This window comes from Kitasatospora indigofera, assembly GCF_014655955.1.
Lineage (GTDB): Bacteria > Actinomycetota > Actinomycetes > Streptomycetales > Streptomycetaceae > Kitasatospora > Kitasatospora indigofera.
Window position 1 is genome coordinate 1 of the sequence record NZ_BNBO01000066.1, and the last position, 48,812, is coordinate 48,812.

At 73.6% G+C, this 48,812-nt stretch carries 38 protein-coding genes; 19 read left to right on the forward strand and 19 right to left on the reverse strand.

What is annotated here, in order from left to right; translation table 11 throughout:
* Positions 1 to 661 precede the first annotated feature (661 nt).
* Positions 662 to 1,162, forward strand: coding sequence for a DUF3761 domain-containing protein (locus tag IE329_RS34680; protein WP_229928001.1), 501 nt, complete (start codon positions 662 to 664; stop codon positions 1,160 to 1,162).
* Between the two features lie 139 nt (positions 1,163 to 1,301).
* Here the strand turns inward: IE329_RS34680 and IE329_RS34685 are convergent, their stop codons facing one another.
* From IE329_RS34685 to IE329_RS34695, 3 genes are all read right to left on the reverse strand, one after another.
* The gene (locus tag IE329_RS34685) at positions 1,302 to 1,559 is read right to left on the reverse strand and encodes a Prokaryotic metallothionein (RefSeq protein WP_073923170.1); all 258 of its coding nucleotides are present in this window, start codon (positions 1,557 to 1,559) and stop codon (positions 1,302 to 1,304) included.
* A gap of 171 nt (positions 1,560 to 1,730) precedes the next feature.
* The gene (locus IE329_RS34690) at positions 1,731 to 2,129 is read right to left on the reverse strand and encodes an ACT domain-containing protein (RefSeq protein WP_190215010.1); all 399 of its coding nucleotides are present in this window, start codon (positions 2,127 to 2,129) and stop codon (positions 1,731 to 1,733) included.
* A 147-nt stretch (positions 2,130 to 2,276) separates the two neighbouring features.
* Positions 2,277 to 3,578, reverse strand: coding sequence for a hypothetical protein (locus IE329_RS34695; protein ID WP_190215011.1), 1,302 nt, complete (start codon positions 3,576 to 3,578; stop codon positions 2,277 to 2,279).
* A gap of 412 nt (positions 3,579 to 3,990) precedes the next feature.
* Between IE329_RS34695 and IE329_RS34700 the strand changes: the two genes are divergently transcribed.
* Complete coding sequence (locus tag IE329_RS34700) at positions 3,991 to 5,301, forward strand: MFS transporter (protein ID WP_229928002.1); 1,311 nt, start codon at positions 3,991 to 3,993, stop codon at positions 5,299 to 5,301.
* Positions 5,302 to 5,449: 148 nt separating this feature from the next.
* On the opposite strand, the gene IE329_RS34705 is transcribed toward IE329_RS34700, so the two are convergent.
* Together IE329_RS34705 and IE329_RS34710 are read right to left on the reverse strand one after the other, a co-directional pair.
* Positions 5,450 to 6,031 (reverse strand): dihydrofolate reductase family protein, encoded by a 582-nt coding sequence (locus IE329_RS34705; RefSeq protein ID WP_190215013.1) that lies wholly within the window; start codon positions 6,029 to 6,031, stop codon positions 5,450 to 5,452.
* Positions 6,032 to 6,266: 235 nt separating this feature from the next.
* Complete coding sequence (locus IE329_RS34710) at positions 6,267 to 6,998, reverse strand: hypothetical protein (protein WP_190215014.1); 732 nt, start codon at positions 6,996 to 6,998, stop codon at positions 6,267 to 6,269.
* A 169-nt stretch (positions 6,999 to 7,167) separates the two neighbouring features.
* Here IE329_RS34710 and IE329_RS34715 point away from each other — a divergent pair, with 169 nt between their 5' ends.
* Positions 7,168 to 7,863: a PadR family transcriptional regulator gene (locus IE329_RS34715; protein ID WP_190215015.1), complete on the forward strand. Its 696-nt coding sequence runs from the start codon at positions 7,168 to 7,170 to the stop codon at positions 7,861 to 7,863.
* A 51-nt stretch (positions 7,864 to 7,914) separates the two neighbouring features.
* Here IE329_RS34715 and IE329_RS34720 read toward each other — a convergent pair whose 3' ends face one another.
* The gene (locus IE329_RS34720) at positions 7,915 to 8,118 is read right to left on the reverse strand and encodes a hypothetical protein (protein WP_190215043.1); all 204 of its coding nucleotides are present in this window, start codon (positions 8,116 to 8,118) and stop codon (positions 7,915 to 7,917) included.
* A 64-nt stretch (positions 8,119 to 8,182) separates the two neighbouring features.
* Positions 8,183 to 8,455, reverse strand: coding sequence for a hypothetical protein (locus IE329_RS34725; RefSeq protein ID WP_190215044.1), 273 nt, complete (start codon positions 8,453 to 8,455; stop codon positions 8,183 to 8,185).
* A gap of 554 nt (positions 8,456 to 9,009) precedes the next feature.
* Between IE329_RS34725 and IE329_RS34730 the strand changes: the two genes are divergently transcribed.
* Positions 9,010 to 9,711, forward strand: coding sequence for a bifunctional DNA primase/polymerase (locus tag IE329_RS34730; RefSeq protein WP_190215016.1), 702 nt, complete (start codon positions 9,010 to 9,012; stop codon positions 9,709 to 9,711).
* Between the two features lie 66 nt (positions 9,712 to 9,777).
* Here the strand turns inward: IE329_RS34730 and map are convergent, their stop codons facing one another.
* Complete coding sequence (map, locus tag IE329_RS34735; protein WP_190215017.1) at positions 9,778 to 10,623, reverse strand: type I methionyl aminopeptidase; 846 nt, start codon at positions 10,621 to 10,623, stop codon at positions 9,778 to 9,780.
* A 116-nt stretch (positions 10,624 to 10,739) separates the two neighbouring features.
* On the opposite strand from map, the gene IE329_RS34740 reads away from it, so the two are divergent.
* Positions 10,740 to 10,973 carry a hypothetical protein gene (locus IE329_RS34740; RefSeq protein ID WP_073923178.1) on the forward strand — a complete coding sequence of 78 codons (234 nt, stop codon included), beginning with the start codon at positions 10,740 to 10,742 and terminating at the stop codon, positions 10,971 to 10,973.
* A gap of 122 nt (positions 10,974 to 11,095) precedes the next feature.
* Here IE329_RS34740 and IE329_RS34745 read toward each other — a convergent pair whose 3' ends face one another.
* Complete coding sequence (locus IE329_RS34745; protein ID WP_190215018.1) at positions 11,096 to 11,593, reverse strand: anthrone oxygenase family protein; 498 nt, start codon at positions 11,591 to 11,593, stop codon at positions 11,096 to 11,098.
* A gap of 151 nt (positions 11,594 to 11,744) precedes the next feature.
* On the opposite strand from IE329_RS34745, the gene IE329_RS34750 reads away from it, so the two are divergent.
* Positions 11,745 to 12,710, forward strand: coding sequence for an AraC family transcriptional regulator (locus IE329_RS34750; protein WP_190215019.1), 966 nt, complete (start codon positions 11,745 to 11,747; stop codon positions 12,708 to 12,710).
* Positions 12,711 to 12,742: 32 nt separating this feature from the next.
* On the opposite strand, the gene IE329_RS34755 is transcribed toward IE329_RS34750, so the two are convergent.
* Positions 12,743 to 14,059: an MFS transporter gene (locus tag IE329_RS34755; RefSeq protein ID WP_190215020.1), complete on the reverse strand. Its 1,317-nt coding sequence runs from the start codon at positions 14,057 to 14,059 to the stop codon at positions 12,743 to 12,745.
* A gap of 124 nt (positions 14,060 to 14,183) precedes the next feature.
* Positions 14,184 to 14,768, reverse strand: coding sequence for a hypothetical protein (locus IE329_RS34760; RefSeq protein ID WP_190215021.1), 585 nt, complete (start codon positions 14,766 to 14,768; stop codon positions 14,184 to 14,186).
* A 47-nt stretch (positions 14,769 to 14,815) separates the two neighbouring features.
* Between IE329_RS34760 and npdG the strand changes: the two genes are divergently transcribed.
* Both npdG and IE329_RS34770 read left to right on the forward strand, forming a co-directional pair.
* Positions 14,816 to 15,508, forward strand: coding sequence for an NADPH-dependent F420 reductase (gene npdG / locus IE329_RS34765; RefSeq protein WP_190215022.1), 693 nt, complete (start codon positions 14,816 to 14,818; stop codon positions 15,506 to 15,508).
* Between the two features lie 290 nt (positions 15,509 to 15,798).
* Positions 15,799 to 15,993 (forward strand): hypothetical protein, encoded by a 195-nt coding sequence (locus tag IE329_RS34770; protein ID WP_190215023.1) that lies wholly within the window; start codon positions 15,799 to 15,801, stop codon positions 15,991 to 15,993.
* A 99-nt stretch (positions 15,994 to 16,092) separates the two neighbouring features.
* Here IE329_RS34770 and IE329_RS34775 read toward each other — a convergent pair whose 3' ends face one another.
* Positions 16,093 to 16,908, reverse strand: coding sequence for a site-2 protease family protein (locus tag IE329_RS34775; RefSeq protein ID WP_190215024.1), 816 nt, complete (start codon positions 16,906 to 16,908; stop codon positions 16,093 to 16,095).
* 237 nt (positions 16,909 to 17,145) lie between these two features.
* On the opposite strand from IE329_RS34775, the gene IE329_RS34780 reads away from it, so the two are divergent.
* Positions 17,146 to 20,676 carry an AfsR/SARP family transcriptional regulator gene (locus IE329_RS34780; RefSeq protein WP_229928004.1) on the forward strand — a complete coding sequence of 1,177 codons (3,531 nt, stop codon included), beginning with the start codon at positions 17,146 to 17,148 and terminating at the stop codon, positions 20,674 to 20,676.
* A gap of 46 nt (positions 20,677 to 20,722) precedes the next feature.
* Here the strand turns inward: IE329_RS34780 and IE329_RS34785 are convergent, their stop codons facing one another.
* From IE329_RS34785 to panB, 3 genes are all read right to left on the reverse strand, one after another.
* A complete protein-coding gene (locus IE329_RS34785) occupies positions 20,723 to 21,553 on the reverse strand; it encodes an ABC transporter permease (protein WP_190215026.1) in 831 nt (276 codons plus the stop codon).
* Positions 21,550 to 22,572 carry an ATP-binding cassette domain-containing protein gene (locus tag IE329_RS34790; protein WP_190215027.1) on the reverse strand — a complete coding sequence of 341 codons (1,023 nt, stop codon included), beginning with the start codon at positions 22,570 to 22,572 and terminating at the stop codon, positions 21,550 to 21,552. Before IE329_RS34790 ends, IE329_RS34785 begins: the two co-directional genes overlap by 4 nt.
* Before the next feature lie 248 nt (positions 22,573 to 22,820).
* Entirely contained in the window at positions 22,821 to 23,690 is an 870-nt protein-coding gene (gene panB / locus IE329_RS34795) for a 3-methyl-2-oxobutanoate hydroxymethyltransferase (RefSeq protein ID WP_190215028.1), read from the reverse strand.
* 354 nt (positions 23,691 to 24,044) lie between these two features.
* Here panB and IE329_RS34800 point away from each other — a divergent pair, with 354 nt between their 5' ends.
* From IE329_RS34800 to IE329_RS34810, 3 genes are all read left to right on the forward strand, one after another.
* Positions 24,045 to 25,643, forward strand: coding sequence for an MFS transporter (locus IE329_RS34800; RefSeq protein WP_190215029.1), 1,599 nt, complete (start codon positions 24,045 to 24,047; stop codon positions 25,641 to 25,643).
* 271 nt (positions 25,644 to 25,914) lie between these two features.
* Positions 25,915 to 26,583 (forward strand): TetR/AcrR family transcriptional regulator, encoded by a 669-nt coding sequence (locus IE329_RS34805; RefSeq protein WP_190215030.1) that lies wholly within the window; start codon positions 25,915 to 25,917, stop codon positions 26,581 to 26,583.
* A gap of 169 nt (positions 26,584 to 26,752) precedes the next feature.
* A complete protein-coding gene (locus IE329_RS34810; protein ID WP_190215031.1) occupies positions 26,753 to 27,808 on the forward strand; it encodes an endonuclease/exonuclease/phosphatase family protein in 1,056 nt (351 codons plus the stop codon).
* Positions 27,809 to 27,832: 24 nt separating this feature from the next.
* On the opposite strand, the gene IE329_RS34815 is transcribed toward IE329_RS34810, so the two are convergent.
* Entirely contained in the window at positions 27,833 to 29,584 is a 1,752-nt protein-coding gene (locus tag IE329_RS34815) for an NAD+ synthase (RefSeq protein ID WP_190215032.1), read from the reverse strand.
* A 197-nt stretch (positions 29,585 to 29,781) separates the two neighbouring features.
* Here IE329_RS34815 and glnA point away from each other — a divergent pair, with 197 nt between their 5' ends.
* On the forward strand, positions 29,782 to 31,143 hold the full coding sequence (gene glnA, locus IE329_RS34820; protein ID WP_073923191.1) for a type I glutamate--ammonia ligase: 1,362 nt from the start codon (positions 29,782 to 29,784) through the stop codon (positions 31,141 to 31,143).
* Positions 31,144 to 31,322: 179 nt separating this feature from the next.
* On the opposite strand, the gene IE329_RS34825 is transcribed toward glnA, so the two are convergent.
* Together IE329_RS34825 and IE329_RS34830 are read right to left on the reverse strand one after the other, a co-directional pair.
* Entirely contained in the window at positions 31,323 to 31,637 is a 315-nt protein-coding gene (locus tag IE329_RS34825; protein WP_190215033.1) for a hypothetical protein, read from the reverse strand.
* A gap of 313 nt (positions 31,638 to 31,950) precedes the next feature.
* On the reverse strand, positions 31,951 to 32,739 hold the full coding sequence (locus IE329_RS34830) for a LamG domain-containing protein (protein ID WP_190215034.1): 789 nt from the start codon (positions 32,737 to 32,739) through the stop codon (positions 31,951 to 31,953).
* A 400-nt stretch (positions 32,740 to 33,139) separates the two neighbouring features.
* Between IE329_RS34830 and wecB the strand changes: the two genes are divergently transcribed.
* The 4 genes from wecB (at position 33,140) to IE329_RS34850 (ending at position 39,192) form a co-directional block, all read left to right on the forward strand.
* Entirely contained in the window at positions 33,140 to 34,354 is a 1,215-nt protein-coding gene (gene wecB, locus IE329_RS34835; RefSeq protein WP_190215035.1) for a non-hydrolyzing UDP-N-acetylglucosamine 2-epimerase, read from the forward strand.
* 13 nt (positions 34,355 to 34,367) lie between these two features.
* Entirely contained in the window at positions 34,368 to 34,523 is a 156-nt protein-coding gene (locus IE329_RS34840; RefSeq protein ID WP_190215036.1) for a hypothetical protein, read from the forward strand.
* 92 nt (positions 34,524 to 34,615) lie between these two features.
* Entirely contained in the window at positions 34,616 to 35,980 is a 1,365-nt protein-coding gene (locus IE329_RS34845; RefSeq protein WP_268257371.1) for a glycosyltransferase family 2 protein, read from the forward strand.
* A gap of 170 nt (positions 35,981 to 36,150) precedes the next feature.
* Positions 36,151 to 39,192, forward strand: a complete 3,042-nt coding sequence (locus tag IE329_RS34850) for a bifunctional [glutamine synthetase] adenylyltransferase/[glutamine synthetase]-adenylyl-L-tyrosine phosphorylase (protein WP_190215037.1) — start codon at positions 36,151 to 36,153, stop codon at positions 39,190 to 39,192.
* A gap of 69 nt (positions 39,193 to 39,261) precedes the next feature.
* Here the strand turns inward: IE329_RS34850 and IE329_RS34855 are convergent, their stop codons facing one another.
* A complete protein-coding gene (locus tag IE329_RS34855; RefSeq protein ID WP_190215038.1) occupies positions 39,262 to 40,227 on the reverse strand; it encodes a phosphatase PAP2 family protein in 966 nt (321 codons plus the stop codon).
* Positions 40,228 to 40,809: 582 nt separating this feature from the next.
* Here IE329_RS34855 and pulA point away from each other — a divergent pair.
* Both pulA and IE329_RS34865 read left to right on the forward strand, forming a co-directional pair.
* Entirely contained in the window at positions 40,810 to 46,389 is a 5,580-nt protein-coding gene (gene pulA / locus IE329_RS34860) for a pullulanase-type alpha-1,6-glucosidase (protein ID WP_190215039.1), read from the forward strand.
* 709 nt (positions 46,390 to 47,098) lie between these two features.
* On the forward strand, positions 47,099 to 48,812 hold a 1,714-nt coding region (locus IE329_RS34865; RefSeq protein WP_190215040.1), incomplete at its 3' end, for a M4 family metallopeptidase.

Sequence of the window (48,812 nt, forward strand, 5' to 3'; positions counted from 1 at the left end):
AAGCATCCGAACCACCACCACTGCTGCCACAACCCGTCAGCACCAGCGCACCGGTGAGACAGCCGGCCGAGAGGAGAAGGACAGATCGGTTCAAGGGAGTTACCACCTTATGAGTTGACCTGAAGCCACCCGTGGCGGGGCGCCGGTGCGGCGGCCCGGCTCCTGGGGGAGCCGGGCGGTGCGGCCGGTGCGGCCCGCGCCGAAGTACGGGTGTCGGATCGGGGGTTGTGGAAGGCCTGCGACTTCCTGGGTGTGGCAAGTCTTACTCCGCAGTCCCGGGCCGGAGCTAGGGCACAAGGGTGCAGGTTATCGAATCGTTGCTGCGTGCTCATGCTCGGAAGGTGTCAAAACTGTGCAAGAAGCTACAGAACGGCCACGAAGTACGGAGGCGTTCTGCTCTCTTCTGCGTGATACTGATGGCAACCACGCACAATCAAGCAGTTGCTGATCCGAGCCGGGCCGGACGGAGGGGGCCGGTCCGCCATGGTCCGCGACTTCCCGGCGGCCCGTCCGGCGAGCTGTCCGGTGCTCGCCCCGGTGCTTGTCCGAGCCCCCGTCACGATGCCGGGAGTACCGGCCCGGTCGCCCGCGGTAACGATTGGGTGGTCAGCTGACGCATCGCCGGCGCCGCCGGCCCGTGCCGGGAGTAGCTTCACCGTTCGTGATCAGAACTCTCTCCCGCCTGCTGCCCGTGGCCGTCGCCGTACTGGCCCTCGCCGCCTGCGACCCGAACACCCCGGCGCCCGCCGTGACCAGGGCCGCCGCGGTCGCGAGCCCCCCGGCGGCCCCCGCGCCGCCCACCACGCCGCCCGCGGCCCCGCCCGTCGCGCCCGCGCCCGAGCCGGTGGTGACCACGGAGGCCGCACCGCCGCCCGCGCCCGCCACCCCGGCGCCGGCCCCCGCGCCCGCCCGTACCGTCGCGCCCACGACCAAGGCGCCGGCCCCCACCAAGGCACCCGCTCCCGCCCCGGCCCCGACCAAGGAGCCGGAGCCGGAAGGCAGTTGTGCCCACCACACCGTCGGCGTCTGCGGCTGGGACGTCGGTGTCTCCCCCGCGCACGCGGGGGAGACGGCCCAGTGCAAGGACGGCACGGCCTCGGACTCCGCGAACTTCAGCGGCACCTGCTCCGGCCACCAGGGGGTGCGGTACTGGTTCAAGTGAGCCTGGCCGGGGTCACCCCGCGCTGCACGCTGCGCGCTGCACGCTGCGCGCTGCACTCGGCAGGTCGCAGGTCGCAGGTCGCAGGCCGAAGGCGGCCCCCGTCCTGGACGGGAGCCGCCTTCCGGTCACGCGGAGCGGGTCAGGAGGGGTGGGCGCCGACGGCGTCGCGGATCTGCTCACCCAGGCCGCCGTTGACCCGGGCGCAGTTGGCGCAGCAGAAGAAGCGTCCGGAGACCTCCACGCCATGGCCGACGATCCGCACCTGGCACTGCTCGCAGCGCGGCGCGAGCTTCTCCATCGCGCACTCGAAGCTGTCGAAGGTGTAGGTGTCGCCGGTGATCGTCTTCACCTCGAAGGCCAGCCAGTAGTCGTTCCTGCAGACGTCGCAGACCGCCATGGGGTCCGTCTCCCTTCCTGTCGGCGCTGACCGGCCGGGACGGCGCTCAGCGAGTCCCAGTGTCGGGGCGCCTCCCGGGCGCGGCCATCGGCGTTCGGCCGTCCGGGTGAGGGAGGACCCGGGGCGGGGGCCGCCCGGGCCCTGTTCGGCCCGGGCCCTGCCCGGCGCGGTTCAGGCCTGGCTCGCGGCCAGCTCCTCCAGTGCCCGGACGGCTGCCTCGGCGTCGTCGGCGGCGACGAACAGGTGGTCGTGATGGAAGCCCGCGACCACGTTGCAGCTGATCCCGACGTCGGCCAGGCGGCCGGCCACGGCGGCGGTCAGCCCCACGGCGGCCAGCGCCGAGTGGATCTGCAGCGTGATCCAGGCGGCCACGTAGTCGTAGCGCAGCCCCAGCTCGTCGGCCTCCTCCTGACGGACCACCACGGTGACGCCCTCGGGTTCGGCCACCGTGACCACCGGCCGCATCCCGGCCGGCACCTTGGCGGGCAGGGTGCAGTACACGTAGCGCCCCGGGTTGAGCTGGGGACGCATTCCGCCGAGCAGCTTCGCGAGATCCATTTCACCGGCCATGGCGGCCACCGTAGCGGCTGGGCGCCCGGCTGTCCCGCCCCTCGCCTGGTGTGGCGCAAGGCGGCGGGGCGGGGTGAGGCGGGCCGGGCGGGGCAGCGGTCCACCCCGGGGGCCGGGCCCGGCGCGCGACCGGGCCCGGCCGGCCGGTCACTGCTTGAGCAGGGCCACGTAGCTGCCGCTGGCGGGGTGCGGGAAGAACCTGGTGCTCTGGGGTTCCTGGGCGGGCCTGTTGGCGCTGACCGCGGCCCGGTACACCTTGCCGTCGAGGTAGAGCAGGCTCCCGTGCTCGATGCCCCCGGCCCGCTGCACGGCTTCGGGCAGCCCTGTGAGCTGGGTCCACGAGCCGCGTTCGCCGTCGCTGAGCCAGAACACCGGCATGCCCGCCGGCGGCCAGGAGCTCGTGACCGCCACCGTCGGCGGGGCGGTGGTGCCCACGGCGTCCAGGGCGTCCAGGGCGACCAGGTCCGGCACCCCGTGGTGGTTCAGGAACACCAACTGCTGCACCAGGTCGGTGAGTCCGTGGCCCGGTGCGTGCGCGAGCAGCGCGGGGACCAGCTGCCGGCAGTACAGGTCCAGCAGCCGCCCGACCGGCAGGCCGAACGCCGCGCGCGCCTCGTCGACGACGTCGAGCATGCCGACGCGCTCGGTCAGCCGGCTGGCGATCAGCCCCGCCGCGTCGAGGCCCTGCACCGCGGCGCGGGCGCGGGCCTGCCGGGGGCCGGGCTTCGGGCGGTCGGCCACCGCGTCCGGCCCGGCCTGGCTGATCCGGGCGATCAGCGCGATGAGCCACTCGACCCGGGCCGGCGAGGACGCGTCCATGTCCTTGCTCTTGGCCTCGTAGGCCGCGAACTGTTCGGTGGCGTCCTGGCCGGCCCTGCGCAGCAGCGCCGCGGCCCACTCCGCCGTGCCGCTGCCCGCGGCGGCCGCGTGCATCCGCGCCGCGGACCGGACGTACTGCTCCTGGCGGTCCAGGTCGGTGTGCTCGTCGGCCCGGCGCATCCGGTCGAGCACCAGCCCGAGGCGGGCGTCGTCGCCCTCGGGCGTCCGGGCCAGGCGCTGGAGCAGCAGGGCGGCCGGGGCCGCGTGCAGCTCCAGCTCGTGCAGCAGCGTCGTCGACGCCTCCACCGGGGACGCGCCCGGTCCGGCCGCCACGGTGACCTTGACGGCCGCATCGTGCCGCCCGAGCAGCAGGGCCGGCCCGCTCAGGAAGGCCTCCTCGGCCAGGGTGCCGGCAGGGGCTCCGGGGAGGCCGACGAAGGTCCCGGTGTTGCCGTGGGCGCCCGTCCCGGTGTCGAGCACCTCGATGAGGAGGTGCACCGACTCGTGGGTCCGGACGAACGTGAGGGCGTCCCTGAGCTGGGGGCTCAGGAGGTGGGCGTTGTCGACCAGGGACTGCAGGGAGGTCTGGACGTTCTTCGGCACCGCGGGCTGACCGCTGAACTTCAACATCCCCGTCACGCTAGCCGCGCCCCGGCGCCGGGGGCAGCCCTTCGTCCGATCCGGTGACGATCCGTCAGTGGCCGTGGTGGTGAGGGCCGGTGTCCGTCGCGCGCCCGCGCGCGACCGGAGTGCGGGGCGGCCGCCGGTCGGCGCCGCCGGCCCGGCCGGGGCCACGGCCGCCCGCCGTGGCACAAACCGCTTCTCACGTCCGGCCGCCGGGGCTAGTGTTCTCGGCGGACACCCCACGAGGAGCTGAGAGATGGCCGGCAGTCCCGGCGTGCGCTGACCTGGTAGGCCGTGACCGGCCCGTCATCGCATGCCGCCCCTGATGTCGCGGCACAGCGAGCCTTTCCCTGCCCGGACCGTGCGCCCCTCGCGCGCCGGTCGACGGGCCTCGTCGCCGTACGTCCAAGGGGGCCCCGTGCCGTCCGCATCCTCCGTCGCGCCCGATTCCGGCCGGCCCGTTCCCGCCGGCCTGTGGCGGGACGGCGACTTCCGCAGCCTCTGGCTGGGCCAGACCGTCTCCCAACTCGGCGAACACATCAGCCTGCTGGTGTTCCCGCTGTTCGCCGTCCTGGCCCTCGGCGCCGGCGCCGGCCAGCTGGGCGCCCTCCGGGCGGTGGGGCAGGCGCCGGTCTTGCTGTTCGCCCTCCCCGCCGGCGCGTGGGTGGACGGGCGGCGGACCCGTACGGTGATGGTGCTCGCCGACGCCGGCCGGGCCCTGGTCCTGGGCGCCGCCGCCGTGGCCGGTCTCCTCGGCCGGCTCGGCCTGCCCGCGCTGCTCGTGGTCGCCTTCGCCGTCGGGGCCCTGTCCGTCCTCTTCGACGTGGCCTACCAGGCCTCCCTGGTGCGGATGGTGGACCGCGGTCAACTGGTCCGGGGCAACAGCGCCCTGGAGGGCAGTCGGTCCGCGGCGCAGACCGGCGGTCCCGCCCTCGGCGGTGTCCTGGTGTCGCTGCTGTCGGCGCCGGCCGCGGTCGCCTCCGGTGCCCTGTTCTTCGTGCTGTCGTTCCTGTCGGTGCGCCGGATCCGCCGGCCCGAACCGGTTCCGGAGCGCTCGGCAGGGTCCCCCGGCACGGGGCGGCGGATCCTGGCGGGCCTCCGGCTGGTGACCGGCGACAGCTCGCTGCGGACGGTGTGCCTCGCCTCCGCCGCCTTCCAGTTCTCCTTCGCGGCCGTGACGACCGTCTATCTGCTCTTCCTGCCCAGGGAGTTGCACCTGTCGGGCACCGCCGTCGGGCTGTCGCTCGCGGCCACCGGCCCGGGTGCGCTGCTGGGTTCGCTGCTGGCCGCCCGGCTGCCCGGCCGGTTCGGCCACGGCGTGGTGCTGGTGCTCGCGGCGGCCGTGGGGGACGGCGCCTTCCTGTGCGTGCCCGCGTTGCACGGCTCCGCCGCGGTGACCCTCCCGGTGCTCCTGGCGGTCGGCTTCGTGTTCGGCGCCGGCGGCCAGCTGGTGAACGTCACCGTCATGGCCGTCCGGCAGGCGGTCACCCCGGACGGGATGCAGGGCCGCGCCGCCGCGACGATCACCTTCGTCGGCATGGGGTCGGCCCCGCTCGGTTCACTGGCCGGCGGGGTCCTGGCGCAGGAGTGCGGGTTGCGCACCGGCCTCCTGGTGGCGGCCGCCGCGATGTTGCTCTCCCCGGCGCTGATGGCCGCCTCCCCGCTCGCCCGCCTGGGGCGGGAGCTGCCCGTCGGCACGGGGCGCGCGGCCGGGCCGTCGTCCGCCTGACGCCCTCGGGGCAGGCTCCGGCGCGGCTGCCGTGCGCCTGCCGCCCACCCGGCGCCCCCGGGCCCGCACCCCGCCCGCACGCCGCCCGGCCGCCGTGCACGGCCGTGGGCGTTCGCGGCGGGGTCGCTGCGCGTCCCCGTCGGACCGGTCAGCGGCGCACCCGGTAGCGCAGGTGAAGCACCCGGTTGCCCTGGATCACCTCGTCAGGGCCCTCCAGCAGGTGCTGCGCGTGGACCGCCCCGAAGTAGCGCTTGCCGGACCCGAGCACGACGGGCACGACGTCCATGCGCACCTCGTCGATCAGGCCCGCGGCGAGCACCTGGCCACCCACGTCGCCGGCGGCGACCTCGACCGTCCGGTCGCCGGCGAGCTCCTGCGCCCTGGCCACGGCTGCCTCGACGCCGTCGGCGAAGTGGAACGGCGCCCCGGGGTCCCAGCCCTCGGGCCGCGGCCGGTGCGTCACGACGACCACGTGGTCGATCCCGCCCGGCGGCTTCCCGTCCCAGCCGTCCGTCAGGTCGAAGACGTGGCGGCCGACGATCGTGGCTCCGATCCGGTCCCAGTACGGCCGGGTGTAGTCGTAGGACGCCTGTGAGACCTTCAGCGCACCGCTCTCGTCCAACGGGACGTCACCGCTGGTCAACCAGTCGAACAGCGGTCCGGGCCGGTCGTTCTCGTCCGCGACGAAGCCGTCCACCGACACCGAGCTGTACATGACCACCTTGCCCACGGGGCTCTCCTCTGCTTCGGGTGCGCCAGATCAGCGTGTCGTGAGCCGTCGCTCCTCCCGCCGCCCCGACGGGGCCCGCCCCGGCTCGACGCCCGGTGAGCCACCGTCCCGGGGCCTTGACCTGCGGCCGTCCCGCCTCATCGGCACGAACGATTCCCGGTCCCACTGTGACGGCAACCGGGCCGGGCCGCCTGTCACGGCACATCTGACCCGTCGCATCGACGTTCGGCGAGTCTCACCGGACTTCGACCGGCGCCCCGACCGCGCGGCTCGGCCCTGTCCGCCAGGAGGTCCGGCGCCACCAGGGCTGTGCTGCCCGGCGCACCGGGGCCTCGCTGGCAACGGGGCCGGTCCGTCCCTCGACGGGGGTGTCCCATTCGATCAGGGCGGCGGGGAACCAGGTGACGGGCTTGGTGTCCCTGCGGGCGTTGGCCCAGGCGGCCACTCGTGCGGCGGCTTCCCCGCCGGGCAGCAGGCCACGATCGGGGTCGGTCGCCACGCCGAGCTCGCGCACCCCGGCCTCGTGCGGGTTGTTGCACAGCCAGCTGTGGAGCAGGCCGTCGTCGTAGCCGAGCACCTCCCAGCCGATCTCGCGTCCGTCCTCTGCCCCTTCCCCGACGGGCAGGCCGGCCCGGCGGTCGAGGTGCGCGAGCAGCACCGGCTCGTCCGTACCGGCCGCGACGACGTCGGCGGCGAAGCCGTCGACGTGGTCGGAGGGCACCAGCAGGGCGTACAGGCGGGCCCCGGCCGGCACCGGGAGGGACCGGCAGGCCGCCAGCGCCTCCGGCGCGCCGGCGAACCAGTACCCGTCCTCCGGCAGCCGGTCGACCAGGCAGTCCGACGCGGTGGTCAGCCCCGCCCTGCGGGGTACGGCCGAGCCGTTCAACGACGCGGTCACGGCGACGAAGTAGCCGGCCAGCACCATCTCACCCGGCACGCCGTCACCGGCAGGAAGACCCTCGATCATCTCCGAACCGTACCTGACCTGCGACATCAGACTCCGATGAGGCTCGTCGACCTCGACCGGGCAGGTCGCCGACAGTCGGGTTCCGTTGACGAGCGACAGTTACCGATATATCGTCGAGTTATCGAGACAGTTACTTCGAGACTGTCCGCAAGGAGAGGTGGTGGGCGTCATGCGCCCAGGGAACCGGTACAGGGAGCAAGAGGGAGGCGGGCGCGGCGGACGTCGTCGCGGCCGTGGCCCGGAGTTCGGGGACATCCCCGGTGAGGGGTTCGAGGGGCGGCGGGCCTTCGGGCCGTTCGGGCCGCCGTTCGCCGGCGGGCCCGGCGGGCCGGGGTTCCCCGGCAGGCCGCCCAGCGGGCCGTTCGGACACGGCTTCGGCGGTCATGGCCGTGGGCACGGCGGGCCGCGTGGCCGCCGTGGCGGGCGGGCCAGGCGCGGAGATGTCCGGGCCTCGCTGCTGGCGCTGCTCAAGGAGCGGCCGATGCACGGCTACGAGATGATCGCCGAGATCGGCGAGCGCACCGGCGGGGCCTGGCGGCCGAGCCCGGGTTCGATCTACCCGACCCTCCAACTGCTGGAGGAGGAAGGGCTGATCACCGCCCAGGAGGTCTCCGGCAAGCGGCTGGTCCAGCTCACCGACGCGGGCCGGGCCGAGGCCGAGGCCGGCGCCGACGAGCCGTGGGCGGAGGCCGGCCGCGAGGTCGACTGGGAGGCCGTCCAGGAGGTCGGCCAGGCGCTCGGCGCGGTGGACGCGGCGATCCGGCAGGTGATGGCCACGGGCACCGAGGCGCAGCGCGCCAAGGGGCTCGCCGTCCTCACCGAGACGCGGAAGAAGCTCTACCTCATCCTCGCCGAGGATGAGTGACCGGCCGGGGGGACGGCGGCCGGGCGGTGCCGTGGCGGCCTCGGGGCCCGATCAGTCGCGTACGGCGAACAGGGCCGCGCAGACCATCAGCAGCACCGCCCAGCCGAACCACAGCCAGCCGTTGGGGCCGATCGTCACGCTGTAGAGGCTGATCAGCACCAGCAGTCCGGCCGCGAGCAGGACCGCCTGCCGGCCCCGCCGGACGCCGCCGTGACCACTGCCGCCGGCACTCCGGTGCCGCTTGACGTGCGCCATGTCCGTCCTCCTGCCGCCGCGGCGGCCGCCAGGGCCGTCCGCACCGTCGGACGCGGCGCCGCCGTCACTCGGGCGTGGGCCCGGACTCCTCGGGTGTGACCGCGGACGGGTCGGGCGCGTGCCCCGACGCCGGTCCGTCGAACTCGTAGCGCCAGTGCCAGCGGGCGCCCCGGTGCTGCTTGGCACGGACGTAGACCAGCGTCTCGGCCGGAACGTCCCCGTGGGCGGGGACCGGCACCCGGTAGGTCTTGGGCACGCCGTTGAACGGCCCGAGCAGGATGGGCAGGATCCGGCCGTCCAGTGGTCCGCCGATGAATTCGGTGTCCGCGCTTCTCACCCCACCAGCCTCTCACCTCGGCGCCGCCGGCGCGGCGACGGGTCGGCTGGGGCTACGGAGCCGGGCGCTTCCGCTGACCGGGCGGGTGCCGCGGACGCGCCCGCGGACGCCCGCCCGGTCAGCGGCGTTCCCGCCGCCGGAGCCGCCGCCGCCCGCCGGGTCACCGGCCCACGGCCGGTGACCCGCTGTGACCGGGCGGGCGGACGCGGCCGGGGAGCGGTCGTGATGTGACCGGGGATGCACCGCCCCCGGTCATCCACAGGTCCCTCACACCCTTATCCTGCTCTGTACGCCCTCGGGTCATCGCCCGGGTCAGCGGGCCCGTACGGGCCGGGTGAGGCGCGCGCCCGCGCGCCCGTCCGCCGAGCCGCAACTCTCGTACTCCGTACCGTGACCCCGAGCGTCGGCCGTCCGGTGACCCCGGCTCCGGCCGGGCGGCGGAGACGGCAGACCGTGCCCCCCGGGAAGCAGCGGGGCCCGTCCGGTGTTGCCTCGCATGAGTTGCGTCCGATGCTGTGCCGCACCAGGCACGGCAGGTGTACGGAAGGGGCCCGATGGAAGCCAGCAGCAGGTGGACTACCTGGTGGCAGAAGCGCGATCGTCAGCGGGTCCGCCCGGTGGCGCCGGACAGCCCCGCCGCCCGACTGGATCAGCTGCTCGGCGCCGTCCGCGCCGGCTTCCCGCTCGCACCGGCCGCGCACCCGGCGGGCTACCGATGTTCCTGCGACCGGGTCGGCTGTCCGGCCCCGGCCCAGCATCCGGTGTCCTTCGCCTGGCAGACGCAGGCGACCACCGATCCCGAGCAGCTGGCCCGCTGGCTCTCGCGCGACCCGCAGGCGAACTTCATCACCGCCACCGGCCGTGCCCACGACGTCCTGGACGTGCCCGCCGAGGCCGGCGTGCTGGCCCTGGCCAGACTCACCGAGCTGGGGGTCGGCGGCCCGGTCGCCGCCGTCGGCGCGGACCGCTACCTGTTCTTCACCGCCACCCGTGGCACCCCGATCGACGAGGACGAGTGGTGGCCCAGCGCGCTGGACTCCACCCCCGACACCATGTCCGAGCACCCCGGGCTGCGCTGGCACTGCCGCGGCTCGTACACGCTGCTCCCGCCGGCCGCGCTGCCGGACGGCTCCGAGGTGCGCTGGCTGCGCGGCCCCGAGCAGCCGCTGCCGGACCCGCTGCGGGTCCTGGACGTGCTGACCGACGCCTGCACCGAGGTCGGCGCGGTCGCCGAGGAGCAGTGGCTGATCGGCTGACCGGTGGTCCGGGCCCGGCCGGGGAGGTCACGGCGGCGGGCCCGGACGCGCGTCACGGCCGGCGGGTCACGGCAGGGTGAGCACCTCGGCGCCGTCCGCCGTCACCACCAGGGTGTGCTCGAACTGGGCGGTCCGCTTGCGGTCCTTGGTGACGACCGTCCAGCCGTCCTCCCAGATCTCGTAGTCGTAGGTGCCCAGGGTGAGCATCGGCTCGATGGTGAAGGTCATCCCCGGCTTGATCACCTCGGTGGCCCGCTCGCTGTCGTAGTGCGGGATGATCAGGCCGGAGTGGAACGACGTGTTGATCCCGTGGCCGGTGAAGTCCCGCACCACGCCGTAGCCGAAGCGCTTGGCGTAGGACTCGATCACCCGCCCGATCACGTTGACCTGCCGGCCCGGCTTCACGGCCTTGATCGCCCGGTTCAGCGACTCCCGGGTGCGCTCGACCAGCAGCCGGGACTCCTCGTCCACGTCGCCGCAGAGGTACGTCGCGTTGAGGTCGCCGTGCACCCCGTGGATGTACGCGGTGGCGTCGATGTTGACGATGTCGCCGTCCTGGAGGACGGTCGAGTCCGGGATGCCGTGGCAGATGACCTCGTTGACCGAGGTGCAGATCGACTTGGGGAAGCCCCGGTAGCCGAGGTCGGACGGGTACGCGTCGTGGTCGCACATGTACTCGTGGGCGACGGCGTCCAGCGCGTCGGTGGTGACCCCCGGCGCGATCAGCTTCGCGGCCTCCTCCATCGCCCGGGCGGCGATCCGGCTCGCGATCCGCATCTTCTCGATCGTCTCGGCGCTCTGCACCTCGGGCCCGGTGTACGGGGTGGGCGCGGGCCGGCCCACGTACTCGGGGCGGGCGATGTGCGCCGGAACCTTGCGGGTGGGGGACTGGATGCCGGGTACGAGAGCCATGACGGCGAGTCTATCCGCCGGGTCCCGGCCGCCCGGCGGGTTGTGCGGGGGCGCCGCCGGGCATGATCGACATGAGGCCGAGCAACACGACGTCCGACCGACAGGAGAGGCCCGAGATGGCTCTGGGATTCAACCGCAAGCCGACCGGGAAGCCCGGCGAGTGGTTCTACTGCATCAAGCACGCCAAGGTCGAGGAGGGCCCGGAGTGCCCGGCCAAGGACCGGCTCGGCCCGTACGCCTCCCGGGAGGAGGCCGGCCAGGCGCTGGCGATCGCGGACGAGCGCAACCGGGAGTGGCGCAACGACCCCCGTTGGCACGACGAACCGGCGGCCGGGGCCAAGGAGGACTGAACCCGGGCCCCGGGCCCGCCGGCCCCAGCCTGCCGGCCCCAGGCCGGGGCCGGCCGTCCGCCGCTCCCGCCGCTCCCGCCGCTCCGGCCGGTCACCGTGCGTCGCCGGCCGGGCGCCGCGGTTCAGCGGATCCGCCCCTCCAGCACCAGCGCCCAGGCCAGGCAGCCGAGGGCGCCGGTCGAGGACACCGCGCGGACGATGTTCCAGCGCACCCAGGTGCCCTCGAAGTGCGCGCGCAGCCCGGCGAGGTCGGCGATCCCGTCCGGGGCGCCGGCGGCGGCGAGCTGGTTGTTGAGCGGCACGTTGACCGCCGAGGTGATCACGAACATCACCCCGTACAGCACGATCGCGGCCACGATCCAGGGCAGCACCGACCGCGCGGAGCCGCGCCAGTGCAGCGCCGCGGTGATCCCGGTGAGCAGGATCGCGCCGCCGAAGCCGATCCCGAACCAGCCGTTGAGTATCGAGGTGTTGATCCGCTGCATCACGTCGACGAAGGTGCGGTCGTCCGTCCCGCCCAGCGCGATCATCACCGAGCAGGCGTAGGCGTAGAAGAGGCCGGCGGTGAGCCCCATCGTGACGGTGGCCGCGAGCAGTGAGGCGGTTCTGATGACGGACATCGCGATCTCCTGGAGGCTGGGGTGACGGCCGGGGCCGGGGCGGACGGTTTCTGTCGCTCTGTCAGTCAACCGTGGCGGCCCCGGGCGGGGCCATGGCCGAGAGGCTCACGGGCATACGCGGGCGTCCAGGCGCTGTCCTAGACTCGGCGGTATGGACGCACTCGCGGGTCTGCTGGACGGGCCGAGGGCCCGGGGCGCCTTCCTGCTCAGATCGGTGCTGGACCCGCCGTGGTCGCTGCGGATCCAGGACCGCGCACCGCTCACCCTCGTCCAGGTGGAGCGCAGCGAGGCGTGGATCGTCCCGGACGAGGGCGAGCCGCGGCGGCTGCGGCCGGGCGACATCGCGGTGCTCCGCGGCCCCGACCCGTACACGATCGCCGACGACCCGGCCACCGAGCCGCAGATCGTGATCCACCCCGGTGAGCTGTCCACCACCCTGGACGGCCGGGAGCTCTGCGACGACATGGACCTCGGGGTGCGCACCTGGGGTGACAGCCCGGACGGCTCGGCCGTGCTGATCAGCGGCACCTACCAGCTGGACGGCGAGGTGAGCCGGCGGCTGCTGGCCGCCCTGCCGCAGGTGCTGGTGCTGCCCGCCGAGGCCTGGAGCAGCCCGCTGCCGGCGCTGCTGGCGGAGGAGATCGGCCGGGACGAGCCGGGCCAGGAGGTGATGCTCGACCGGCTGCTCGACCTGCTGCTGATCGCCGTCCTGCGGGCCTGGTTCTCCCGCCCGGAGGTCGGCGCCCCCGCCTGGTACCGGGCCCAGGGCGATCCGGTGGTCGGCCGGGCGCTGAAGCTGCTGGACGGGGACCCGGCCCGGCCCTGGACGGTCGCCCTGCTCGCCGCCGAGACCGGTGTCTCGCGGGCCGCGCTGGCCCGCCGCTTCACCGAACTGGTCGGTGAGCCGCCGATGGCGTACCTGACCGGCCGGCGGCTCTCGCTGGCCGCCGACCTGCTGTGCGAGCCGGAGGCCACGGTCGGTTCGGTGGCCCGCCGGGTCGGCTACGGCAGCGCCTTCGCACTCAGCACCGCCTTCAAGCGCGAACGCGGGGTCAGCCCGCAGGCGCACCGTGAGGGCGTGCGGGCCGGCGCCGCCGCGACGGCCGGCCGCGGCTGAGCGGCGGCCGTCGCGGGGGAGATGACGCCGGATCAGCCCACCGGGAGCGGGTGCTTCTCCCGTTCGGCCTTCACCGCGGCGACGTGCGGGTCCGTCCGGGCGTCGTAGGCGAGCAGCTTGGGCAGCGCGGCCGCCAGCGCGACCACGCCGACCACGCAGGCGAGTCCGCCGGCCCAGATCGAGCCGCGGACGCCGATCGCCCCCGCCATCGCACCGACCCGGACCTGGCCCAGCTGCGGGCCGACCGAGTAGCTCAGCAGCTCCACACCGGCCAGCCGGCCGCGCAGTTCGTCCGGGATGGACTGGTTCCACATGGTGGCCCGGCCCAGGCCGCTGACGTTGTCCGCGCCGCCCGCCACCGCGAGCAGCAGCAGCACCAGCCAGATGTTGCCCGCCAGGCCGGCCCCCGCCATCGCGGCGCCCCAGCCGATCGCGGCGACCACCACCATCCGCCCGTGCCGGTGCACCTTGGACGCCCAGCCGCTGGTCGCCGAGACCAGCAGCGACCCGACCGCCGAGGCGCCGTACATCAGGCCGAGCGCCCAGTGCGCGTCCAACTCGTCCGCCAGGAAGGGGAAGACCGCGTTGGGGAAGGCGAACAGCATCGCGCAGATGTCCACCACGTAGGTGCCCAGCAGCTCCGGACGGCCGCGGGCGTACCGCAGGCCGGCCGCGATGCCGGCCAGCGAGGGCTTCGCCGCGCCGGTGGGCGGCGGCACCGCCCGCATCCGGGCGAGCAGCAGCAGGGAGACCGCGAAGGTCAGCACGTCCAGCGCGTAGGCGGTCTGCACCCCGGCGAAGGCCACGATCAGACCGGCCAGCGCCGGGCCGAGGATCGAACCGGCGCTGCGGTACAGCGAGGTGAGGGCGTACGCGGCGGTCATCTGGTCGTGCGCGACGATCCGCGGCGTGAGGGTGTCCAGCGCCGGGCGCTGCAGGCCGTCCAGGGCCGCGACCAGGCCGACCACCAGGTAGACCGGCCAGAGCAGCGGGGTCGGCAGCAGCGCGTTGAGCAGCAGCAGCCCGGACAGCAGGCCCAGCCCGGCCTCCGCGGCCAGTACCAGCTTGCGCCGGTCGAGCGCGTCGGCGAGCGCGCCGCCCCAGAGGCCGAAGACGATCAGCGGGATCAGCTCGACCGCGCCCACCAGGCCCACCGCCAGGTAGGAGCCGGTCATTTCCTTGATCTGGAGCGGGACGGCGATGTACGTGAGAAAGCTGCCGAAGGTGGTGACGCAGCCGGCGCTCCAGAGCAGCCGGAAGTCCCGCGACGAGCGCCAGGGCGCCAGGTCCGGGAGGAGGCCGCGCAGCAGGGCGCGCGGCCGGTTTGTATGCGGTGGTTCGTCGTTCACGAGGGGGAATTTTCCGCCGGGCCGGCCGCCCCGCGCAACGGGATTTCCGCCCGGCCCGCCCGCCCTCGCCCGCCCGGCCCGCCGCCGTCCCGCTCGCCGCCGCCCGGCCGCACCGGGCCCCGGTTCACCAGCGGGCCACCGGGGGAGCGGTCAGCCGCCGGGCCAGGGCGGCCAGCCGCGAGCCGCCGCGCGGCGCTCGCTCCCCGGCCGCCGCGCTGACCAGGTGCTGGACCAGCTCGAAGGGCTCCCCGGCGGCTCCCTCGACGGTCAGCGACTCGTGCGCCAGCGCGGCCAGTTCGCGGTCGCCGGTCTCCACCGTCAGCACCGTCGCCCCGGCCCGGCGGGCGTCCAGCACCCGCTCCAGCAGCGGAGGGCCGGCCTCGCCCGGGGCCGTCACCAGCACGGTGGCGCCACGCCCGGCCGCCGCCAGCCCGGTCAGGCCGTGCGCGAGGTGGGCGGGCGCGCCGGGCGGTACGGCGTGCCGCAGCAGGGTGGGGGCCAGTCGCGGGACGCCCGACCGCTCGGCCTCGTCCGCCAGATGGGCGGCCAGGTGCCAGGGCTCGTAGCCCGCGTCGCCGACCAGCAGCAGGCCGCCGGCCGAGCGCCGGGTGACCGAGTGCCGCAGCGCGCCCGCGAAGGCGCGCGTCGACTCGATCCAGCCGGTTCCGGCGAGGCTCTCCCGGAGTGCCGAAACTCTCACCGCGTCCATGCCGTCAAGCATGTCGTGGGGCCCGGGGCTTTGGCAGGATCATCGGCATGACATCCCTCGATTCAGTGACCAACCCGGCCCACGACCTGCCCGACGTCTCGCGGCTCGTGGTAGGCGTCCTGGGCGGCACCGGCGACCAGGGCCGGGGCCTGGCGTACCGGCTGGCCAAGGCCGGCCAGCAGGTGATCATCGGCTCCCGCACGGCGGAGCGGGCGGAGGCCTCGGCCGCCGAGCTGGGTCTCGGGGTGAGGGGAGCCGACAACGCCACCACCGCGCGCGAGAGCGACATCGTGATCGTCGCGGTGCCCTGGGACGGCCACGCCGCCACCCTGTCGGCGCTGCGCGAGGAGCTCGCGGGCAAGATCGTGGTGGACTGCGTCAACCCGCTGGGCTTCGACAAGCAGGGCGCGTACGCCCTGAAGCCCGAGGAGGGCAGCGCCGCCCAGCAGGCCGCCGCCCTGCTGCCGGACTCGCGGGTCACCGCGGCCTTCCACCACCTCTCGGCGGTGCTGCTGCAGGACGAGTCGGTCGCGGAGATCGACACCGATGTGATGGTGCTCGGCGAGGAGCGCGCGGCGACCGACATCGTGCAGGCGCTGGCGGGGCGGATCCCCGGCATGCGCGGCATCTTCGCCGGCCGGCTGCGCAACGCCCACCAGGTGGAGTCGCTGGTGGCGAACCTGATCTCGGCCAACCGCCGCTACAAGGCCCACGCGGGGCTGCGGATCACCGACGTCTGACCGGCCGGCGGGGCCGTACACGGCCGTAGGTGCTGTACCCGGCCGCAGCTGCTGTACGCGGCCGCGTGCCGTACCCCGGCCGTCCCGTACCGCATCCGGGTCGCCGGCCGTCCCGTACCCCGGCCGTCCCGTACCCCGGCCGTCCCGTACCCCGGCCGTCCCGTCCCGCATCCGGGTCGCCGGCCGTCCCGCGCCCCGGCCGCGCCGTGCCGAAGGCCCCCTCGACCGCGTCGCGGGGGCCTTCGGTGACAATGGGAGCCGACCGTACCCGGCTTTAGGAGCCCCCCGCCATGCCCCGCACCGCCCTCTACGCCTCGATCGTCCTCATCCTCGCGGTGGCCGCCGCGGTGGTGTCCTTCGTGCAGGGCAACTGGCTGGGCGTGGTCTGGGTGCTGCTGGCGGGCGTGTCGAGCAACATCGCCTGGTTCCACGTCCGCAAGGAGCGGCTGGCGAAGGCCGCCGAGGCGGCCGGCCCGGCGGCCTGAGCCGCCCCGGCCTCCGGCCCGGTGGGCCGCCCCGGCCCCGGCCTCCGGCCCGGAGGCGGTCCGGGCCGGTGACCCGGCGCTCCCCGGCCCCGACCAGGCTCAGTGGTTCCAGAACCGGAACAGGTAGTCGCCGATCCAGATCACCCCGCGGTCCACGCCGAACAGCTCGGTGATCCCGTAGACCACGTCGAAGAAGAGCCGGTTCACCTGCGGCTGCCACAGCAGCGCGAACACCGCGAGCATCCCGTACATCGCGAACGGCTCGACCGCGCGCCGGACCTTCGGCGACAGCCACGGCTCGACGATCCCGTAGCCGTCCAGGCCCGGGACCGGCAGCAGGTTCAGCAGCGCGGCGCTGACCTGGAACATCGCCAGGTAGGCCAGCGCGGCCGGCAGCGGCGACAGGTCCAGCGTGCGGCCGCCGATCTCGATCAGCCGGTCGGGGTCGTCGAACCAGCCGGCGCCCACCGCCGTCAGCAGGACGCCCGCGAACAGCACGTTCACCAGCGGCCCGGCGGCCGAGATCAGGCTGTGCTTCAGCCGCCCCTGGATCCGGTGCCGCTCGATGTAGACCGCGCCACCGGGCAGGCCGATGCCGCCCAGGATCACGAACACCACCGGCAGCACGAAGCTGAACAGCACGTTGGTGTACTTCAGCGGGTTGAGCGTGAGGTAGCCCTTGGCGCCGATGCTGATGTCGCCGCCGTGCAGCGCCGTCCGCGCGTGCCCGTACTCGTGCAGGCACAGCGACACCATCCAGCCCGCCACCACGAACAGGAACACCCCGAAGCCGGAGTTCCCGTAGCCGGACCAGACGGCCCAGCCGGAGGTGCCGAGGACCGCCAGCAGCACCCAGAACACCGGGCTGATCCGGCGGTCCTCGCTGCGCGAGCGCCGTGCTTCGGCAAAGGTCATGATGCTCAGGCTCCGGGAGGTCGGGGGTACGGACGGCACGGGGGCGGACGTCCGGCGGGGCCGGTGCCCGCGCCGGGCAGGGAACCGATCATGCCGGGCGCCCCCGGCCCGGACAAGCCGCCCCGGGTGAACGTACGGGACGGCGTCGCGGGTTCCTGGCCGCCGGGCGGCCGACCGGAACCCGTACCACCGGATATATGTGCGCCCGGGGCGCCGGGCGTCGACCAGAATGGGCGGGTGCACTACGGCATCCTCGGCACCACCACGGCCCACCACGACGACGGTACGGCGATCCCGCTCGGCGGGGCCCGGCTGCGCGCGCTCCTCGCCGCACTGGCCCTGCGGCAGGGCCGGCCGGTCCCCGCGGACCTGCTGGCCGAGGAGGTCTGGGGCGCCGACCCGCCGCAGGACACCGCCGCGGCGCTGCAGACCCTGGTCGGGCGGCTGCGGCGGACGGTCGGCCGGGACGAGATCGGCTCCGGCCCCGCCGGGTACTGGCTGACCGGCCCGGACACCGACCTCGCCGAGTTCCAGCGGCTGTCGGCGGAGGGCCGCCGGGCCCTGGAGACGGCGGACCACGCCGTCGCCGCCGAGCGGCTGCGCGAGGCGCTCGCCCTCTGGCGCGGCGCGGCCCTCGCCGACCTGCCCGACCTGGGCGGCCCGGCCATCCGGCTGGAGGCCCAGCGGGAGGAGACCCGCCGGCACCGGATCAGCGCCGATCTGGCCCTGGGCCGGGCCGCCGAGCTGACCGCCGAACTGGCCGGACTGGCCGAGCAGCACCCGCTGGACGAGCAGGTCCAGTACCTGCTGATCCGGGCGCTGCACGAGAGCGGCCGCAGCTCCGAGGCGCTCCGCCAGTACGAGCGGGTGCGGCGCGCGCTGGCCGACGAGCTGGGGACGGACCCCGGCCGACGGCTGCGCGATCTGCACGGCGAGCTGCTCCGCCCGGCGGAGCCCGCCGCGGAGCCGGGCGGTGGCCCCGGCCGCCCGCACCCGGCGCTGGACGGCGACCCGCGGGCCTCGTCCGTCTCGCCCGCCCCGGCCTCCTCCACCCCGGCCTCCTCCGCCTCCGCCGCCGCTTCGGCGACGAGCACGCCGCCGGCCGCCCACCGGCCGCCCGGACAGGCCGCCCACCCGTCGCCCGAGCCGCCGGCCCCGGCCGCCCGCACCAGCGGCAACCTGCGGGCCAGGCTCACCAGCTTCGTCGGCCGGGAGAGCGATCTGGCCGCCGTCAGGGCCGCCCTGACGGCGGGCCGGCTCACCACCCTCACCGGCCCCGGCGGCTCCGGCAAGACCCGCCTCTCGGTCGAGGCCGGCCGCGCCGAACAGGCCGCCGGGCACTGGCCGGACGGCGTCTGGCTGGCCGAACTCGCCCCGCTGGAGAGCCCGGAGGCCGTCCCCGGCGCGGTGCTCTCGGCGCTCGGCCTGCGCGAGACGGTGCTGCACACCGGCAACAAGGTCGTCGAGGTGATCGAGAACCGCACCGACGACCCGGTCCGCCGGATCGTCGAGTACTGCGGCCGGCGCCGGATGCTGATCGTCCTGGACAACTGCGAGCACCTGATCCAGGCCGCCGCCGACCTCGCCGACCGGCTGCTGGCGGAGTGCCCGGGCCTGACCGTGCTGGCCACCAGCCGCGAGCCGCTCGGCGTCCCCGGCGAGACCATGCTGCCGGTCGAACCGCTGCCCGACCCGGTCGCGCTGCGGCTGCTCGCCGAGCGCGCCGCCGCCGCCCGGCCCGGCTTCGACCCCGGCAGCGACCCGGAGGCCTGTGCGGAGATCTGCCGCCGGCTGGACGGCCTGCCGCTCGCCATCGAACTCGCGGCCGCCCGGCTGCGGGTGATGACCCCGCGTCAGATCGCCGACCGGCTGGACGGCCGCTTCGCCCTGCTCACCGCCGGCAGCCGCACCCTGCTGCCCCGTCAGCAGACCCTGCGCGCCGTGGTCGACTGGAGCTGGGACCTGCTCGGCAAACGCGAGCGGGCGGTGCTGCGCCGGCTGTCCGCCTTCGCCGGCGGCTGGACGCTGGAGGACGCCGAGGCGGTCTGCTCCGACGAGGCCGAGGTGCCCCGCGAGGAGGTCGCCGACCTGCTGCTCTCGCTGGTCGACAAGTCGCTGGTGGTGGCCGGCCTGGACGCCGAGGGCCCGCCCCGCTACTGGATGCTGGAGACCATCCACGAGTACGCGGCCGAACGCCTGGCCCAGACCCCCGGGGACGACGTCCAGCTGCGCCACCTGCGGCACTACCGGGACGTGCTGCGCACCACCGAGCCGGACCGGTACGGGCCGCGCCAGCTGGGCCTGATCGCCCTGCTGGAGCGGGAGAAGGACAACGTCCGGGTGGCGCTGCGCCGGGCCGTCGACCGCGGCGAGGAGCAGGACGCGCTGGTCATCGCGCTGGGCATGAGCTGGTTCTGGACCCTGCGCGGGTACAACGCCGAGGCGCACTCCTGGTACGACGCGGTGGCGCAGCTCGGCCCCGACCCGTTCGCCGACGACGCGCCGCCGGCCGAACCGCTCGCCGCGGACATCCTGCACTGCCCGCTGCCGATGACGCCGGACGTCCTGGCCGAGGCCCGCCGGCAGCTCCGGCTGTCCCGTCTGGTGAGCCAGTTCGAGGGCGACATGGAGGTGATGGGCAGCGCCGAGGCCGCCGACCTGGCCCGCCGGATCATCCGGACGTACACCCCCGACCTGCCGCAGTCGTACAAGTTCCCGGCGCTGATGCGGGTCTTCGCGGCCTTCCTCGCGGGCAAGCTGGACCAGATGCGGGAGATGCTCGACGACGCGGTGGCGGGCTGCCGGGTGCACGGCAGCGACAGCGACCTGGCCTTCATCCTGCAGATCCGGGCGAAGATGATGAACGACTGGCCGGGCGGCCTGGAGGCCGGCATCCGGGACGGCGACGAGTCGCTGGCCCTGTTCACCCGGGCCGGTGACCGCTGGGGGATGTCGCAGGCGCTGGCGGCCCGGGCCGAGTCGCTGACCACGGCGGGGGAGACGCGGCAGGCCGTCGTCGCCTACCGGCAGGCCATCGAGCTGACCCAGGAGGTGGGGGCCCCGCAGGAGGTGCCGATGCTGATGGTGCAGCTCGGCAACGCCCTGATGGGCAGCGATACCGCGGAGGGGGAGCGGATCGTCCGGGAGGCCCTGGAGCAGGTCGGGGACGGGGCCCACGGCAGCAACGGCGCGGTGCTCTTCGGGCGGCTGGTCCTCACCGGCCTGCACACCCTGCGCGAGGAGTTCGACGAGGCCCTGCGGGAGCTGGACGCCCTGGAGCAGGCCCAGGGCGAGTACGGCCCGTTGGTGCCCGGCCTGGTGCCCTCGCTGCTGTCCTGCATCCGGGGCTGGGTGACCGCCCGGGCCGGGGAGCCCGAGCGCGGCCTGCTCCTGCTGGTCGGCGGCTGGTCGCTGCTGCGCGGGATGAAGAGCGAGGCGGGGGCCTTCGCCGAGCAGATGACGGTGCTGCTGGTGCCCGCCGCCGCGGGCGTGCTGCGGGTCTTCGCCGAGCGTGACCAGGACCTCGACTGCGCCCGGCTGGCCGCCCGGCTGATCGGCTCGCACGCCGGGCTGAACGGCCCCAAGGGGGGCTTCCTCGACCAGGTGGAGGTGCGGACGGCTGACCGGAGCCTGCGGCAGCTGCTGGGCGACGACGGCTACGAGGCCGCGATCGCCCAAGGCGGTGGCCTCTCCCTGGGAGGGACCACCGCCGTGCTGGACTCGCTCGGCGACTGGGCGCGGGAGCGGGGGCTGGAGCTGGAGCCGTGAGGCCCCGCGGGGCCCCGGGCCGCCCGGGTGCCGGGCCGGGACGCGGTCAGGTCCGCTTGCGGAACCGGGCCACGGCCAGCGGCGCGAAGATCGCCGTGACGCCGACCGACCAGCCGACCACGATCAGCACCGAGTGTGTCAGCGGGCCGCCGTTGAGCAGGTTGCGGCAGGCGTCGGCGAGTGCGGACAACGGGTTGTAGTCGGTGAAGGACTGCAGCCAGCCGGGCATCGAGTCGGTCGGCGCGAAGATCGAGCTGCCGAACTGCAGCGGCATGATCACCAGCATCGCGACCCCCTGGACGGCCTGGGCGCTGCGCAGCGCCATCCCCAGCAGCATCGAGATCCACACCATCGACATGCCGAACAGCAGCGACAGGCCGACGGCCGCCAGCAGCTCCAGCGGGCCGGTCTTCACCTCGAAGCCGAGGATCAGCGCGAAGACGATCAGGATGGTGAAGGAGAGCAGCGCCCGGCAGGTCTCCGCCACGATCTTGGAGACCAGGACGGCCGAGCGGCCGATCGGCAGGGTCCGGAACCGGTCCATCACGCCGGTCTGGAAGTCGCTGTTGAGGCCGGTGCCCACGGCCATCGCCAGGGTGATGCCGGTCTGGCCGAGCAGGCCGGGGATCATGTACTGCTTGTAGGAGTCCTGGTCGCCGGAGATCGCGCCGCCGAAGACGTAGACGAACAGCACGGTGAAGATGATCGGCATCAGCACGGCGTCGAACATCGACTCCGGGTCCGCCTTGATCCGCATCAGGTTGCGGCGGGTCAGGGCGCCGATGTGGCGGAAGGTCGAGCGCAGGCCGATGCGCTGGTCGGCGCCGCCGGCGACCGCCGGGCGGACCGGGGCCGGGGTGAGGGTCGCGGTGCTCATGCGACGGGCTCCTTCGCGAGGGTCGGGACGGCGTCGGCCGGGGCGGGCTTGCCGGTGATGGTCAGGAAGACCTCGTCCAGGCTCGGCACCTTGGTGTCGATCCCGGCGATGCCGAAGCCGCGGGTGCCCAGCACGCCGACCACGGCGGTCAGTTCGTCCTCGCCGGAGATCGGCACCGAGAGCAGTTCGGTGTCGGTGGAGAAGGTGGCGGTGGTGATGCCGTTCTCCCGCAGGCAGCGGGCCATCTCGGGCAGCTCGGCCGGCCGGGTGGGGCGGACCTGCAAGGTCCGGCCGCCGACCTGGGCCTTGAGCTCGGCGACCCCGCCGGAGGCGATCACCTTGCCGCGGTCGATGACGGTCAGCTCGCTGGCGAGCTGCTCCGCCTCCTCCATGTACTGGGTGGTGAGCAGGACGGTCGCGCCCTCCGAGACCATCCGCTGCACCTCGTCCCAGACCTCGTTGCGGGTGCGCGGGTCGAGACCGGTGGTGGGCTCGTCCAGGTAGAGGATCTTGGGCCGGCCCATCATGCTGGCGGCGAGGTCGAGCCGGCGGCGCATGCCGCCGGAGTAGGTCTTGGCGGTGCGCTTGGCGGCCTCGGTCAGCGAGAAGCGCTCCAGCAGCTCGGTGGCCCGGGCCCGGGCGTCCTTGCGGGAGAGGTCGAGCAGCCGGCCGATCAGGTAGAGGTTCTCGTAGCCGGAGAGCATCTCGTCCACGGAGGCGTACTGGCCGGTGAGGCCGATGGTGCGGCGCAGTTGCTTGGGCTGGCGCACGACGTCGTAGCCGTCGACGAAGGCGGTGCCGGCGTCCGGCTTGATCAGCGTGGACAGGACGCGGACCAGGGTGGTCTTGCCGGCGCCGTTGGGGCCGAGGACACCCAGGACGGTGCCCTGGCGGACGGTGAGGTCGACGCCGTCCAGGGCCTTGGTCTGGCCGTAGTGCTTGACGATGCCGCGGACCTCGACGGCGTTGCCCGCGGTGGCGGGGGCCCGGTCGTTCCGGGGGGAGGCGATTCGTGTCATGCCCCGAGACTGCCCGGTCCCGCTGTCAGCGCGCTGTCAGCCGGCCGCCGTCGCCGTCAGACCGCTGTCATCGGCCGCCGGGGGCGCTGCCGGATCGCTGCCGGATCGCCGTCGGCCCACTGCCGGCCCGCTGCCGGCCCCGGCGCGGGCGGGCGGGACGCGCCGGCGGCCGGGACGCGAGGAGGGAGGCGGCCGGTCCGGTCCGGTCCCGCCACCTCCCTCCGGGGAGCGCCGTCACCCGGCCGCCGTCACTTGAAGGTGTGCTCCGGCGCGGGGAAGCTGCCGGCCGAGACCTCGGCGGCGAACTCGCGGGCGGCGTCGCCGAGCACGGCCCGCAGGTTGGCGTACTGCTTGACGAACTTCGGCACCCGGCCCGCCGTCATGCCGGCCATGTCCGTCCAGACCAGCACCTGGGCGTCGGTGTCCACGCCCGCGCCGATGCCGACGGTGGCGATCGCCAGCTCCTCGGTGACCTGCCTGGCGAGGTCGGCCGGGACCGCCTCCAGGACGACGGCGAAGGCGCCGGCCTGCTGCACGGCCTTGGCGTCGCGCAGCAGTTGGTGCGCCGCCTCGTCGCCGCGCCCCTGCACGGGGTAGCCGCCGAAGGCGTGCACCGACTGCGGGGTGAGGCCGATGTGCGCCATCACCGGGATGCCGGCCTCGACCAGCAGCTCGATCGAGCGGGCGCTGCGCTCGCCGCCCTCCAGCTTGACGGCGCCGACGCCGGCCTCCTTCATCAGCCGGGCGGCGTTGTGCATGGCCTGCGCGGGGGACTCCTGGTAGGAGCCGAACGGCATGTCGGCGACGACCATGGCGCGCTTGGTGCCCCGGACGACGGCGGCGGAGAGCATCACCATCTGATCCATGGTCACCGGCACGGTGGTCTCGTAGCCGAGGTGGCAGTTGCCGGCGGAGTCGCCGACCAGCAGCACCGGGATGCCGGCCTCGTCGAAGACGCCGCCGGTCAGCGCGTCGTACGCGGTGAGCATGGACCACTTCTCGCCGCGCTGCTTGGCGGCGGCGAGGTCGCGGACGGTGACGCGGCGGTTGGTGACGCCCCCGTAGAGGGTGGCGGTGGACGCCTGGGTCGGGGCAGGCGTGGGCGAAGAAGCGTTCATCGAACAGGCTCCTGGAAGGGTTGTCGTCTCGTGGCGCCGTACGGCGTCCCCGGATCCCCTCCATGCTTGCACGGCTCGACGCGAGCGCAAAGAGGCGTGCGTCCCGTGGTGTGCGATCTCCGGCACACCGGGCCCGGTCCGGTGCGCGGACACCGGCCCCGGGTATGCCGCGGCCCGGCCCGACGGGTGTCCCGGGCCCGGTGCGCGGCCGGCCGCCGAGCGGATGTTTGCCATGACTTTACGATACGGACTCGTCTCGTATCGAAACGGGCGCTACGCTGTCCGAGGGGGTTGCGAGACGTCGTCGTCTCGTAAAGTCCCGCCAGTGTCGTACACGTAGGGACGGGAAGACCAATGACCACCGCAACCGCGCCACCCCGAGTGCCGGAAGCCATCCACCGCCGCCGCTGGGCGATCCTGGGCACCCTCGTGCTCGCCCTGCTCGTCGTGGTGCTCGACAACTCGATCCTCAACGTGGCGATGAAGACCATCGCCACCCCCGCTCCGACCGGCCTCGGCGCCAGCCAGAGCGACCTGGAGTGGTCGATCAACTCCTACACCCTGGTCTTCGCGGGCCTGCTGTTCACCGCCGGCCTGCTCGGCGACCGCTTCGGCCGCAAGAAGTCGCTGCTCGCCGGCATGGTGGTGTTCGGCATCGGCTCGCTGTTGTCCGCGCTCGCCTCCTCGCCCGGTGAGCTCATCGCCTACCGCGCCGTGATGGGCTTCGGCGGCGCCTTCGTGATGCCGGCCACCCTGGCCATCATCATGAACGTCTTCGAGCGCTCCGAGCAGCCCAAGGCGATCGGCATCTGGGCCGGCGCGGTCGGCCTGGCCATCGCGATCGGCCCGATCACCGGCGGCCTGCTGATCGAGCACTTCTGGTGGGGCTCGGTCTTCCTGATCAACGTCCCGATCGTGCTGGTCGCCCTGGTGGCGATGACGCTGCTCGTCCCCGACTCCAAGGACCCGAGGCCCGGCCGGCTCGACCCGGTGGGCGTGCTGCTCTCCATCGTCGGCCTGGTCGCGCTGATCTACGGCATCATCAAGGGCGGCGAACTGGCGGACTTCACCGCCTCCGCTGCCTGGGTGCCGCTGCTGGTCGGCCTGCTCGCGCTGGCCGCCTTCGTCCTGTACGAGAAGCGCACCGACCACCCCGCGCTGGACATCGGCTGGTTCCGCAACAAGGTGTTCAGCGCCTCCGTCACGGTCATCGGGCTGGTCTTCTTCGCGCTGATGGGCGTCTCCTTCTTCGGCGTCTTCTACATCCAGAGCGTGCGCGGCTACAGCGCCCTGATGGCCGGCGTGCTGATGCTGCCGCTGGCCGTCGCCCAGCTGCTGTTCGCCCCGCGGGCCCGCCTGGTGGTCGACCGCTTCGGCGTCCGGGCCACCTGTGCGGCCGGCATGGCGCTGATCACCGCCGCCTTCGTCGGCTACCTGGCGCTCGACGCCGGCACGCCGATCTGGGTGCTGGTGGCCATCGGCTTCGTGATGGGCACGGGCATGGCGCACGTGATGCCGCCGGTCACCGTGGCGATCATGTCCTCGCTCCCGCGGGAGAAGGCCGGCGCCGGTTCCGCCCTGAACAACACCTTCCGCCAGGTCGGCGGCTCGCTCGGGGTCGCGGTGCTCGGCGCGGTACTCTCCACCGTCTACCGGACCGGCATATCGGACCGGCTGGACCAGCTGCCGGCCGGCCTGCGGGACAAGGCCGGCGAGTCGCTGGAGGCCACCTTCGCGGTGGCGGGCAAGCTCGGCCCCGACGGCGCCGGACTGATCGAGCCCGCCAAGGACTCCTTCATCCACGCCATGCACGTGGTCGCCGGGCTGTCGGCCGGCGTCACCGCGGCCGGCGTCCTGCTGGCCTGGTTCCTGCTGCCGGCCAAGGTGCCCGGCGGCCCGGCCGCCGCGCCGCAGCCGGTCCGCCCGCTCGCCCCCGAGTCGGCCGACGCCTGACCGGCCCGGCAGGCCGCCGCCGGCGGCGGCCTGCCGGAGCTTTAGCCGGTAGGTGGAGAATGGCCCTGTCCCCCCGGCGGGGGACAGGGCCCGCATCCGGTGCGGGCCGCGGCCACCGGAGGCCCGGCACCCCGGGCCCGGCCGGGGCGCCGTCCCGGCCGGCCGGGACGGACCCGCCGTACCGGCACCGGGGTCCGCCGGCACCGGGCGTACCGGGCGGCCCGGCGCACACCGGGGGCCGCCGTGCACCGAGGAAGAAGGAAGAGCGGGGATGGAGACGGACACCAGGGCGGCCACGGCGGAGCACGACTGCGCCTACTCCCCGGGGGAGTCCTGCGACGCGCCGCGCCGGGGCCGCCCGCGCAGCGAGGCCGCCGAGCAGGCCATCTTCGCCGCGGTCGAGAAGCTGATGGAGGGCGGGGCGAGCCTGTCCCAGCTGTCCGTCGAGGGCATCGCGGCCGCCGCCGGGGTCGGCAAGGCCACCATCTACCGGCGCTGGCCCAACAAGGAGGCGCTGCTGGTCGACGTGGTCGCCCGGCTGGAGGCGCCGGAGCCCCAGCTGACCGGCGGCAGTGTCCGCGCCGACCTGGTCGAGATGATCGACTACATGCGCCGGCGCGGGCTGGCCAAGCGCTCCCGCTGGGTGCTCAAGGCCGCACTGGGCCAGATGAGCAGCTGGCCGGAGCTGCACGCCGCGTACAAGAAGCGGGTGCTGCAGCCCCGCCGCGAGCTGCTCCGGTCGATCATCCGCCGGGGGGTGCTGCAGGGCGAACTGCGCGCCGACCTGGACGAGGACCTGCTCGCCGAGATCCTGCTCGGCCCGATCCTGGTGCGCACCGTGCTCTGGGACGACTCCGACCTCAGCGACCCCCGGCTGGCCGAGACCATGGTCGACGTGCTGCTGGCGGGGGTCGCCGCCCCGGGGCCCGCCGCGGCGTAGCCTGCGGCAGTGGCCAGTCTCACGAAACCGTGCCGCGCCGGAACCCCGGCGCGGCACCCTCGCGTCTGACCCGTCATAGGCTGAGCCGAGAATCCGACAAAAACGGCATCGGCCCGCACGGCGACCGGCAGCACGGCCGGTACCGCGACGAACGAACGAGGGGCCAGGCATGGCGCAGGCGGACAGGGCAGCGGCACCGGCGGACGGCGCCGTGGGGCGGGGCGCCGACGCGTCGGGCGGTGGCGCGGGCCTCCGGCGCGGCCGTGGCTGGAGCCTCGGCCGGGACGACCGGGGCCGCTCCGGCTGGCGGCGCGGCTGGATCCTGGCGCTGCTCGCCGTGCTCACCGCGGCCCTGCTGGCCTTCCACTCCGAGGTGCCCAACAGCGTCGGCAACCTCGGCAGCCTGCTGGAGACCTTCCTGCCGTGGGCCGGGCTGGCCGTCCCGGTGCTGCTGCTGCTCGCGCTGTGGCGGCGCTCGGCGTCGGCGCTGGTCGCGCTGCTGCTGCCGACCGTGGTCTGGCTGAACCTGTTCGGCGGCCTGCTCACCGACAAGGGCAGCGGCAAGGGCGACTTCACCGTCCTCACCCACAACGTGGCGGCCGCCAACGCCGACGTGTCCGGCACGGTGAAGCTGCTGAACGACTCCGGCGCGCAGATCGTCGCCCTGCAGGAGCTGGCCGGCAAGCCGCTGCGCAGCTACGAGACCGGGCTGGCCGGGACGTACCCCTTCCACGTGGTGCAGAACACCGTCGGGCTCTGGTCGAAGTTCCCGATCAGCGGGGTCGCCGTGGTGGACATCAGGATGGGCTGGACCAGGGCCTTCCGCGCCCAGGTGACCACCCCGCAGGGCCCGGTCGCGGTGTACGTGGCGCACCTGCCCTCCGTACGGGTGAAATCCGAGGGCGGGTTCACGGCCGAGCGCCGGGACGTCAGCGCGCAGGCGCTCGGTGACGCGGTGCAGGCCGAGCCGCTGAAGAAGGTGCTGCTGCTGGGCGACCTCAACGGCACCATGAACGACCGGAGCCTGGCTCCCGTGACCTCGCAGATGCGCTCCGCGCAGGGCGCGGCCGGCGACGGGTTCGGCTTCAGCTGGCCGGCCTCGCTGCCGATGGCCCGGATCGACCAGATCCTGAGCAAGGGCGGCCTGAAGCCCACCGACTCCTGGGTGCTGGGCGCGGACGGCAGTGACCACCGCGCCGTCGCGGCCGCCTACCGCTACCAGTAGGCGGCCCGGCGCCGGGCCGGCGGCTCAGCCCCGGCGCCAGCCGTTGGTGATCGGCAGCCGGCGGTCGCGGCCGAAGCCCTTGCGGGAGATCCTCGGGCCCGGCGGGTACTGCCGGCGCTTGAACTCGGCGGTGTCCACCAGCCGCACCACCCGGTCCACCACGGCGGGGTCGAAGCCGGCCGCCACGATCGCGTCCCGGCCCTGGTCGTCCTCGATGTAGGCGTCCAGCACGGTGTCCAGCAGGTCGTAGTCCGGCAGCGAGTCGGTGTCGACCTGGTCGGGCCGCAGCTCGGCGGACGGCGGCTTGTCGAGGGTGTTCTCCGGGATCGGCGGCACCTCGCCGCGCTCCTCGGCCACCTCGTTGCGCCAGCGGGCGAGGCGCAGGACCAGCGACTTGTAGACGTCCTTGATGGGCCCGTACGCACCCACCGAGTCGCCGTAGAGGGTGGAGTAGCCGACCGCCAGCTCGCTCTTGTTGCCCGGCGCGAGCACGATGTGCCCCTCCTGATTGGAGATCGCCATCAGCAGCGTGCCGCGCAGCCGGGACTGCAGGTTCTCCTCGGCCAGGCCGGTCAGCCCGAGCGCGCCCATGTAGGCGTCGAACATCGGGGCGATCGGCACGGTGCGGAAGTGCAGCCCGGTACGGCGGGCCAGTTCGGCGGCGTCGTCGCGGGAGTGCTGCGAGGAGTACCGGCTGGGCATCGAGACGCAGTGGACGTTCGCGGCGCCGATCGCGTCCACCGCTATCGCGGCCACCAGCGCCGAGTCGATGCCGCCGGAGAGGCCGATCAGCACCGAGCCGAAGCCGTTCTTGCGGACGTAGGCGCGGGTCCCCTCGACCAGCGCGGCGTAGACCTCGGCCTCGTCCGTCAGCGGTTCGGCGATCTGCGGCGCGAGCGGCTCGGCCGGGCGGCCGTTCGTCCCGCCGCCCAGTTCGGTGCGGACCAGCTGCAGGCCGCCGCCGAGCACCAGGCCGTCGGTGCGGTCGGAGGCCGCCGGCAGGTCCAGGTCGGCCAGCAGCAGCGCCTCCTCGAACTGCGGCGCCCTGGCCAGCACCTCGCCCTCGGCCGAGACCACGATCGACTGCCCGTCGAAGACCAGTTCGTCCTGCCCGCCGACCAGGTTGACGTACGCGAGCGGGCAGCCCGCCTCGGCGGCCCGGCGTCGCACCAGGTCCAGCCGGACCTCGCCCCGGCCGCGCTCGTACGGCGAGCCGTTGATCACCAGGAGCAGCCCGGCGCCCGCCTCGCCGGTCGCGGCGACCCGTCCGCCGTCCTGCCAGATGTCCTGGCAGATCGCCAGCGCCACGTCCACGCCGTGCAGGCTGACCACCGGCAGCTGGTTGCCGGGGGAGAACCAGCGGTACTCGTCGAAGACGCCGTGGTTGGGCAGGTAGTGCTTGGCGAAGCGGCTGACCACGCGGCCGTGGTGCAGCACCGCGGCGCAGTTCTGCGGCGATCCGGCCGGGCGGTCGGTCGCGTGGTACGCGCTCCCGGACCGCCCCAGGTAGCCGACCACCACGGGCACCCCGCCGAGCCCCTCCCGCTCCAGCCGCGCGGCCAGGTCCACCAGGGCGGCCCGCGAGGCCTCCACGAAGGACCCGCGCAGCGCGAGGTCCTCGACCGGGTACCCGGTGAGGGCCATCTCGGGGAGGGCGACCAGGTGGGCGCCGGCCTCGGCGGCCCGCCGGGTCCAGCGCACCACCGCTTCGGCGTTGCCCGCGAGGTCACCGACGGCGGGGTCGGTCTGGCACAGGGCGAGACGTAGACGAGGCATGGCCCGAGTGTAATCGTCTATCTGACGCTATGTCTCGGGCGGGTGCTTTCCGGCCGGTGCCGCCCGGCGCGCCCCGGTGATGGCAGCACCCGACCAGGTGTCGGATTTCCGGTGGTGATCCGCCATGATGGGGGCAGCCGCTTTCGAGCCGCTTCCGGCGTAACACGAACGTAAAGAGCAGAGGTGAGACTGTCCCCATGGGCAAGCAGCAGGAGTTCGTGCTTCGTACGCTCGAAGAGCGTGACATCCGTTTTGTCCGGCTGTGGTTCACCGACGTGCTCGGGTTCCTGAAGTCGGTCGCCGTGGCTCCCGCGGAGCTGGAACAGGCCTTCGAGGAGGGCATCGGTTTCGACGGCTCGGCGATCGAGGGCTTCGCCCGGGTCTACGAGTCCGACATGATCGCGAAGCCGGACCCGACCACCTTCCAGATCCTGCCCTGGCGCTCCGAGACCCCGGGCACCGCCCGGATGTTCTGCGACATCATGATGCCGGACGGCTCGCCCTCCTACGCGGACCCGCGGTTCGTGCTGAAGCGCACCCTGGAGAAGGCCTCCAGCCTCGGCTTCACCTTCTACACCCACCCCGAGATCGAGTTCTTCCTGCTGAAGAACCTCCCGGGCGACGGCACCGCGCCGATCCCGGCCGACCAGTCCGGCTACTTCGACCACACCCCGCGCGGCGTCGGCCACGACTTCCGCCGCCAGGCCATCACCATGCTGGAGTCGATGGGCATCTCGGTGGAGTTCTCCCACCACGAGGGCGCCCCGGGCCAGCAGGAGATCGACCTGCGCTACGCCGACGCGCTCTCCACCGCCGACAACATCATGACCTTCCGTCTGGTCATGAAGGAGGTCGCGCTGGAGCAGGGCGTGCACGCCAGCTTCATGCCCAAGCCGTTCTCCGAGTACCCCGGCTCCGGCATGCACACCCACCTCTCGCTCTTCGAGGGCGACCGCAACGCCTTCCACGAGTCCGGCGCCGAGTACCAGCTCTCCAAGACCGGCCGCTCGTTCATCGCCGGCCTGCTGCGGCACGCGGCCGAGACGGCCGCCGTCACCAACCAGTGGGTGAACTCCTACAAGCGGATCTGGGGCGGCTCGCAGCGCACGGCCGGCGCCGGCGGCGAGGCCCCCTCGTACATCTGCTGGGGCCACAACAACCGCTCCGCGCTGATCCGGGTCCCGATGTACAAGCCCGGCAAGCAGGGCTCCACCCGGGTCGAGGTCCGCTCGCTGGACACCGGCTGCAACCCCTACCTCGCCTACGCCGTCACCCTGGCGGCCGGCCTGAAGGGCATCGAGGAGGGCTACGAGCTCCCGGCCGGCGCCGACGACGACGTGTGGGCGCTCTCGGACTCCGAGCGTCGCGCGATGGGCATCCAGCCGATGCCGCAGAACCTCGGCGAGGCGATCGACCTGATGCAGCGCAGCGAGCTGGTGGCCGAGACCCTCGGCGAGCACGTCTTCGACTTCTTCCTGCGCAACAAGCGCCAGGAGTGGGAGGAGTACCGCTCCGAGGTCACGCCGTTCGAGCTGCGCAAGAACCTCCAGGTGCTGTGACCGCAGGTCAGAACCCTTACCAGGGCGAGTGAACTCCCCGGGCCGGCGGATCCCCACCGTCGGCCCGGGGGTCTGTTCACCCGCCCTGGGCCGTTCGGGCCGTCCCCGGGCCGTCGCCCGCTCGCCCGCGGGCCGTCCCCCGCGGTAGCCGCCGCGGCCCCGTCGGCCGCCCGGCGGGTTCAGCGCGGTGGCGGTGCCGCGCCGGCCGGGCTGACCCAGACGGCGTGCAGGCGGTCGTTCATCCGGAAGGACAGGCTCAGCCGCCCGTCGCGCCGGATGGACTCGGTGACCAGGTCGAGCGCGTCGGGGCGGGTGAGGAAGTGCCGGAAGGCCTCGGCCTGCACCGCGCCCAGCGGCAGCGGCCGGAGGGACTCCCACAACGCGGCGAGCGCCTCGGACAGCTCGACGAAGGTCGACGGGCCGCTCACGTCCTCGATCTCGACCACCACGGGTCCGCCACCGGTGCCGCCCGTCGCCCTGCTCCTGCCGATCATCGGACCGCCACTCCCGTCTCGTGGCCCGGCGGGCCGCCTCGCGCCCCGCCCGGCCGGTTCCCTGCCGCCGGTGGACGGCCGCCGGGGCCGTCCGCTGCCGGGATCGCCCGCGCCGTACGCCGGCTGACGAACCCTCGGCGCCGGGTGTCACGGCCCGGCCACCGTGACGATTCGTAGCCGCGCCGCCGCCGGATTGCCCTCCGCGCGCACTTTTCCGGGAGGCCGACGCGAGGCTCCGGCCTCCGGGAACAGGTCCCGCAGACCGGAGCGGCTCCGCGCCGGCGGCCGGTCGCCCCGCCGCCGGGTCGTCCGGCTACCTCGGCCTGATGATCGACAACGAGTCGATGCCGAGGGTGACGGGTTCGTCGGTGGCGGGCGCGGCATGGAAGTTGCCGTTGTTGATGGACAGGCTCAGGACCGGGTACGAGACGAAGTCGGGGCCGACGCCCACGTGGTCCTCGTACGCGGCGGTGAGGTTGTCCGGGTCGGTGCCGACCAGCCAGGTGACGTTGTCGGCGCCGAGCTCCGCGCCGACGTAGACCCACTGGCCGGGGCCTATCTCGGGGGCGGTGTAGAGGACGTTGCTGTGGCCGGTGTGGTTGGCGAACTCCAGGCTGTCGGTGCGGTCGCTGTGCCATTCGAAGATGTCCAGCTCGTTGCCGCCGTCGCGCCAGGTCCACAGGGCGGGCCAGGCGCCGGAACCGGTGTCGGGCAGCCGGACGTGGGCCAGGATGGTGTCGCCGGTGCGGACCTCGGCGAGGTTGCCGCCGGAGTCGCAGGAGTCGCCCGTGGTGATCAGGCCGGTGTCCCAGTACCCGTCCGGCCGGCGGGTGGCGGTGATGGTGAGGTAGCCGTTGGCGGTGTCGAGCGCGTCGGTGGTGAGGTGGTCGAGCTTGGCGTCGTTGGGGTTGGTCACGCAGCGCGCGTAGGCGGCGGTCTGCCAGCCCCAGTCGTGGCCGCGGCCGACGGACAGGTCCTCGAAGGTGTCGCTGAAGACGATGTCGCCGCGGCCACGCTGGTCGGCGTGCGCGAGGGTTCCTGCCTGGGTGGCCGCGGTCGCGCCGATCAGGGCGATGGCCAGCAACTGGCGGGTGGGCTTCATGATCGTCGTCCTCCTGGGGAGGCTCGGCATGGTCGGTCCGGCTCGGTGGCGGCCGGTGTCCGTCCACTCACGATCCACGACGGCGCGGCGGCGCGCCCGCGCGCTGCTCCGACAGGACGAACCGGACCCGGAAAGCCGCTGCCGGGCCCGTTCCGCCGGCTGTTTCCGGGCGTCACGCTATCAGTAAGCAACGCGGTGGCGCGGTTACCGGAATTCGGACTGGCGTTCCTTTCTCCGGCCGGTGGCCGTGATTATTGTATTCATGGCAGGGCTGCTCCCCCAGCGGAGTGATAATGCGAACCGTTGGAGTGGAAATCCGCGCCGGAAATGGATAGTCGTTCCGCGATTTGCGACTCTTCTTTTGCGGGATCGGCCCGTCAACCAGGAGGTCGAGTCTCCAATGAATCGCGGTGGTTCGGTGGCCGTCGTGCTCGGCACGCGGCCCGAGATCGTCAAACTGGCCCGCGTGGTACGGGGCCTCGGGGAACACGGCCGGCTGGTCTACACCGGGCAGCACTACGACGACACGCTCTCCGGGAGCATCTTCCGGGGTATGAACCTTCCCGCTCCGCAACTCCGGCTCGGCGGAATCGGCGGAATGCCGCGCGGCAAGCAGATCGGCGCGATGATTTCCGCACTCTGCGACGCGTTCACCGTCGATCCGCCGCGCGCGGTCGTCGTGCAGGGCGACACGAACTCGACCTCGGCCGGCGCGCAGGCCGCGCAATACTGCGACATCCCGGTGATCCATGTCGAGGCCGGACTGCGTTCACGCGACCGGGCGATGCCCGAGGAGATCAACCGGCAGGTGGTCGGCGTGCTCGCCGAGCTGCACTGCGCGCCCACCGAGGTGGCCGCCGCCAACCTGCGGGCCGAGGGCGTGCCGCCGGCCCGGATCCGCGTCACCGGCAACACCATCGTCGAGGCGGTCACCGACTCGCTGCCCGGCGCCGAGGAGTCCCTGGCGATGCTCCGCCGGTACGGCGTCCCCGACGACGGCTTCGTGCTGGTCACCCTGCACCGGCCGGAGAACACCGACGACCCGCACCGGCTGCGGCTGATCCTGGACGAGCTGGAGCGGCTCGGCCTGCCCGTGCTCTTCCCCGTCCACCCGCGCACCCTGCACCGGGCCGAGGGCTTCGGCCTGCGCCGCGCGCTGGCCGGGCTCGGCGCGGTCGACCCGGTCGACCACCGGGCCTTCCTCGGCCTCGCCCGGCACGCCCGGCTGCTGGTCTCCGACTCCGGCGGTGTGCAGGAGGAGTGCACGGTGCTGAAGAAGCCGCTGATCGTCCTGCGCAACAGCACCGAACGGCCGGAGGCGGTCGAGGCGGGGTTCGCGACCCTGCTCCGCCCCGGGCCCGACCTCGGCCGGGTGGCGCGCGAGTACATCGCCGACACCACCCTGGCGGCGCGGCTGGCGTCGCGTCCCTCGCCCTACGGGGACGGGCGCGCCAGCGAGCGCATCGTGGAGCTGGCGCTGGCCCTGGCCGGACGGCCGGCCGGCCCGCCCACCCCGCACACGTCGCCGGCCCTGCACGGCCCGTCCGCCGCCCCTCGACGAGCTGCGGCGGCGGACGCCGTCCCCCCGGTGGCTTCCCCCGTCCCATCCCTGTAATCGGAGGCAATCCATGTACCGACCCCACCACCACCACGCCGGCGGGGCCCTCGCCGCCACCGGCGCCGCGACCGGCAACCAGACCTTCCAGATCCTTCTGGTGGCGCTGCTGCTGTTCGTCGGTGGTGTTTTCCTGCTGCGCCTGTCCCACCTCCGCAGGAACGACTGACCCCGGCTCCTCGGCCCTGCCCCGTGCCGCAGCACCGGACCGCTGGACGCGGGCCGGTGCTGCGGCATCTCTGCTGACCTCAAGGACCCACCGTGACTGACGGCAAGTACGCGCTGATCGACCTGGCGATGGCGCTGTCGCTCCTCTTCTCCCTCATGTTCGTCTGCTACGTCGTGTGCCTGGTGGTGCCGTTCGTCCGGCACAAGCCCCGCCCGTCCGGCGACGCGGACGACTTCCGGTGGCACTTCTTCATCCCCTGCCGGGACGAGGAGGCCGTCATCGGCGACACCCTGGAGTACCTGCGCGGGCACTTCCCGTCCACCCACCTCTGGGTCGTCGACGACGACTCGGACGACGCCACCGGCGCGATCACCGCGGCCCGGCAGGCCGCCGACCCGTACGTGCACCTGGTGCAGCGGCGCCGGCCGGACGCCCGGACCGGCAAGAGCGAGGCGCTGAACGCGGCCTACCGGGCGCTGGTCGGCTGGCTGCCCGCCGACGCCGTCCTCGACCAGATCGTGGTCGGCGTCTTCGACGCGGACGGCCACCCCGAGCCCGGCGGGCTCGACGTGATGGCGGCGGGCCACCTGTTCGGCGACCCGGCGGTCGGGGCCGTGCAGTGCGAGGTCCGGATGCGCAACCGGGACGAGCGCCGGCCCGTCCCGGACGGCGGCCGGCTGCGCAACCTGGCCGCCCGCACGCTGGTCCGCCTCCAGGACCTGGAGTTCCGGACCACCACCGCCGCCGTCCAGATGGCCCGCCGGCACACCCGGACGGTCGGCATGGGCGGCAACGGGCAGTTCACCCGGCTCTCCGCGATGCGCGCGATCACCGAGGGCGGCACCGGGCCCTGGCGCGGCGCCCTGCTGGAGGACTTCGAGCTCGGCCTCGACCTGATGCTCGACGGCTGGCGCACCGCCTACACCACCGACACCTCGGTCGACCAGGAAGGCCTCTGGAGCCTGCGGCGGCTGATCACCCAGCGCACCCGCTGGGGCCAGGGCAACATGCAGTGCACCCGCTACCTGGCCCGGGTCTGGCGTTCGCCCAAGCTGAGCCACTCCGGGGTCCTGGAGATCTCGTACTACCTGCTGCTCCCGTGGTTCCAGGTGTCCGCCTCGCTGCTCTTCCCGGTGCTGCTGTTCTGGTTCGCCCGGGGCATGGTCCAGGGCGACGGCGGCTTCCTCGCCGACGGCGGCTGGGGCCTGTGCATCGGCGCCGCCCTCGGGATCACCCAGTTCGCGATGTGGGGGCCGATCTACCGCTGGCGGTGCGAGCGGGGGGCGGGGTTCTGGAGCAGCGTCGGCTGGGGGCTGGCCTACGCCTTCTACATCTACATCTTCTACGTCACGGCCTGGCGCGCCCTGGCCCGGATCGTCACCGGGCGCGGCCAGTGGGCCAAGACCCGCCGCAACGCGGAGCTGCGGGTGGAGGGCCCGACCGCCATCGAGTTCTGACCCCGGAGCCCGCCCGCCCGTCCGCCGCGCCTGCCCCGTCCGCCGCGCCTGCCCCGCCCGCCCCGCAGGGCCGGGCCGGGCGGGCCCCGGCCGAGCAGCAGACCCCGCACCGGCGCCGTAGGCTGACAGGTCGTACGGATGTTCACGGGTACCCGCGTACCGGAGGGGCGATGGCAGTGGAGGAACGCACCGGCAGCCGGGTCAGCCGGCCGGAGATAAGGCTGGTACGGCGCGGGTTCACCGACCCCGGCGCGGCCCTGCGACTGCTCGCCGGGCCCGGCCTCGGCGCCCTCGCCGACGACCCCGTGCTGCTGGACGCGCTCGGCGCCACCGCCGACCCCGACCTGGCGCTGCTCGGCCTCGCCCGGCTGCTGGAGGCCCTGGACGCGGCCGAGCAGCAGACCCTGCGCGACACCCTCACCACCTCCAAGCCGCTGCGCGACCGCCTGCTCGGCGTGCTCGGCGCCTCGGCCGCGCTCGCCGACCACCTGGCCCGCCACCCCCGGGACTGGCACGCGCTGGTCACCTTCGAGCAGCAGGACATGCACCCCGGCAGCGAGGACTTCCTGCGGGCGCTGTACGACGGCGTCTGGGGCGGCGGCCGCGAGGGCGTGCCGGCCCCGCGCGGGGACCGCGGCGACCTGCTGCGGGTCGCCTACCGGCGCTGCCTGCTCGCCATCGCCGCCCGCGACCTCACCGGCACCACGGACCTCGCGCAGACCGCCGCCGAACTCGCCGACCTGGCCGGCTCCACCCTGCAGACCGCCCTGGACATCGCCGCCGGGGAGGACCCGCAGGCCGCCCGCGCCTGCCGGCTGGCCGTGATCGGCATGGGCAAGTGCGGCGGCCGGGAGCTCAACTACGTCTCCGACGTGGACGTGATCTTCGTGGCCGAGCCCCGCGAGGGCGTCGAGGAGCACACCGCCGTCCAGGCCGCCACCCGGCTCGCCGCCCGGGCGATGCGGCTCTGCTCCGACACCACCGGCGAGGGCACCATCTGGCCGGTCGACGCCAACCTGCGGCCCGAGGGCCGCAACGGCCCGCTGGTGCGCACCCTGGCCAGCCACCTCGCCTACTACCAGCGGTGGGCCAAGACCTGGGAGTTCCAGGCGCTGCTCAAGGCCCGCCCGGTGGCCGGGGACGCCGAACTCGGCGCCGCCTACACCGGGGCGCTGGCCCCGATGGTCTGGCAGGCCGCCGCCCGGGAGAACTTCGTCGCCGACGTGCAGCAGATGCGCCGCCGGGTGATCGACTCCATCCCCGCCACCGAGATCGACCGCCAGCTCAAGCTCGGCCCCGGCGGCCTGCGGGACGTCGAGTTCTCCGTCCAGCTGCTGCAGCTGGTGCACGGCCGCGCCGACCGCACCCTGCGCAGCGGCAACACCCTGGAGGCGCTCGCCGCGCTCTCGGCCGGCGGCTACGTCGGCCGCGCCGACGCCGCCTCGCTGGACGCCGCCTACCGCTTCCTGCGCACCCTCGAACACCGGATCCAGCTGCACCGGCTGCGCCGCACCCACCTGATGCCCAAGGACGAGGCGGACCAGCGCCGGCTGGCCCGCTCGCTCGCCCCGCTGATCAACGACGACACCCGGGCCGACCCGGTCGCCGCCCTCCAGCGGGAGTGGAAGCGGCACGCCGTCGAGGTCCGCCGGCTGCACGAGAAGCTGTTCTACCGGCCGCTGCTGGACGCGGTGGCCGAACTCCCGGCCGGGGCCGCCGGGCTGAGCCCGCAGGCCGCCAGGGAGCGCCTGGAGGCGCTCGGCTACGCCGACCCGGCCGCCGCGCTGCGCCACCTGTCCGCACTCGCCTCCGGGGTCAGCCGCAAGGCCGCCATCCAGCGCACCCTGCTGCCGGTGATGCTGGGGTGGTTCGCCGAGTCCGCCGACCCGGACGCCGGGCTGCTCAACTTCCGCCAGGTGTCCGACGCGCTCGGCCGCACCCCCTGGTACCTGCGCCTGCTGCGGGACGAGAGCGCCGCGGCCGAGCAGCTCGCCCGGGTGCTGTCGGCCGGCCGCCTCGCCCCCGACCTGCTGCTGCGCGCCCCCGAGGCGGTCGCCATGCTGGGCGACCCGCAGGGCCTGCTGCCGCGCGGGCGGGCCGCCCTGGAGCAGGAGGTCCTGGCCGCCGTCGGGCGGGCCGCGACCTCCGCCGGGGCGGTCGCCTCGGCCCGCTCGGTGCGCCGCCGCGAGCTGTTCCGGACGGCGGCCGCCGACGTGCTGGGCCGGCTCGCGGACGACCCGGCCGAGGCGCTGGACGTGGCCGGGGAGGCGCTCACCGCCCTGAACACGGCCACCCTCCAGGGCGCGCTGCGGGCCTGCGTGGCCGGCTGGGAGGCGCAGAACGGCGCCCTGCCGACCCGGATCGCGGTGATCGCGATGGGCCGGTTCGGCGGACGCGAGCTGGGCTACGGATCCGACGCCGATGTGCTCTTCGTCCACGAGCCGGTGCTCGGCTCGCTGGAGGAGGACGCCGCCCGGGCCGCCCACGCGGTCTGCAACGAACTGCGTACGCTGCTCGGCGCACCGTCCACCGAACCGCCGCTGCTGGTGGACGCCGACCTGCGCCCGGAGGGCCGGCAGGGCCCGCTGGTGCGCACCCTCGCCTCGTACGCGGCCTACTACAAGCGCTGGTCGCACGTCTGGGAGAGCCAGGCGCTGCTGCGGGCCGAACCGGTGGCGGGGGACGCCGGGCTCGGCGAGCGGTTCCGGCAGCTGATCGACCCGATGCGCTACCCCGGGACGGGCGTGCCCGAGCGGGACCTGCTGGAGATCCGCCGGATCAAGGCCCGGATCGAGTCCGAGCGGCTGCCGCGCGGGGCCGACCCCACCACCCACACCAAGATCGGGCGGGGCGGGTTGGCCGACGTCGAGTGGACCGTCCAGCTGCTCCAGCTCCAGCACGGCCACCGGCTGCCCGAGCTGCGCACCACCCGGACCAGGGCCGCGCTGGCGGCGGCCGCCCGGGCGGGCCTGGTGGACGAGGGCGACGCCGTCGTGCTGGACGCGGCCTGGGTGCTCGCCTCGCGGGTGCGGGCCGCCGTGATGCTGGTCCGCGGCCGGCCGGGCGACAGCTTCCCCGGGGACGCCCGGGAGCTGGCGGGGGTGGCCCGCTACCTCGGCTACGGCGCCGGCCACAGCGGTGAGCTGGTGGACGACTACCGGCGGGTCACCCGGCGGGCCCGGGCGGTGGTGGAGAAGATCTTCTACGGCTGAGGCCCGGGCCGGACGGCCCCGCGTTCGGGCGGGGCGCCGGCGGGGGTGGCCCGGCGGGGCCGGCGCCGCTCAGCGGCGCCCGGCGACGGCGGTGGGGGCGGTCCACTGCTCGGGCACCGTGACCGGACGCTGGTCGCCCTCGCGGGCGGGTGTCCGGGGCAGCTGGTAGGCCCACACGTGGTAGACCAGGCGGGCCACCACGAAGCCGACGGAGAGGCAGACGACGCCGCCGACGGCGTCCATCCAGAAGTGGTTGGCGGTCGAGACGATGACCACCAGGGTGGCCAGGGGGTAGAGCACCCCGAGGGCCCGCACCCAGGCCCGGCGGGCCAGGAAGAAGATCGCCAGTCCGCACCAGAGCGACCAGCCGATGTGCATCGACGGCATCGCGGCGTACTGGTTGGAGACGTGCGCGGCGGGGCCGGAGGCCATCGAGCCCCAGGTGTCGTGGATCTTGACGGTGTCGATGAACCCGCCGCCCGTCATCAGCCGGGGCGGCGCCAGCGGGAAGAAGTAGAAGCCGACCAGGGCGATGCCCGTGGTCACGAACAGCACCGTCCGTGCCGCCGCGTAGCGGCCCGGATGCCGTCGGTAGACCCAGACGAGCACACCTATGGTGACGATGAAGTGCAGGGTCGCGTAGTAGTAGTTCATGCCGACGATCAACCACGTGACGGAGTTGACCCCGTGGTTCACCGCACGTTCGACGCCGGCCCCGAGGGCCCGCTCGAAGTGCCAGATCCAGGAGGAGTGCAGCTGCGCGGTGGTCGCGTGCTCGGGCACCGCGTTGCGTACCAGCGAGTACAGCCAGTAACTGACGCCGATCAGCGCGAGTTCGAACCAGAGCCGGGGTCTGGCGGGCGAGCGGCGCTGCTCGCGGACCCTGCTGCGGATCGCCGCCGAGCGGCTCTGGGCGGCGCGGGTGGCTCCGTCCGGCACCCGGCCCGTACGGGCCTGGCCTGCGACGGAACCGCTCCGCTGTGCCGCGCCGGGGCGCCCGGCGCCTGCTGCGTGGTTCTCGGTCGGTTCCCCCATGGACGAGAAGTCTGCCAGACGTGCCGTAGCCGTCTGCTCATCCTGCGGTCGTGGATTCTTCACCGGATGTCCCCCCAAGGGGTGAGGGGGTGGGTCCCACCGGGGTAGGGGGTGGTGCTGGTGGTGTCTGTGAAGACCGGAGGGACGGACATACGTCCCATTGTTACGCGATCGCGATCTAGGAGTCTAAGCGGGGGGTGGCCGGTGAACGGGAGCGGCCCGGGGGGAGGGGTGCGGCCGCTCCGGTCCCGGGTGCGGCCACGGACGCTCGCCCCGGCGGCGGCCGGGCCCGGGCCCGCCGGACCGCCGGAGACCCGCAGGACTCCGGCGGGCGGCGAATCCCGCCCACGGACGTCCCGACCCTCACCGGGACTCCGCGCGGTGCGGCCCCGCTTCCACCGGCGGCCGCCCGTCCTTGTGCGACGGGTCGGGGCAGTCCGGGAGGACCGGCGGTGGCGGTGTGTACGGCGGGGCGCGCGGTAATGACTCTGGGGGGTCCCGGCGGGCGGGTCAAGGGGTCGGTGGAAACAATTTCAGCATCTTGCTGAAACATCTTTCAACCACTAGCGTCCACGCCACTCGATGGCGCTCGGACGGCCTGCCGGCCGTGAGGTGCCCCATCCCGCCTGCCCGCCCCAAGGGAGCCCCTTCGTGGCCGACGTCCAGCCCCGCCCGCAACGGAGCACGACCACCTACCGCAGACCCGGCCGCGCGGCCGTCCTGCTCGCCGCCTCGCTGATCGCGGCCACCCTCGGCAGCGCCGCGCCGCTCGCGGCCGCCGCCACCCCGCCGGCCCCGCCGTCGGACGCCTCGCTCGCGGCCTCGGCCGCCCGGCACGACCTCACCCGCGAGCAGTTCTACTTCGTCCTGCCCGACCGGTTCGCGAACGGGAACACCGGCAACGACACCGGCGGCATCACCGGCACCCGGCTGGACAACGGCCTCGACCCCGCCGACAAGGGCTTCTACCACGGCGGCGACCTCGAAGGCCTGATCAAGCAGCTCGACTACATCCAGGACCTCGGCACCACCGCGATCTGGATGGCGCCGATCTTCAAGAACAAGCCCGTCCAGGGCACCGGCGACAACGCCTCGGCCGGCTACCACGGCTACTGGATCACCGACTTCACCCAGGTCGACCCGCACTTCGGCACCAACGAGCAGCTCAAGGAGCTGATCGCGAAGGCGCACGCCAAGGGCATCAAGGTCTTCTTCGACGTCATCACCAACCACACCGCCGACGTCATCGACTACGCGCAGAAGCAGTACACCTACCGCTCCGAGGGCGCCTACCCGACGCTCGACGGGAACGGCGCGCCGGTCGACGAGACGGCCGCCGCCGACGCCGGTGCGGGCTTCCCCCAGCTCACCAAGAACTCGTTCCCGTACTCGCCGGTCTTCGGCAGCGCGGCCGACGCGAACGCCAAGACGCCCTCCTGGCTGAACGACCCCTCGCTCTACCACAACCGGGGTGATTCCACCTTCGTCGGCGAATCCGCCACCGAGGGCGACTTCTCCGGCCTGGACGACCTCGACACCCAGAATCCGCAGGTGGTCAAGGGATTCGAGAAGGTCTACCAGACCTGGGTCAAGGACACCGGCGTCGACGGATTCCGGATCGACACCGTCAAGCACGTCAACATGGCCTTCTGGCAGCAGTGGGCGCCCTCGCTGAAGGAATTCGCGGCGAAGCAGGGCAACAAGAAGTTCTTCATGTTCGGCGAGGTCTACTCCGGCGACCCGGCCATCACCTCCCCGTACGTCACCAAGGGCAAGCTGCAGGCCACCCTGGACTTCCCGTTCCAGAACGCCGCGCGCTCCTACGTCTCGCAGGGCGGCTCGGCCAAGGCGCTTTCCGACGTCTACGGCCAGGACTACCGCTACACCACGGCGGACACCGACGCCTACGAACTGCCGACCTTCCTCGGCAACCACGACATGGGCCGGTTCGGCAGTTTCCTGCGCAGTGACAACCCGGGCGCGGACGACGCCACGCTGCTGCGGCGCGACCGGCTCGCGAGCGAACTCCAGTTCCTCACCCGCGGCCAGCCGGTCGTCTACTACGGCGACGAGCAGGGCTTCACCGGCGCGGGCGGCGACAAGGACGCCCGGCAGGACATGTTCGCCTCGAAGACCCCGTCCTACAACAGCGACCCGGTGATCGGCGGCGCGACCGGCTCCGCCGACCGCTACGGCAAGGACGGCTCCCTCTACACCGGCATCGCCGACCTCGCGGCGCTCCGCAAGGCGCACCCGGCGCTCGCCGACGGCGCGCAGATCGAGCGGTACGCGGCCGACGGCGCCGGCGTCTACGCCTTCTCCCGGATCGACGCCGGCCAGCAGGTCGAGTACGTGGTCGCGGTGAACAACTCGACCGAGCCGAAGAGCGTCACGCTGGACACCTTCTCGGCCGGCCAGACCTTCGACCGGCTCTACCCGGCGGCCGGCGGGCAGACCGTCAGCGGCGCCGACAAGAAGATCACCGTCGTCGTCCCGGCGCTCTCCTCGGTGGTCTGGAAGGCCGCCGGCAAGCTCGCCCCGGTCGCCGCCGCGCCGCAGATCACCCTGCGCGCCCCGGCCGACGGCTCCACCGGCACCGTCACCGTCGGCGCCGACCTCGACGGCGGCGGCTTCAACCGGGTCTCCTTCGCCGCGCAGGTCGGCAACGGGCCCTGGCAGGTGCTCGGCACCTCCGACAACGGCAGCAACAAGGTCACCCAGGACCTCGGCTCCGTCGCGCCCGGCACCGTGGTGCGCTACAAGGCCGTCGTCCAGGACTCCAGCGGCCACCTGCGTTCGGCCACCGGCGGCTTCACCACCGGCACCCCGGCGCCCACCCCCGCCCCGAGCGCCACCGCCCGGCCGTACGCGATCGTGCACTACCAGCGGAACGACAAGAACTACGACGGCTGGAACCTCTACGCCTGGGGCGACATAGCCGAGGGGGAGGCCACCACCTGGCCCGCCGGGCACGCCTTCACCGGCCTCGACGCCTACGGCGCCTTCGCCTACGTGAAGCTGAACAGCGGCGCCTCGGACGTCGGCTTCGTGGTCGAGAACAACGGCACCAAGGACGTCGACAGCGACCGGCACATCGACGTCGGCGCCACCGGCGAAGTCTGGATCAAGGAGGGCGACCCGACCGTCCGGACCACCAACCCCGGCCCCGCGGACACCCAGCCCGCCGGCACCGCGGTGATCCACTACCACCGCGCCGACGGCAACTACGACGGCTGGGGCCTGCACGACTGGACCGGCGCGGCCACCCCCACCGACTGGGGCAACCCGCTGCTGCCCGTCCGCAAGGACGCCTACGGCGCCGTCTTCGAGGTGCCGCTCGCCGCCGGGGCCACCAGCCTCAGCTACATCATCCACAACGGCGGCGACAAGGACCTGCCCTCCGACCAGTCGCTGGACTTCTCGGTCAGCGGCCACGAGGTCTGGCTGATCGGCGGCCAGGAGGGCCACCTGCTGCCGCAGAGCGCCACCACCAGCGCCCAGCTCGACCTCGGCTCCGCCAAGGCGCAGTGGATCGACGCCACCACCGTCGTCGTCCCGGCCAACTTCGGCGCCGCCGACGGCGCCCTGGCCGGCGGCACCAGCGCCCAGCTGGTCTACGACCCCGAGGGGGGCCTCAAGGTCGACAAGGGTGTGCTCAACAAGGACGGCCGCTGGCTGCGCCTGGAGCAGGCCAAGGGCGGCCTGACCGCCGCCCAGAAGGCCAAGTTCCCGCACCTGGCGGGCTACCGCGCCTTCACCGTCGACCCCCGCGACGCCGGCCGGGTCACCGCCGCGCTCCGCAGCCAGCTGGTCTTCACCGAGCACCTGCCGACGGGCGCCACCCTGGCCGCCACCGGCGTGCAGATCCCCGGGGTGCTGGACGACCTGTACGCCGCCAAGGCCGCCAAGGCCGACTTCGGCCCGCAGTACTACAACGGCAAGGTCGCGCTCTCGCTCTGGGCGCCGACCGCCACCGAGGTGTCCGTCCAGATCTTCGACGGGCCCACCGGCGGCACCCCGAGGACCGTCCCGCTGAAGCTGGACGACGAGACCGGCGTCTGGGAGCTGGTCCGCGACGCGTCGGAGCTGAACGGCAAGTACTACCTGTACCAGGTGAAGGTCTGGGCGCCGAGCGTCCAGCAGAACGTCACCAACCTGGTCACCGACCCGTACTCGGTGGCGCTCTCGACCGACTCCGGCCGCAGCCTGGTCGCCGACCTGAACGCCAAGGAGCTCAAGCCCAAGGGCTGGGACAACCACGCCGTGCCGAAGGCGATCCCGGCCGGCCAGCAGCAGATCCAGGAGCTGCACGTCCGGGACTTCTCGACCGCCGACACCACCGTGCCGGCCGCCGAGCGCGGCACCTACCTGGCCTTCACCGAGTCGCAGTCGGCCGGCATGCAGCACCTGCGGGACCTCGCCAAGGCGGGCGTCACCACCATCCACCTGCTGCCGACCTTCGACATCGCGACCATCCGGGAGAACCGGGCCGACCAGAAGCTGCCCGCCTGCGACCTGGCCTCGCTGGCGGCCGACAGCGAGCAGCAGCAGGAGTGCGTGGCGGCCGTCCAGGCCGACGACGCCTACAACTGGGGCTACGACCCGCTGCACTACAACGTGCCGGAGGGCTCGTACGCGACGGACCCGAACGGCACGGCCCGGACGGTGCAGTTCCGCCAGATGGTGCAGGCGATGCACGAGGCCGGCCTGCGGGTCGTCCTGGACGTCGTCTACAACCACACCGCCGCCGCCGGCCAGGCCGAGCACTCGGTGCTCGACAAGATCGTGCCCGGCTACTACCAGCGGCTCGACGCCGCCGGCAAGGTCACCACGGACAGCTGCTGCGCGGACACCGCGCCGGAGCACGCCATGATGAACCGGCTGGTCGTCGACTCGGTCACCACCTGGGCCCGCGAGTACAAGGTGGACGGGTTCCGCTTCGACCTGATGGGCCTGGACCCGAAGTCCACCATGCTGGACGTGCAGGCCGCCCTGCGGAAGATGACGCCGGCCTCGGACGGCGTCGACGGGAAGAACATCTTCCTCTACGGCGAGGGCTGGAACTTCGGGGTGGTCGCCGACAACGCCCGCTTCGTCCAGGCCAGCCAGCTGAACATGGGCGGGACCGGCATCGCCACCTTCGACGACCGGGTCAGGGACGCGGCGCGCGGCGGCAACTACCAGCTCTCCTCCGCCCCCCAGCAGGGCTTCGCCTCGGGCCTGTTCACCGACCCGAACGGCTCGGCCGACAACGGCACGCCCGAGCAGCAGAAGGCCCGGCTGCTGCACCAGATGGACCAGATCAAGGTGGCGCTGACCGGCAACCTGGCCGGCTACTCCTTCACCGACAGCTCGGGGAGGACCGTCACCGGCGCGGGCGTCGACTACAACGGCTCGCCGACCGGGTACGCGGCCAAGCCCGGCGAGTCCGTCGAGTACGTGGACGCGCACGACAACGCCGACCTGTTCGACGCCCTGGCGTTCAAGCTGCCGGCCACCACCTCGCCGGCCGACCGGGCCCGGATGCAGGCACTGGCGCTGTCCCTGACCACCCTCAACCAGGGGGTGGGCTTCGCCCAGGCGGGCAGCGACCTGCTGCGCTCCAAGTCGCTGGACGCCAACTCCTTCGACTCCGGCGACTGGTTCAACTCGATCCGGTGGGACCCGGCGCAGGGCAACGGCTGGGGCCGCGGCGTGCCGATGGCCGCGGACAACAAGTCGATGTGGCCGGTCTCCAAGTCGCTGCTGGCCAACCCGAACCTCAAGGTGGGCGCCGCCGACATCGCCTCGGCGACCGCGATCTACCAGCAGCTGCTGAAGATCAAGCAGTCCTCCCCGCTGTTCGCGCTGCCGACGGCGGCCGAGGTGCAGCAGCGCCTGTCGTACCCGCTCTCCGGCACGGCCGGCGAGACGCCGGGCGTGATCACCCTGCACCTGGACGGCACCGGCCTCAAGGGCGCGGAGAAGGGCATCACCGTGGTGTTCAACGCCACGCCCACCGTCCAGCAGCAGAGCGTGGCGGCGCTGAAGGGCACTCAGCAGGCCCTGCACGCCGTCCAGGCGGGCGGGTCGGACCAGGTGGTCAAGGCCTCCGGATTCGACGCCGGTACGGGCACGTTCACCGTCCCCGCGCGCACTGTCGCGGTGTTCGTGCAGCGCTGACGGACCGGTTGTCGGAGCGGCCCCGCGTCACACCCCCGGGTGCGACGCGGGGCCGTTCGCCGTGCCCCGCCGAAGTGGCGGGCCCGTGGGAGCGGCGGGCGGGGCGGGCGTGGCAGGAGCGGCGGGCGGGGCGTCGGTGGCCCGTGCGCCGGCCCCTTCCCGGGGCGCTCCGGCGCCCCGCGGTGGCCGGGGCGGTGGCCGGGCCTGCTTCCGCGGGTGTCCGGATGGCGCTCCGGATGGCTGAAAATCATCGGTGGCACGCGGGTCGCTGTGACGTGCCGGGGGCGGTCGGCGCTGGGGGAGAGGGCCGGGGCGGACCTCGCGGGCCTGGCGCTGGTCAGTGCTTTCCGGGCCTCGCCGGGGCCTCCGGCAGTAATGAAACCCATCTCCAGAAGCGCCCCTGCCCGTAACACGGTTGGCATCCGCCGATGACCGCGGGGGGTGGCACGAATCGGCCAATCACTGGCATGCATCTGTCATTCACGGCTCGTTTGCTGCCACGATTCCTCCGGCTGCAGACGCGGGGGTCCCCCACCCTCCGATGCGGTCGCATCAGGTCAGGTAAGGCGCATCGCACTTCCTGCACCACTCCCGGATCACCGCACCCGCGCCGCGCACCGGCGGCCGGGCGCCCCCACTGTGCCGCAACCCCGCGGCCAGGTTCTCTCCACCGTCCGCCAACCCGCGGCCGGTCGGAAAAGGAGTCCGTATGCCCCGCTACACCCATGCCCGGAAGGCCGCGGTTGTCATGGCCGCATCCACCGCGCTGCTCGTGACCGGCATGCCGGTCATCGCGCAGGCGGCCAGCCCCACGCCTTCCGCAGCCGCCCAGACGGTGGCCGGCCGGGACGCGCTGATCGCCTCCGCCAACCAGCAGACCGCCTCGCTCGCCCAGCAGCTCGGCCTGGGCAGCCAGGAGAAGCTGGTCACCAAGGACGTCGTGCAGGACGCCGACGGCTCCCGGCACCTGCGCTACGAGCGGACCTACGGCGGACTCCCCGTCCTCGGCGGCGACCTGATCGTGCACCAGAACGCGGCCGGCGCCACCCAGGCCGTCACCAAGGCCAGCGAGGCCGTGCTCACCGGCGTCAGCACCACGCCCGCGCTGGCCGCCCCGAAGGCCCAGGCCGCCGCGCTCGCCGCCGAGTCCGGCTCCGCCCTCGACACCGCCCCGCGGCTGGTCGTCTGGGCCGCCGACGGCGCCCCGAAGCTCGCCTGGGAGACCATCGTCTCCGGCAAGGAGAGCGACGGCACCCCGAGCCGCCTGCACGTCATCACCGACGCCGCCACCGGCGCCGTGCTCGGCAAGGCCGAGAGCATCAAGACCGGCACCGGCACCGGCGTCTTCGTCGGCAACGTGCCGCTGACCACCACGCTGAGCGGCTCCACGTACCAGCTCAAGGACGCCTCGCGCGGTGGGATGTACACCACCAACATGAACCACGGCACGTCCGGCAACGGCACCCTCTACACCAAGTCGACCGACACCTGGGGCAACGGGCAGGCCAGCAACTCCGAGTCCGCCGCCGTCGACGCCCAGTACGGCGTGGGCGCGACCTGGGACTACTACAAGAACACCTTCGGCCGCAACGGCATCCGCAACGACGGTGTCGGCGCCTTCAGCCGCGTGCACTACGACAACAACTACACCAACGCGTTCTGGGACGACGGCTGCTTCTGCATGACCTACGGCGACGGGTCGGGCAACACCCACCCGCTCACCGAGATCGACGTGGCCGGCCACGAGATGAGCCACGGCGTCACCGCCGCCACCGCCAACCTGAACTACTCGGGCGAGTCCGGCGGCCTCAACGAGGCCACCTCCGACATCTTCGGCACGATGGTGGAGTTCTACGCCAACCTGCCCACCGACGTCCCGGACTACCTCATCGGCGAGGTCATCGACCTCAACGGCAACGGCACCCCGCTGCGCTACATGGACAAGCCCTCCAAGGACGGCAGCTCGGCCGACTCCTGGTACTCGGGCGTCGGCAACCTGGACGTGCACTACTCGTCCGGCGTCGCCAACCACTTCTTCTACCTGCTGTCCGAGGGCAGCGGCGCGAAGGTCATCAACGGCGTCAGCTACAACAGCCCGACGGTGAACAGCATCGCGGTCACCGGCATCGGCCGGGACAAGGCCGCCGCGATCTGGTATAAGGCGCTCACCGCGTACATGACCTCCACCACCAACTACGCGGCCGCCCGCACCGCCACCCTCAACGCCGCCACCGCGCTGTACGGCGCGAGCAGCGCCGAGTACAACGCGGTCGCCACCGCCTGGGCCGGCGTCAACGTCGGTTCGCTGCCGTCCGGCACCGTGACCGTCACCAACCCGGGCAACCAGAGCACCGCGGTGAACGGCACCGCCAACCTGCAGATCGCGGCCTCCGGCGGCACCGCGCCGCTGACCTTCACCGCGA

Bases quoted from the DNA above. Each gene is read 5' to 3' on its own strand.
- IE329_RS34685 (WP_073923170.1), bottom strand. From the start codon at position 1,559: ATGGCGGTCTGCGACGTCTGCAGGAACGACTACTGGCTGGCCTTCGAG.
- IE329_RS34690 (WP_190215010.1), bottom strand. From the start codon at position 2,129: ATGGCCGGTGAAATGGATCTCGCGAAGCTGCTCGGCGGAATGCGTCCC.
- IE329_RS34695 (WP_190215011.1), bottom strand. From the start codon at position 3,578: ATGTTGAAGTTCAGCGGTCAGCCCGCGGTGCCGAAGAACGTCCAGACC.
- IE329_RS34710 (WP_190215014.1), bottom strand. From the start codon at position 6,998: ATGATCGAGGGTCTTCCTGCCGGTGACGGCGTGCCGGGTGAGATGGTG.
- IE329_RS34715 (WP_190215015.1), top strand. From the start codon at position 7,168: ATGCGCCCAGGGAACCGGTACAGGGAGCAAGAGGGAGGCGGGCGCGGC.
- IE329_RS34720 (WP_190215043.1), bottom strand. From the start codon at position 8,118: ATGGCGCACGTCAAGCGGCACCGGAGTGCCGGCGGCAGTGGTCACGGC.
- IE329_RS34730 (WP_190215016.1), top strand. From the start codon at position 9,010: ATGGAAGCCAGCAGCAGGTGGACTACCTGGTGGCAGAAGCGCGATCGT.
- map (WP_190215017.1), bottom strand. From the start codon at position 10,623: ATGGCTCTCGTACCCGGCATCCAGTCCCCCACCCGCAAGGTTCCGGCG.
- IE329_RS34740 (WP_073923178.1), top strand. From the start codon at position 10,740: ATGGCTCTGGGATTCAACCGCAAGCCGACCGGGAAGCCCGGCGAGTGG.
- IE329_RS34745 (WP_190215018.1), bottom strand. From the start codon at position 11,593: ATGTCCGTCATCAGAACCGCCTCACTGCTCGCGGCCACCGTCACGATG.
- IE329_RS34750 (WP_190215019.1), top strand. From the start codon at position 11,745: ATGGACGCACTCGCGGGTCTGCTGGACGGGCCGAGGGCCCGGGGCGCC.
- IE329_RS34760 (WP_190215021.1), bottom strand. From the start codon at position 14,768: ATGGACGCGGTGAGAGTTTCGGCACTCCGGGAGAGCCTCGCCGGAACC.
- npdG (WP_190215022.1), top strand. From the start codon at position 14,816: ATGACATCCCTCGATTCAGTGACCAACCCGGCCCACGACCTGCCCGAC.
- IE329_RS34770 (WP_190215023.1), top strand. From the start codon at position 15,799: ATGCCCCGCACCGCCCTCTACGCCTCGATCGTCCTCATCCTCGCGGTG.
- IE329_RS34775 (WP_190215024.1), bottom strand. From the start codon at position 16,908: ATGACCTTTGCCGAAGCACGGCGCTCGCGCAGCGAGGACCGCCGGATC.
- IE329_RS34785 (WP_190215026.1), bottom strand. From the start codon at position 21,553: ATGAGCACCGCGACCCTCACCCCGGCCCCGGTCCGCCCGGCGGTCGCC.
- IE329_RS34790 (WP_190215027.1), bottom strand. From the start codon at position 22,572: ATGACACGAATCGCCTCCCCCCGGAACGACCGGGCCCCCGCCACCGCG.
- panB (WP_190215028.1), bottom strand. From the start codon at position 23,690: ATGAACGCTTCTTCGCCCACGCCTGCCCCGACCCAGGCGTCCACCGCC.
- IE329_RS34800 (WP_190215029.1), top strand. From the start codon at position 24,045: ATGACCACCGCAACCGCGCCACCCCGAGTGCCGGAAGCCATCCACCGC.
- IE329_RS34805 (WP_190215030.1), top strand. From the start codon at position 25,915: ATGGAGACGGACACCAGGGCGGCCACGGCGGAGCACGACTGCGCCTAC.
- IE329_RS34810 (WP_190215031.1), top strand. From the start codon at position 26,753: ATGGCGCAGGCGGACAGGGCAGCGGCACCGGCGGACGGCGCCGTGGGG.
- IE329_RS34815 (WP_190215032.1), bottom strand. From the start codon at position 29,584: ATGCCTCGTCTACGTCTCGCCCTGTGCCAGACCGACCCCGCCGTCGGT.
- glnA (WP_073923191.1), top strand. From the start codon at position 29,782: ATGGGCAAGCAGCAGGAGTTCGTGCTTCGTACGCTCGAAGAGCGTGAC.
- IE329_RS34825 (WP_190215033.1), bottom strand. From the start codon at position 31,637: ATGATCGGCAGGAGCAGGGCGACGGGCGGCACCGGTGGCGGACCCGTG.
- IE329_RS34830 (WP_190215034.1), bottom strand. From the start codon at position 32,739: ATGAAGCCCACCCGCCAGTTGCTGGCCATCGCCCTGATCGGCGCGACC.
- wecB (WP_190215035.1), top strand. From the start codon at position 33,140: ATGAATCGCGGTGGTTCGGTGGCCGTCGTGCTCGGCACGCGGCCCGAG.
- IE329_RS34840 (WP_190215036.1), top strand. From the start codon at position 34,368: ATGTACCGACCCCACCACCACCACGCCGGCGGGGCCCTCGCCGCCACC.
- IE329_RS34850 (WP_190215037.1), top strand. From the start codon at position 36,151: ATGGCAGTGGAGGAACGCACCGGCAGCCGGGTCAGCCGGCCGGAGATA.
- IE329_RS34855 (WP_190215038.1), bottom strand. From the start codon at position 40,227: ATGGGGGAACCGACCGAGAACCACGCAGCAGGCGCCGGGCGCCCCGGC.
- pulA (WP_190215039.1), top strand. From the start codon at position 40,810: ATGGCGCTCGGACGGCCTGCCGGCCGTGAGGTGCCCCATCCCGCCTGC.